The 57671-nt window shown below is 40.8% G+C and carries 51 protein-coding genes (1 of these 51 running past the window's edge); 7 read left to right on the top strand and 44 right to left on the bottom strand.

Annotated elements, in window-relative coordinates:
- Window positions 1-170: 170 nt before the first annotated feature.
- Complete coding sequence (locus ACIQXN_RS18345) at window positions 171-1787, bottom strand: thiamine pyrophosphate-binding protein (protein ID WP_402969877.1); 1617 nt, start codon at window positions 1785-1787, stop codon at window positions 171-173.
- 953 nt (window positions 1788-2740) lie between these two features.
- Here ACIQXN_RS18345 and ACIQXN_RS18350 point away from each other — a divergent pair.
- On the top strand, window positions 2741-3184 hold the full coding sequence (locus ACIQXN_RS18350) for a DUF1641 domain-containing protein (protein ID WP_402969882.1): 444 nt from the start codon (window positions 2741-2743) through the stop codon (window positions 3182-3184).
- Between the two features lie 42 nt (window positions 3185-3226).
- Window positions 3227-4408 carry an NAD(P)/FAD-dependent oxidoreductase gene (locus ACIQXN_RS18355; protein WP_402969885.1) on the top strand — a complete coding sequence of 394 codons (1182 nt, stop codon included), beginning with the start codon at window positions 3227-3229 and terminating at the stop codon, window positions 4406-4408.
- A gap of 220 nt (window positions 4409-4628) precedes the next feature.
- Here the strand turns inward: ACIQXN_RS18355 and ACIQXN_RS18360 are convergent, their stop codons facing one another.
- The 4 genes from ACIQXN_RS18360 to ACIQXN_RS18375 all read right to left on the bottom strand — a co-directional run bounded on the left by ACIQXN_RS18360 (window position 4629) and on the right by ACIQXN_RS18375 (window position 7783).
- On the bottom strand, window positions 4629-5237 hold the full coding sequence (locus ACIQXN_RS18360; RefSeq protein WP_402969888.1) for a methyltransferase: 609 nt from the start codon (window positions 5235-5237) through the stop codon (window positions 4629-4631).
- Window positions 5238-5321: 84 nt separating this feature from the next.
- A complete protein-coding gene (locus tag ACIQXN_RS18365) occupies window positions 5322-5552 on the bottom strand; it encodes a hypothetical protein (RefSeq protein ID WP_402970050.1) in 231 nt (76 codons plus the stop codon).
- Window positions 5542-5901 (bottom strand): PqqD family protein, encoded by a 360-nt coding sequence (locus tag ACIQXN_RS18370; RefSeq protein WP_402969891.1) that lies wholly within the window; start codon window positions 5899-5901, stop codon window positions 5542-5544. The genes ACIQXN_RS18365 and ACIQXN_RS18370 overlap by 11 nt, the downstream gene beginning before the upstream one ends.
- Window positions 5891-7783 carry an OPT family oligopeptide transporter gene (locus ACIQXN_RS18375; protein ID WP_402969894.1) on the bottom strand — a complete coding sequence of 631 codons (1893 nt, stop codon included), beginning with the start codon at window positions 7781-7783 and terminating at the stop codon, window positions 5891-5893. Before ACIQXN_RS18375 ends, ACIQXN_RS18370 begins: the two co-directional genes overlap by 11 nt.
- Before the next feature lie 260 nt (window positions 7784-8043).
- On the opposite strand from ACIQXN_RS18375, the gene ACIQXN_RS18380 reads away from it, so the two are divergent.
- The 3 genes from ACIQXN_RS18380 to ACIQXN_RS18390 all read left to right on the top strand — a co-directional run bounded on the left by ACIQXN_RS18380 (window position 8044) and on the right by ACIQXN_RS18390 (window position 10039).
- Entirely contained in the window at window positions 8044-8679 is a 636-nt protein-coding gene (locus tag ACIQXN_RS18380; RefSeq protein WP_402969897.1) for a cupin domain-containing protein, read from the top strand.
- Window positions 8680-8981: 302 nt separating this feature from the next.
- Window positions 8982-9821, top strand: coding sequence for a ComEC/Rec2 family competence protein (locus ACIQXN_RS18385; protein ID WP_402969900.1), 840 nt, complete (start codon window positions 8982-8984; stop codon window positions 9819-9821).
- Entirely contained in the window at window positions 9821-10039 is a 219-nt protein-coding gene (locus ACIQXN_RS18390; RefSeq protein ID WP_402969903.1) for a DUF3006 domain-containing protein, read from the top strand. The genes ACIQXN_RS18385 and ACIQXN_RS18390 overlap by 1 nt, the downstream gene beginning before the upstream one ends.
- 123 nt (window positions 10040-10162) lie before the next feature.
- Here ACIQXN_RS18390 and mutL read toward each other — a convergent pair whose 3' ends face one another.
- The 5 genes from mutL to miaB all read right to left on the bottom strand — a co-directional run bounded on the left by mutL (window position 10163) and on the right by miaB (window position 17773).
- Complete coding sequence (gene mutL / locus ACIQXN_RS18395; RefSeq protein ID WP_402969906.1) at window positions 10163-12109, bottom strand: DNA mismatch repair endonuclease MutL; 1947 nt, start codon at window positions 12107-12109, stop codon at window positions 10163-10165.
- 23 nt (window positions 12110-12132) lie between these two features.
- Window positions 12133-14772, bottom strand: a complete 2640-nt coding sequence (gene mutS / locus ACIQXN_RS18400; protein ID WP_402969909.1) for a DNA mismatch repair protein MutS — start codon at window positions 14770-14772, stop codon at window positions 12133-12135.
- Between the two features lie 277 nt (window positions 14773-15049).
- On the bottom strand, window positions 15050-15589 hold the full coding sequence (locus ACIQXN_RS18405) for an outer spore coat protein CotE (protein WP_402969911.1): 540 nt from the start codon (window positions 15587-15589) through the stop codon (window positions 15050-15052).
- Between the two features lie 210 nt (window positions 15590-15799).
- Window positions 15800-16228 (bottom strand): YlbF/YmcA family competence regulator, encoded by a 429-nt coding sequence (locus ACIQXN_RS18410; protein ID WP_402969914.1) that lies wholly within the window; start codon window positions 16226-16228, stop codon window positions 15800-15802.
- Window positions 16229-17773 carry a tRNA (N6-isopentenyl adenosine(37)-C2)-methylthiotransferase MiaB gene (gene miaB / locus ACIQXN_RS18415; RefSeq protein ID WP_402969919.1) on the bottom strand — a complete coding sequence of 515 codons (1545 nt, stop codon included), beginning with the start codon at window positions 17771-17773 and terminating at the stop codon, window positions 16229-16231.
- A 480-nt stretch (window positions 17774-18253) separates the two neighbouring features.
- Here miaB and ACIQXN_RS18420 point away from each other — a divergent pair, with 480 nt between their 5' ends.
- Window positions 18254-18466, top strand: a complete 213-nt coding sequence (locus ACIQXN_RS18420) for a hypothetical protein (RefSeq protein WP_402969924.1) — start codon at window positions 18254-18256, stop codon at window positions 18464-18466.
- Window positions 18467-18546: 80 nt separating this feature from the next.
- Here the strand turns inward: ACIQXN_RS18420 and ACIQXN_RS18425 are convergent, their stop codons facing one another.
- The 20 genes from ACIQXN_RS18425 to ACIQXN_RS18520 form a co-directional block, all read right to left on the bottom strand.
- A complete protein-coding gene (locus ACIQXN_RS18425) occupies window positions 18547-19413 on the bottom strand; it encodes a 2-oxoacid:ferredoxin oxidoreductase subunit beta (RefSeq protein WP_402969926.1) in 867 nt (288 codons plus the stop codon).
- Complete coding sequence (locus tag ACIQXN_RS18430; RefSeq protein ID WP_402969929.1) at window positions 19400-21157, bottom strand: 2-oxoacid:acceptor oxidoreductase subunit alpha; 1758 nt, start codon at window positions 21155-21157, stop codon at window positions 19400-19402. The genes ACIQXN_RS18425 and ACIQXN_RS18430 overlap by 14 nt, the downstream gene beginning before the upstream one ends.
- A 236-nt stretch (window positions 21158-21393) precedes the next feature.
- Window positions 21394-22311: a dipeptidase gene (locus ACIQXN_RS18435; protein ID WP_402969932.1), complete on the bottom strand. Its 918-nt coding sequence runs from the start codon at window positions 22309-22311 to the stop codon at window positions 21394-21396.
- Between the two features lie 90 nt (window positions 22312-22401).
- On the bottom strand, window positions 22402-22662 hold the full coding sequence (spoVS, locus tag ACIQXN_RS18440) for a stage V sporulation protein SpoVS (RefSeq protein WP_191095538.1): 261 nt from the start codon (window positions 22660-22662) through the stop codon (window positions 22402-22404).
- Window positions 22663-22995: 333 nt separating this feature from the next.
- Complete coding sequence (locus ACIQXN_RS18445; protein ID WP_402969935.1) at window positions 22996-23793, bottom strand: TIGR00282 family metallophosphoesterase; 798 nt, start codon at window positions 23791-23793, stop codon at window positions 22996-22998.
- Window positions 23794-23913: 120 nt separating this feature from the next.
- On the bottom strand, window positions 23914-25473 hold the full coding sequence (rny, locus tag ACIQXN_RS18450; protein ID WP_402969938.1) for a ribonuclease Y: 1560 nt from the start codon (window positions 25471-25473) through the stop codon (window positions 23914-23916).
- 342 nt (window positions 25474-25815) lie between these two features.
- Complete coding sequence (recA, locus tag ACIQXN_RS18455) at window positions 25816-26859, bottom strand: recombinase RecA (RefSeq protein WP_402969941.1); 1044 nt, start codon at window positions 26857-26859, stop codon at window positions 25816-25818.
- A 348-nt stretch (window positions 26860-27207) separates the two neighbouring features.
- Window positions 27208-28440, bottom strand: coding sequence for a competence/damage-inducible protein A (locus tag ACIQXN_RS18460; protein WP_402969944.1), 1233 nt, complete (start codon window positions 28438-28440; stop codon window positions 27208-27210).
- Window positions 28441-28456: 16 nt separating this feature from the next.
- On the bottom strand, window positions 28457-29041 hold the full coding sequence (pgsA, locus tag ACIQXN_RS18465; protein WP_402969947.1) for a CDP-diacylglycerol--glycerol-3-phosphate 3-phosphatidyltransferase: 585 nt from the start codon (window positions 29039-29041) through the stop codon (window positions 28457-28459).
- Window positions 29042-29221: 180 nt separating this feature from the next.
- Window positions 29222-30133, bottom strand: a complete 912-nt coding sequence (locus ACIQXN_RS18470) for a helix-turn-helix domain-containing protein (protein ID WP_402969950.1) — start codon at window positions 30131-30133, stop codon at window positions 29222-29224.
- A gap of 8 nt (window positions 30134-30141) precedes the next feature.
- The gene (locus ACIQXN_RS18475) at window positions 30142-30933 is read right to left on the bottom strand and encodes a DUF3388 domain-containing protein (RefSeq protein WP_402969953.1); all 792 of its coding nucleotides are present in this window, start codon (window positions 30931-30933) and stop codon (window positions 30142-30144) included.
- Between the two features lie 245 nt (window positions 30934-31178).
- Entirely contained in the window at window positions 31179-31436 is a 258-nt protein-coding gene (locus tag ACIQXN_RS18480) for a DUF3243 domain-containing protein (protein ID WP_402969956.1), read from the bottom strand.
- Window positions 31437-31521: 85 nt separating this feature from the next.
- A complete protein-coding gene (gene ymfI / locus ACIQXN_RS18485; protein WP_402969959.1) occupies window positions 31522-32247 on the bottom strand; it encodes an elongation factor P 5-aminopentanone reductase in 726 nt (241 codons plus the stop codon).
- Window positions 32248-32267: 20 nt separating this feature from the next.
- Window positions 32268-33554 carry an EF-P 5-aminopentanol modification-associated protein YfmH gene (gene yfmH, locus ACIQXN_RS18490; RefSeq protein ID WP_402969962.1) on the bottom strand — a complete coding sequence of 429 codons (1287 nt, stop codon included), beginning with the start codon at window positions 33552-33554 and terminating at the stop codon, window positions 32268-32270.
- Window positions 33554-34834 carry an EF-P 5-aminopentanol modification-associated protein YfmF gene (gene yfmF, locus ACIQXN_RS18495; protein ID WP_402969965.1) on the bottom strand — a complete coding sequence of 427 codons (1281 nt, stop codon included), beginning with the start codon at window positions 34832-34834 and terminating at the stop codon, window positions 33554-33556. The genes yfmH and yfmF overlap by 1 nt, the downstream gene beginning before the upstream one ends.
- A 188-nt stretch (window positions 34835-35022) precedes the next feature.
- Window positions 35023-35982 carry an ABC transporter permease gene (locus ACIQXN_RS18500; protein WP_402969968.1) on the bottom strand — a complete coding sequence of 320 codons (960 nt, stop codon included), beginning with the start codon at window positions 35980-35982 and terminating at the stop codon, window positions 35023-35025.
- On the bottom strand, window positions 35983-37053 hold the full coding sequence (locus ACIQXN_RS18505) for an ABC transporter permease (protein WP_402969971.1): 1071 nt from the start codon (window positions 37051-37053) through the stop codon (window positions 35983-35985).
- Window positions 37050-38582: an ABC transporter ATP-binding protein gene (locus tag ACIQXN_RS18510; RefSeq protein WP_402969973.1), complete on the bottom strand. Its 1533-nt coding sequence runs from the start codon at window positions 38580-38582 to the stop codon at window positions 37050-37052. Before ACIQXN_RS18510 ends, ACIQXN_RS18505 begins: the two co-directional genes overlap by 4 nt.
- Before the next feature lie 210 nt (window positions 38583-38792).
- Window positions 38793-39884: a BMP family lipoprotein gene (locus ACIQXN_RS18515; protein WP_402969976.1), complete on the bottom strand. Its 1092-nt coding sequence runs from the start codon at window positions 39882-39884 to the stop codon at window positions 38793-38795.
- A gap of 152 nt (window positions 39885-40036) precedes the next feature.
- The gene (locus tag ACIQXN_RS18520) at window positions 40037-40762 is read right to left on the bottom strand and encodes a GntR family transcriptional regulator (RefSeq protein ID WP_402969979.1); all 726 of its coding nucleotides are present in this window, start codon (window positions 40760-40762) and stop codon (window positions 40037-40039) included.
- Between the two features lie 313 nt (window positions 40763-41075).
- Here ACIQXN_RS18520 and ACIQXN_RS18525 point away from each other — a divergent pair, with 313 nt between their 5' ends.
- Entirely contained in the window at window positions 41076-41375 is a 300-nt protein-coding gene (locus ACIQXN_RS18525) for a DUF6509 family protein (RefSeq protein ID WP_402969982.1), read from the top strand.
- A 34-nt stretch (window positions 41376-41409) separates the two neighbouring features.
- Here ACIQXN_RS18525 and ACIQXN_RS18530 read toward each other — a convergent pair whose 3' ends face one another.
- The 14 genes from ACIQXN_RS18530 to rpsO all read right to left on the bottom strand — a co-directional run.
- On the bottom strand, window positions 41410-43743 hold the full coding sequence (locus tag ACIQXN_RS18530; RefSeq protein WP_402969986.1) for a DNA translocase FtsK: 2334 nt from the start codon (window positions 43741-43743) through the stop codon (window positions 41410-41412).
- A gap of 221 nt (window positions 43744-43964) precedes the next feature.
- Window positions 43965-44192 carry a YlzJ-like family protein gene (locus ACIQXN_RS18535; RefSeq protein ID WP_402969989.1) on the bottom strand — a complete coding sequence of 76 codons (228 nt, stop codon included), beginning with the start codon at window positions 44190-44192 and terminating at the stop codon, window positions 43965-43967.
- Window positions 44189-44926 (bottom strand): ClpP family protease, encoded by a 738-nt coding sequence (locus tag ACIQXN_RS18540; protein WP_402969992.1) that lies wholly within the window; start codon window positions 44924-44926, stop codon window positions 44189-44191. The genes ACIQXN_RS18535 and ACIQXN_RS18540 overlap by 4 nt, the downstream gene beginning before the upstream one ends.
- 195 nt (window positions 44927-45121) lie before the next feature.
- Window positions 45122-46792: a ribonuclease J gene (locus ACIQXN_RS18545; protein ID WP_402969995.1), complete on the bottom strand. Its 1671-nt coding sequence runs from the start codon at window positions 46790-46792 to the stop codon at window positions 45122-45124.
- A gap of 295 nt (window positions 46793-47087) precedes the next feature.
- Window positions 47088-47954, bottom strand: a complete 867-nt coding sequence (gene dapA / locus ACIQXN_RS18550; RefSeq protein WP_402969998.1) for a 4-hydroxy-tetrahydrodipicolinate synthase — start codon at window positions 47952-47954, stop codon at window positions 47088-47090.
- A 42-nt stretch (window positions 47955-47996) separates the two neighbouring features.
- Window positions 47997-49223 carry an aspartate kinase gene (gene dapG / locus ACIQXN_RS18555; protein WP_402970001.1) on the bottom strand — a complete coding sequence of 409 codons (1227 nt, stop codon included), beginning with the start codon at window positions 49221-49223 and terminating at the stop codon, window positions 47997-47999.
- A gap of 102 nt (window positions 49224-49325) precedes the next feature.
- The gene (gene asd / locus ACIQXN_RS18560) at window positions 49326-50381 is read right to left on the bottom strand and encodes an aspartate-semialdehyde dehydrogenase (protein ID WP_402970004.1); all 1056 of its coding nucleotides are present in this window, start codon (window positions 50379-50381) and stop codon (window positions 49326-49328) included.
- A gap of 216 nt (window positions 50382-50597) precedes the next feature.
- Window positions 50598-51197, bottom strand: coding sequence for a dipicolinate synthase subunit B (locus ACIQXN_RS18565; RefSeq protein WP_402970007.1), 600 nt, complete (start codon window positions 51195-51197; stop codon window positions 50598-50600).
- Window positions 51194-52096 (bottom strand): dipicolinic acid synthetase subunit A, encoded by a 903-nt coding sequence (gene dpaA, locus ACIQXN_RS18570; RefSeq protein WP_402970047.1) that lies wholly within the window; start codon window positions 52094-52096, stop codon window positions 51194-51196. Before dpaA ends, ACIQXN_RS18565 begins: the two co-directional genes overlap by 4 nt.
- 193 nt (window positions 52097-52289) lie before the next feature.
- Window positions 52290-52568, bottom strand: a complete 279-nt coding sequence (locus ACIQXN_RS18575; protein ID WP_402970010.1) for a YlmC/YmxH family sporulation protein — start codon at window positions 52566-52568, stop codon at window positions 52290-52292.
- Window positions 52569-52716: 148 nt separating this feature from the next.
- On the bottom strand, window positions 52717-53943 hold the full coding sequence (locus ACIQXN_RS18580) for a M16 family metallopeptidase (RefSeq protein WP_402970013.1): 1227 nt from the start codon (window positions 53941-53943) through the stop codon (window positions 52717-52719).
- Window positions 53944-53988: 45 nt separating this feature from the next.
- Entirely contained in the window at window positions 53989-54948 is a 960-nt protein-coding gene (locus ACIQXN_RS18585) for a polysaccharide deacetylase family protein (protein ID WP_402970016.1), read from the bottom strand.
- A 159-nt stretch (window positions 54949-55107) separates the two neighbouring features.
- Entirely contained in the window at window positions 55108-57225 is a 2118-nt protein-coding gene (gene pnp, locus ACIQXN_RS18590) for a polyribonucleotide nucleotidyltransferase (protein ID WP_402970019.1), read from the bottom strand.
- 323 nt (window positions 57226-57548) lie between these two features.
- On the bottom strand, window positions 57549-57671 hold the final stretch of the coding sequence (gene rpsO, locus ACIQXN_RS18595) for a 30S ribosomal protein S15 (RefSeq protein ID WP_402868411.1). The gene runs 147 nt beyond the window's last position; 123 of the gene's 270 nt are visible here — the last part of the coding sequence; its start codon lies beyond the right edge, outside the window — the gene reads right to left on this strand; the stop codon is at window positions 57549-57551.

Here is a 57671-nt window from a genome sequence, read left to right on the forward strand (position 1 = left end):
AACAAAAACTGGCTAGCATGAGTCCAGTAAACTACCGAACTCATGCCAGCCAAATAGCTGCATAAAGAAAACTCTAACTTTTAGGGGTCACTACCCCAATTACTGATTAAGTGCCTCTTTTACTTTTTTCATTTTCACCCTTACCTAAATCGCATACATTAATGGATTGTTTACTCTGTTTCCGGGAAAAAGATTTGCGCCGTACATATATCCACTAAAGCGGGTAACTCCGAGTGTAAAGCTTCCTCTATGGAAGCTTCCAGGGAGCTTTCCGATTCTACGTGTAATCCCTTCCAACCACAAGCTTCTGCTATTTTTACGAAGTTCGGATTTGTGAGACCGACGCCCACTTCATCCCCACCTTCTGCATTGATTTTATCCCGCTCCATTTGTAAAGATTCATTATTCAACACAATGACGGTAATCTTAATGCCATAACGTCGGGCTGTCAGTAAATCTGCAAGTGTCATCTGGAGGCCACCGTCCCCGACAACCGCCACTACCTGCAGGTTCGGTTCAATTAATTTCGCTGCCATTGCCGCTGGAAGACCAAATCCCATCGTTCTCCAATATCCTGAAAATAGTACCCTTTGTTTTTGTTGGCGCATGATTCTATTCATCCATACCGTTACATCCCCTGTATCGATTGCCAGAATCGCGTTTGGATCGATTGTTCGTTCAATCGCCCGAACGATCCTTGCAGGATGTACTGGTGAACCCGTACTATTGCCTTCCTCCTCCAATTGAGCAGACCATTTATCTTTCACTTCCTGGCAACTGTCCATCCACTCGGCATTTCTATCATAACTTTCTAACCCTTGCATCAACTTAGGTATAACTTCTTCCGTCTTACCTGTAATCCCGATTTCGACTGGTATGTTTTTTTCAATTTTATCGAAATTGCTATCAATCTGAATGATTCTAGCATCTTCTGGCACATATCCTTCAGGCCACCAAGTGACACCGGCAAGCAATACGACGTCCGCCTCCATGAAGACACTCTTAGCATATGGATTGCCTCCTTCACCAATTCCTTGTAATAGGTTCGGAGAGCTAGCCTCGAACGCACCCTTCCCCCCTAGACTGGTTAGAATGCCTGCTCCCCATGTATCTGCAAGCATTTCGATGGCTTCTGAAGCACCTCTAGCACCCGCTCCAGCGAGGATCATGGGTTTTCTTGCTGTTTTCATTACATCAAGAATACGATTTATACTTTCTTCTTTTATAAAGGAGGCACTTTTGACAAGAGTGGGTAAACGCCTTGGTCGTACTGTCGTTTTTTTATCGAAAAAATCCTTAGGTATGGAAAGGTGAGTAACAGCCCTCTGTCCAAGCGACTTTTGGGCCGCTTTTTGCATAACATCGATAATCGCATCAGGACTAGTTAAATTGGCACTGTAAGAAGCAAAAGGCTTCACTAGCTCCTGCTGATTGACATATTGCTGATAATCCGTACCGATTTTAACACTTGGAGCCTGTCCCGTGATGGCCAGCACTGGGGCTTTATCGGAATAGGCATCACCGAGTCCATTAAGTAAGTTTGTGACCCCAGGACCCATGGTCGCGGTACATACACCCAATTTCCCTGTTAACTTAGCCTCCGCCGAAGCCATTAAAGCAGCTACCGATTCATGCTTAACTGCAATAAATTGAATATCATCTTGATTCGCCAGTGCATCAATCAGTCCGATTATCGTATCTCCTACCACTCCATAAATTCTTTTCACGTCCATAAGATGTAGTTGTTCAATGATTACTTCTGCTACCTTATTCTTAGAATATTCCAAATTCCATCAACCCCTTTTCTCTCATATGAGTACATGGTAAACGTTATGATTGTTCAGTCTGGTATCTTCTTGTTATTTTTTACACTAATCCATCTACTTTTAAACAAAGATGGTGAATTTTTATATAAAAAAGCTACCTGATCTATTAAAATGTACCCTATCAGATAGCTTTTCTTCATATGGATTTTCGAGAATGAAAAGATTTATTATCGAGGGCAAGCCAAGGCACTCAACCTAGGTGATTGAGTGCCTTTACCACTTTATAAATCATGATCATATTGTTTATATAATCTTATAATCATCGTAAGTAATTAATAATCTGCTCATGGACACAGTTTCTGCACGTACTCTATTCTTATCTCGACAATATGCGATAAGAGAACTATTAGGAATTTTTGCCGTACTATTCCATTTGTCATATTTTTCAGAGTATCTGGAGGATATTTCGATAATCTCTCCATGAATTTTTAACAATCGACGTTTTACCAAAGGCATCATCTCCAATACAGGTAATTACTTATACCCTCATTTTGCAGTGTTTATTCTTAAAAATAAAAAGAATCTAAAAAAGTAAAAGGAATTTAACAAAAAAATTCCCGTTCCTTTTCTTTAAAAAAAGATTTTATTTTTGATAAAACATAAAATTTTCCGAAGACACCAAGAGAAATCTATATACCCTCATACCATCGTAAATAATCAACTTTAAAATTATATTTATATCGTAAAAATAAATTGAAATTACCAGTCGGTAGACGTATGATTAGGAGTGTTAGGATAAAGACACGTGAGTTCAGTAAGTAAAAAGGTTTTATCATAGGGTACAAATTCAGGATGGACCTCACGGAAGCGATAACTTTTAAGATAGTTTAAATGTTATAGTTTTTTGACCTCACAATTAATGTGACTTTGCATCCTAATTAGCAAATTAAGTTCAACGCAAAGGGGAAATAGATATGGCAGATGTAATCTCAAAATCAAAACCTGAAAATGAAACACTTAACATCTCTGCAAGCCAAGAACAAAGAGATATCCTAGATCAACTTTTAAACCCTGAAGTACAGCAATCATTGAATAATTTAGTAGAACAACTACCAAAATTAACTGAATTAGTTAATATTATGACGAAGTCATATGATTTTGCTCAATCTGTAGCTACTGATGAAGTATTGAAAAACGATACTGTCAGTGCTATTTCAGAAATGGCAACGCCTGTAGTTTCTTCTGTAAAGGGTCTTGCTGCCAATGCAATCGAAGCAAAAGATCGCGCTGAAGAAAGCACGGAAGTCATTGGTCTTTTCGGCTTATTACGTATGATGAAAGATCCACAAGCACAAAAGCTATTCCGTTTCGCAAGTGCTTTCCTTGAGATTTCTGCAGAACGTAAAAACCAAAAATAATTCTAATTTATCATTCAACCAGTTAGGACGGGGGATTAACAAATGTCAAAACAAATCGTCATCTTAGGTGCAGGATACGGCGGATTATTATCTGCATTGACTGTTCGAAAATATCTAAATAAAGATGAAGCACAAGTCACAGTGGTTAACCAATACCCAACACACCAAATCATCACGGAACTTCATCGTCTTGCAGGAGGATCCGCTTCTGAACAAGCTGTTTCTATTCCATTAGAAAAACTTTTCAAAGGAAAAGACATCGATCTTGTCATTTCAAAAGCTGAATCCTTCTCAGTAGATAAAAAACAAGTGAAACTTGCAAATGGCTCTACCCTTACTTATGATGCTTTAGTTGTTGCTTTAGGAAGCCAAACAGGATTCTTCGGCATTCCAGGACTTGAAGAAAACAGCATGGTATTAAAATCTGTAAACGATGCAAACAAAATATACAAACATATCGAAGATCGCATTCGCGAATATTCCGTTACTAAAAATGAAGCGGATGCTACAATCGTAATCGGCGGCGGTGGTTTAACTGGCGTTGAATTAATCGGAGAAATAGTAGACCACTTCCCTAAGATCGCTAAGCAATTTGGCGTGGATTATAAAGACTTGAAAATCAAGCTTATTGAAGCAGGTCCAAAAATCCTTCCAGTCTTACCTGATCACTTAATTGACCGTGCCATGACAAGCCTACAAGCGCGTGGTGTTGAATTCTTGACTAGCCTTCCTGTAACAGGTGTTAAAGGAAATGTCATTGAATTGAAAAATGGACAAACTATCACGGCTAATACACTTGTTTGGACAGGTGGCGTTGCTGCTCTTCCTATCGTTGGTGAATCAGGTCTTGAAGTAGATCGTGGTAAAGCAACAGTCAATGAATATCTTCAATCTAAGTCTCATAATGACGTATTCGTTGTCGGTGATAGTGCTGTCGCATTCCCTCCAGAAGGTGGCCGTCCATACGCACCAACTGCACAAAACGCTTGGCAAATGGGAGAACTAGTCGGTTACAACCTTTACGCAGCATTCGAAGGCAAAAAACTAGAAGAATTCTCACCTATCAACTCAGGAACACTTGCTAGCTTGGGTCGTAAAGATGGTGTAGCTACAGTTGGAGCTAACAACACTTCACTTAAAGGCTTACCAGCAACATTAATGAAAGAAGCAAGTAACATCCGTTATTTGACTCATATTAAAGCCCTTTACAACTTGGTTTATTAAGTTCACCACTGAACTTACTTTTGTACGAAATCTGTATATGCAGCAAAATATCCAGTTCCCCGCTTAAGAAGGGGGAACTGGATATTCTAGTTTACCTGTTTTATAGTAATAGTTCAGTCCTATGTACAACCTCACAATCCCATTTAAAATTCTCCCCATGTGCAAAGAATCACTTGAATTCACCCTTTCCCCTTTTAGTAAGTCGAGCACTAGTTTTGATTCAATATTTCAATTGATAGATTACAAACCTCTCATAGGAATCGCGATTAGATACATGAGGAAGCAGTATTTCTTCCTTCAGTTCGAACGCCGTTTGATCCTCCAGGAAAAAGATATAATCCTCTGAACCGTAAAAGAGTATCAACTCGATTTGCCGTGGATGTTTTTCGATGGAAAGCAAGATATGATTGATAATTTTCATGAAGATTTGTACCGAAAATGGATTAAAGAAATAAAAGCGATTGTCCCGGTAATCAATTTTATAATCTTCTGCCAGACAGCAATGAAATTCGATGCTGTTTTCACACGTTTTTACTTCCTTCATATAATTATTACGGTTTTCAATCGCCTCTAGATAGAAATCTTCATTCATCTCTACACCAACAACAGATGCATGAAACAAGTGGGAGATAAAGAAATTCAATCTCCCTTTTCCACAACCGAAGTCCACAATACGGTCACTGCTTTTCAATTCATAGGATTTGAATAGTTGTTCTAGTGCGCTATATGGAGTTGGTTCATAGCGGTGATAATGTAAAGTGTCATTGAACCCCATCTGATTTCCACTGGTCTTGATATTAAGTAATTCATCATAGTCATTCTCTTTCATTTTCATGCACCTGCTTACAAATATTTATTCAATTCCAACCGTTAAAAGGACATCTTGAATAAGGTTTGGCATACCCTTTTAAGCTTAGCATTTCTTAAATTCCAGCATCAAAGAATGTACTCTTCTTCCCCATCTTTCCTTATACCATAGAAAACAACCTTCTTTACTCTCTTCCATAATAAAGTAGGTTGTTTTTCTTTTCAAATCGCCTATACTTTTAACTCTTGATATAGCTGATATCATTGCAAAGAGAAAAAAGCAAAAAAACAAGCCGAAGCATTTAATATGTGCTTCAGCTTGTTTTTTATTTTCCATCTTCCCAGACGATCCATTCATGAACCTCAAGGATTTCCAAAAACTTCACAAGGCGGGGTAAGGCTGGTTCGGCTTCTTCCCCAAAATGCTCAATCATTGCTTCAGAAATCTCATGGACTGTCTTGTGATGGTCCATTTGTTCAACGGCAAATCGACCGAACTTGTCAAGTTTGATTTTACGGAATGCTCGTTGCTTCAAAAAACGAATCGTCAGTCTCTCGACAAAATTAGTTCTCTGGATTATTAAGAGACCGCTGTCCGATGAAGTATCATATTCAAGGGTGACACGACTTTCTAAGAGAGGAACCATAGTTAACAGGTTCCTCTTCATTTTTTGTTTACGAAACATCTTCTTTATTCCTTTTGCTAGAAACATACCAAAGCACGCCAGCTAAAGCAAGGAATAATAAGAATGGTATCAAATTACTAGCTATCACCGCTACTTCAGGAACATGAACGCCCACTGCGATCAAGATAGCAATCAGCACTCCTATCAATGATTCACCAGCGATTAAACCGGAAGCGAACAAGGTACCTCTATCCACCCTTGTTTTACGTGCTTCTTTAGATTTTGCAAAGCGTTCTACGAAGTAACGTACAAAACCACCGATCATGATTGGCGCACTCGTATGAACTGGCAGGTAGATACCCACGGCCACACTAAGTGAATTTAATCCAAAGAATTCTAACGTGATGGCAATGGCCGTTCCGATGAAGATAAGAGTCCAAGGTAAGTCTCCTCCAAGAACACCTTCAGCAAGTATTTTCATCAAGGCCGCTTTAGGTGCTGGAAGTTCTGCAGAACCCATAGTATAGGCATTATCCATTAAAATCAGGGTGAAACCGATGACAGCTGCAGAGGCAACCACACCAATCATCATCGCAACCTGCTGTTTCCATGGCGTACCACCGACAATGTAACCTGTCTTCAGATCCTGTGAAACGTCTCCTGACACCGCAAGTGCTGTACATACGATCGCGGCCACCGTCACTACAGCAATCATGCCATCCATGCCAGTGAAGCCTGTTGCCTTATAAATAAGAGCCACAATAAGTAAAGTGGCAATGGTCATGCCTGATGTTGGTGAGGAAGAACTTCCGACAATCCCAACAATTCTTGACGCAACCGTTACAAATAAGAAACCGAAAATGCCGATTGCAACAGCACCGATGATTCCTACTTCCGTTACTGGTGCAAAGGCAATAATCAACAGAACTACGATCATTCCCAACCAAACGAATTTAGCGGGGATATCTTTTTCAGTACGAATGGTACCTGCCTTAAGGTGACCTTTGTTCGCTTGTACGCCTTTAAGCGTTGCAAAAGCTGAACTGAATAGAGTCGGCAGTGTTTTAATCAATGTAATCAAACCACCAGTCGCAACTGCTCCCGCTCCAATATAACGGATATAGTTATCCCATATTCCCCAAGCATCCAATTCACTGATAGGTACTTCAGATGGGAATATAGGGGTAGTGCTACCGCTACCAAAGAAACTGATTGCTGGTATAAGGACGATCCAGGCTAATAAACCGCCCCCAATCATTTGTCCGGCAACACGGGGTCCGATGATATAACCGACACCCAATAGGGAAGGAAATGCATCAAGGCCCACCACTGCATTTTTGAAACCAGTTATGCCCGTTTCAACTTCCGTTTTGAATAGCTTAAATCCATCTCCAAGAGCCTTAACCGCACCACCGATCACTAAACCGACTCCGATTAATTTAGCACTTGATCCACCTTGTTCACCTGATTTCAGTACTTCAGCGCATGCCGTACCTTCAGGGTAAGGTAATGTTTCGTGCTCCTTTACAATTAAAAGCTGACGAAGGGGTACCATCATGAAGACCCCAAGGAATCCACCAGTTAAAACGATGAAAAGGATCAACGCTTGACTAACATCCATCCCCCACATAAATAATGCTGGAATAGTAAAAACAGCTCCGGCACCAATGGCCTCACCTGCTGTTGTCATCGTTTGCACAATATTGTTTTCTAAGATCGAATCTCGACGGAAAACCCCTCTCAAGATTGCCATAGAAATGACTGCTGCAGGTATTGAAGCGGAAACAGTCAATCCGATAAGGAGACCTAAATATGCATTAGCTGCTCCAAATACAATTGCAAGAATAATACCAAGAATAATTGCAGTTACAGTTAATTCGGGTAAAGATTTTGAAGCAGATACGTACGGGACGAATTTGCTCTCTTTTGAATTGTTAGACAATTTAGACACTTCCTATATCTATTTAACTTTAAAATCACAGGAATCATTATATCACTGTAATTTCCAATCATGCAATGGGAAAATTCTGCTTATTCTTAAATAAGATAATAGGGAAAATTCAGTTAAATTATATTTTACAAGAATACTGATTTAGGAGGACAGGAATGCTAGAAACACTCTTTACCCCAGGTAATGGAACATCTGATGAAAAACCACATATCCTGCACATACAAATAACATTATAAAGGAAGGAAGCACTTATGGATTATACATCACCTGCGACCCATTTTACCTTCGATATAAATAAAAGCACTCTCGTAAAAAAGGATAACCTGAATTATATAAATGTACTGGGCATTTCACAGTTGAATACACTCGATAACACTTCTTTACTCGACATTTTTTTAAGTGCCAATAATATTATCGAACCACATTACCACCAAAATGCCGCTGAGCTAGTGTATTGCATTTCAGGTGCAGCTACAGTCTCCCTACTGAATCCATTTACTAAGCTCATTCAAAATTACCCAATCACTCCAGGCCAAGTAGCGAATGTCCCTCAAGGGTGGTGGCATTATGAAGTAGCTACTGAGGACAATACACATTTACTTGCTATTTTCAATGCACCCACACCTGAAGTCATTCTGGGTTCAGATATCTTGAAATTAACGCCTGCCGACATTATGACACACACGTATGGTATGGATGAAGACCATTGGAAAAGTACCACTGCACCAGTTAAACCCTCAACATTCATTGGTCCGCCCTCCTCTTATGACAGATCCGTGGAAAACCGTGCCACTCACCAACAACATTATATAAATCAAGCATACGTAAACCCAAACCATCCATATTACTACCAAAGCCCAGTCAACATACCCTATTATTTTTATTAGTAGGACCATAATTGATATTTCAATAAAACATAAAAGAAGAACCACTAGCACAACAGGGTTCTTCTTTTATTATCCTTTCAGATACGATTACATTCTTTTTTATCTTAATCAGGAATGATTTTGACTCGATTTTACCCCTCACTTTATATATTTTTCTGTATAAATAGAAAATATCTTGGTCATCACGAATCCCTATTCACTTTTAATGATAAAATCCGCTAAAAACTATTATTATATTAAAATATTTTTTATCCCTCTTTTTTCTTCTGAACCATGTTAATATACATTAGGGTGATATAATAATGAAAAAAATTAAAATTTTCTTAGCAGTTGTTCTTTTCTTGACTTTATTTACAGGAATTCAATCAACGGAAGCAGCTTCCAACGTAAAAGTACACTTTATCAATGTAGGCCAAGGCGATTCCGTCCTGATTCAAACCGGAAATGAAAACATTTTAATCGATGGTGGCGGAAAAGGAAAAGGCGATGAGGTAGTTGCTTATTTAAAGAAACAACAAGTAAAAACCTTACACGCAGTAGTCTTAACACATCCGGATGCTGATCATGTAGGCGGGTTAGCGTATGTCATGACAAATCTAAAAGTAAATGCAGTGTATGCTCCAAAGATTTCTCACACCACTCAAGCTTACAAAAGCTTCTTGACAGCGGTTAAAAAGAAAAAACTCACCATAAAAAAAGCCCAGACTGGCGTAGAAATTGCAACGAAAGCCAAGAATACAACGTTAAAATTCATTGCCCCAGTCAAAACCTATTCGAAATCAGACTTAAACAACTGGAGTGCCGTCCTATTGCTTAAACACAATAAGAAATCATTCTTGTTCACTGGCGATGCCGAAGAGAAATCCGAAAAAGACATGCTTGCCAAAAAGCTGGTACCAAGTGTCGATGTCCTTAAAGTTGGGCACCACGGGGCAAAAACCTCCACTAGTTCAGCCTTTGTAAAGAAAACCAAACCAAAATACGCTATAATCAGTGTAGGGAAAAATGGATATGGGCATCCTACTTCTACCGTGATAAAACGTTTGAACTCCGTTAAAGCCAAGACCTATCGTACAGATAAATCTGGAAACATCATTTTTACTTCTACCGGTACGAAACTTACTGTAAAGACGGTGAAATAATGGTTCAAGGTATTATTGATCGCTTCGAAGGAAAAATCGCCGTCGTGGAAATCGATGGCGGGGATATGAAGGATTTCCCGAAAAGTTCCCTTCCTAAAGGGGCCAAAGTCGGGGATATGCTGATAATCGATGGTGATAAAATTACGGTTTCCAAAGAAGGCACGAAACAGTTAAAAAAAGAAATTGATGACTTGATGGATGAGTTGTTTGAAGATTAATAAGGACTACCCCCTTCTCAAATTGAGGAGGGGGTTTTCTTATGGGTTTGTTAATAAATATAGCCTATTAAGTTATCTGAAAAAAGAGAACCCCGATATAAAGGAGTTCTCCATTGTTTAAAATTACATCACCCGTTTGAACATCTTCTCCATTTCATAAATGGAATAGGAGATGATGATCGGTCTTCCGTGCGGGCATGTGAATGGATCGGTTGTGTGCCTTAGTTCATCTAGCAGAGCTTGTATCTCGTCATTGCGGAGATGACGGTTTGCTTTGATGGAGGCTTTGCAGCTCATCATGATGGCCGCCTCTTCACGCAGCTTTTTGATGTCGACCTTTTTCATCGATAGTAATTGCTCAATCATGTCTTCAAGGATTTCCTGTTCAATTCCTTTAGGGAACCATTGCGGATGGGAACGGACGATAAAGGCGTTATAGCCGAATTCCTCTAGAAAGACGCCTACTTTTTCCAGTTCATCCTTGTATTCAGTGATGCGGATGGATTGATCGGTCGAAAATTCCAGCGTAATCGGAACGAGCATATCCTGTAGCTCATTTTCGACGCGGCCGACCTTTTCTTTGAAGTATTCATATTTAATCCGTTCCTGTGCAGCATGCTGATCGATGATATATAAACCTTTTTCATTTTGAGCGAAAATATACGTCCCATGCATTTGCCCGATTGGATACATGGGAGGTATTCGGCTTGATGCTTCATCCGCCTCGACTTCTTCATCCTCCTCGACTGTATACGTTGTATACCCTTCAGCTGATTCGAAGTATGGTATTTTTTCCTCTGGAGGGAAGACAGGGATAGAAGCATCATCCATTTTCTCGCTTCCTTCACTGCTATAGATTATCTCTCGCATGGTATCGATAGTCCGATTATCCTCGACAGGTTCTATAGGATTTTCGTGCTGCTGTTTTTCTCGTATCAGGGTATTCTTTAGCAATGACGTTTCTTTTTTTGCTTCTTCGAGGACCCGTCTTCCTCTTTCCACGACATGGTCCAAACTGAGTTCTGTCTGCTCGCTTCTAGGCTCTTCCTGCTTTGGCGACGGTGTAAAGCCGCTTGGTATCAAGGAAAGTTTCTTGAAAGCTGATTTAATCGTTTCCGAAACTAAGCTGTATAATTCTTGTTCCTTACTAAGTCGGACCTCTAATTTGGATGGGTGTACATTGACATCGACCAATATTGGATCCATTTCAATATTCAACAAGGCAATCGGGAAACGACCAATCGGTAGCAGCGTGTGATATCCTTCCAAAATTGCCTTCACAAGGACATAGTTTTTTATGAATCTACCGTTAATCATCGTCGAAATATAATTTCGTGAAGCTCGCGTGACCTCAGGCATCACGATATATCCAGTAATAGTGAAGTCCAGTGATTTTGCCTCTATCGGAATCATCTTTTTGGCAATATTCATACCGTAAATGGCCGCCAATACTTGACGGACATCTCCATTGCCATTAGTATGCAAGATACGTTTCTCATTATGTGTTAGGCGTATCGAAATGTCCGGATGTGACAGTGCTAATCTATTGGTGACATCCGTAATGTTTCCAAGCTCGGTATGAATCGTTTTTAAATATTTTAACCGAGCCGGTGTATTGTAGAATAACTCGGAAACCGTGATGTCCGTTCCTTTACGGCTCGACGACGCCTCTAGTTCCCTGATGACTCCGCCTTCAAGCAGGATCCGGGTTCCCGGACCCTCGCCCGTACTGCTTTTCATCTCAAAATGGGATACTGATGCAATACTTGGCATCGCTTCACCACGGAACCCGAGTGTCCGAATCCGGAACAAGTCATTTTCATCTTTTATTTTACTTGTGGCATGACGTTTGAAGGCTGCTTCTACATCATCTGCCGTCATTCCATCTCCATTATCTATGATTCTTATCGAACCGAGACCAGCCTCCACCAATTCTATTTCTATGATGGTGCTGTTGGCATCTATAGCATTTTCTACAAGTTCTTTCACGACTGAGGCAGGACGTTCAACAACCTCGCCAGCTGCTATTTTATTCGATAAAGCCTCATCGAGCTGTTTGATTTTCCCCACGTTCATCGCCTCACTTCAGTTATTTATTTCAGTTTCTTTTGCAATTTATAGAGTATATTCATTGCTTCTAGAGGTGTCATTTCAAGGATATCAAGCGACTTGATGTCATCAAGCACCTTTTTTTCCTTGGGTGATGAATTTATTTTTTCTCTAGGAGCTTCTTCCCCGAAAAAGGAAAGCTGCGCCGCTTCATTGACAGCCATTTCGACCTTTTCCTTAGTTACAATAGGAACATCCACATCACGACCAACGGGTGGCCGCGAAGGTATTTCATTCATTTGTCCATTTTCATTTTCAAGTTGAGATAAAATGGCAGATGCCCTGTCAATTAACCGCTTAGGAAGATCGGCAAGCTTCGCTACATGAATACCATAACTTTTATCAGCTGGACCTTCTTTTATCTTGTGAAGAAAAACGACATTTCCATTCTGTTCGACCGCACTCACATGGATATTTTTCAGTTTAGCAAGTTCCTCTGAAAGTACCGTCAATTCATGATAGTGTGTCGAAAAGAGTGTCTTTGAGCCGATTTCTTCATGAATGTATTCAATGATGGCCTGCGCTAGTGCCATACCATCGTAAGTAGAAGTCCCACGTCCGATTTCATCGAATAGAATCAGGCTGTTCTCCGTTGCATTCATGATGGCATTCTTCGCTTCGAGCATTTCGACCATGAAGGTACTCTGTCCGGAAATGAGATCATCCGCTGCACCAATACGAGTGAACACTTTATCAAAAATCGGCAGTTCAGCAGTTGTAGCCGATACGAAACAACCGATTTGGGCCAAAATGGACGTCAACGCAATCTGGCGCATATATGTGCTTTTACCCGACATATTCGGTCCGGTGATCAAAAGCAGTTCCCGGTCGCTATCCATCAAGCAGTCATTAGGGACATACTCCTGAGAATCCAATACCTTTTCGACAACTGGATGACGCCCTTCTTTGAGAACAATTTTACGATTTTCTGAAAAGATCGGCTTCACATAATGACGTTCTTCACTGATGGTTGCAAAGCATTGCAGCACGTCAAGCTCACTGACACCTTTTGCCAGCTCTTGCAAACGTGGGATATAGCTTTTCACCTCTTCACGTAAACCGAGGAAAAGATCATATTCGAGACCGACGCTTTTCTCTTCGGCTTGTAAAATCAGGGCTTCCTTTTCTTTCAGTTCAGGTGTGATATACCGTTCAGCATTCGTCAAAGTTTGCTTCCGTTCATACCGTCCCTCTTCAAGTAAATGCAAGTTGGCACGTGTCACTTCTATATAGTAGCCAAACACTCGGTTATAGCCGATTTTCAGTGATCGAATCCCGGTGCGTTCCCGTTCTTCCCGTTCAAGCTGGGCAATCCACGTTTTCCCGTTTCGGCTGGCGTCTCGATATGTATCCAGTTCCGAGTGGAAACCATCTTGAATGATGTTCCCTTCCTTAACGGATAACGGCGGGTTCTCAACAAGAGCCGCTTCAAGCAAATCGGTCACTTCTTCGCAGGGATCCAGTTTTTCGGCAAGAGCTGCTATATCCAGGTTGGAGGCCATGGATTGTACGATTTCACGAATGATGGGCACCTGTTGAAGTGAACGTTTCAATTGGATTAAATCACGCGCATTGACGTTCCCAAAGGCGACACGGCCCGCAAGCCGCTCTAAGTCATATACCTCCTTCAAGCGCTCCCGCAGATCTTGACGTTCAAAGTATTGCTCCTTCAACGTTTCCACAAGATTTTGTCTTCGTTCGATTTGCACTCGATTGATGAGTGGGCGATCAATCCATTGCTTCAGCATCCGCCCCCCCATCGCTGTCTTCGTTTCATCCAAAAGCCATAATAACGAACCCTTTTTCCCTTTGGAACGAATGGTTTCCGTCAATTCCAGATTACGTTTGCTATAATAATCGATTTTCATATATTGGGACGTTTCATAGGCAAACACGGGTTGAAGATGATCAAGGCTTCTTTTTTGGGTGCGATATAAATAATTTAATAAACGGGCAGTCGTTTGAGCCTGCTTGTCCTCTTTTAACAACCGGAGCAAGGAAACGAACGACTCACTTTGTTCCGAGTTATCCTCAAGGGAAAGGGCTGCCGCACCGCGATCCTGCAGTTGCTTTTTCCATTCTTCGGCAAAATCCGTGGCAATGACGACTTCACTTGCACCAAGAATGGCAAACTCGTTCAATACTTCTTCAAAACTTTCAATCAAAGTGACCTTGCTTTCACCAGTCGATAAGTCGTTGTAGGCAAAACCGAATTGTCCATTTGTAAAAGAAGTGATTGTTGCAATGTAATTGTTTTCTTTTTCTCGTAGTCCTTTACTATCCATTTTGGTTCCCGGTGTAATCAGCTGTACAACTTCCCGGCGCACGACCCCTTTTGCTTGTTTAGGATCCTCCGTCTGCTCGCAAATGGCCACTTTAAAGCCTTTTTCTATCAAAATATCAATATAATTGGGGGCGGAGTGATAGGGTATGCCACACATGGGAATGCGGTTTTCAGTACCACCCTCCCGGCTAGTTAACGTAATCTCCAGTTCCTGCGACGCCTTCAAAGCATCCTCGAAGAACATTTCATAAAAATCTCCTAAACGAAAAAATAAAAAGGCATCTTGATACTCTGCCTTGATTTTTAAATATTGTTGAATCATTGGTGTATAACCAGCCATTCTTTCAAAACCTTTCCAAACTATTATCTGTTATTATTATATGTCATTTATTATACCATATGGGATGGCACCTTTCCTGTATTCGTTATAGTAAGAATACATCTAAAATTCACTTGTAACGCTTCTCATCAATGAGTGAAATTGGCTTAATTCAGAGGTTTAACGGTATAAACACTGCTAGGTTAACATTATTCGACTGAATACCCCTTTTTGACTTCAACCAAAATAAAACCGGATGAAGGGAATGTCATCCGGTATTGACTATATTTATGATATTTTATTCATCTTCGAATTCATCTAGGAAATCCGGATCTAAATCTTCGAACTCATCATCATCAAAATCTGAGCCCCATTCATCCTCACAGCGGCCATCTGGACTTACAGCGACACAGATTTTCGTCTCGCCAACGACCTCTACAAAGAATTCTCTTTCCACATGGACAATGATCTTTTGTCCACAAGGGGAGATTAAAGCTTCTAAACAATTCGGCTGTTGGACAGCTTGCGCTACGATTTCATGGTCATCTTGACAATCTGGATCACGGTATTTTAATGAAATCACGTCGGTATATTGTACTTTTTCTGTGACAACTTCCGTTTTGGAATTATGGTTATATGAATACCAAACGTTGATTTCGTAGCTGCCGTGAATTTCTACCTTTTTGCCGACTTTCTTGGCATCGTATTTATGGTTGATGATCCAACAACCTAGAATGCTAGAAGGATGATGAGCCGGGCCAATGGTGTGTGAGGACTTTGTGAATTTGCGTCCTTTGGCCACCACCGCTTTAGTGATTATCTCTCTATATTGTGACATGCTAGCGAACCCTCCTCATACAGTTTCCATTCATCCTATGCGTGGTAAAAGTCTAGTGTGCGTAGAATTTTTTATATCTGAAAACTGCTGTAATGTTTAAATCTAGGTTATTTTATGCGCCAGTTTTGGGATATGTGTCACGAATGGGCGCTGCATAAGGGTTTCAGGCATAAAAAACCCCTTCTGAAGTCAGAAGGGGTTTTAAGAGATTTATGAACAGCCTCCGCCGCCAGCCTGTACCTTTGATCCAGTCTCCCCGCGAAGGATATCACCTGCAGTTGATTCAATGATCAAATCCGTCACCTTATTGGATACTTGAGAAGAGACCATTTGCAATAGGTCATTGACATCTACTTGAGATTGCTTGAACTCTTGGACGATTGGCAATTCATCTAATTGCTTTTCAAGGGCATCGATTTTAGCCTGAACTTGTCCGTACGCCTTTTCCTTTCCATAATGTTGGAAATTCACGGCTTGTTTTTGCAAGCTTTTGATACTGGCAATCATTTCACGGATTTTTTGATTTTCATTAATATGAGCTTCTGCGCGTTTGAAGAAATCAACCTCTTCCGTGCTGGCAATCATTTGAGCTAACTCTGCCGCTTTTGTTAAGATATCGTCTTTCGTATACTTTGTCATTTAATCCACCTCAATCGCTGTCGCTTCTTCGACCATGTCTCCATTCAATGACCATGTTTTCGTATCGGTGATTTGCACCTTGACGATTTGGCCAATCGCGGATTTTGGGCCCTTGAAGTTCACAAGCTTATTTTTCGTAGTATAACCTGCTAATATATCTGGTTTCTTCTTGCTTTCACCTTCTACAAGGACTTCAACAATCTGACCATTGTACTCTTTCATTTTCAAAGCGCATGTTTCATTAACAAGTGCATTCAGGCGTTGCAGACGTTCTTTTTTAATTTCCATCGGGACGTTATCCTGCATTTTTGCCGCAGGCGTTCCTTCCCGCGGAGAATAAATATACGTATAAGCCGCATCAAATCCAACTTCTCGGTATAGAGACATCGTTTCCTCAAAATGTTCTTCCGTTTCATTTGGATAACCGACAATGATATCCGTAGTTAAGGACGCGTTCGGAATCGCTTCCCTGATTTTTCTAACAAGTTCTAAATATTGTTCGCGTGTATATTTACGAGCCATGATCTTAAGCGTTTCCGAACTTCCGGATTGAACAGGAAGATGGATATGATCCACTAGGTTACCGCCTTTAGCAAGCACTTCAATCAAATGATCATCAAAGTCACGCGGGTGGCTCGTAGTGAAACGGATTCGTGGGATATCGATCTTACGGATTTCTTCCATCAAATCCCCGAGACGGTACTCCATGTCCGTGAAGTCTTTTCCATATGCATTCACATTTTGACCGAGGAGGGTGACTTCCTTATAGCCCTGGGCTGCCAAATGACGCACCTCCTGAATGATGTCTTCCGGGCGGCGGCTTCTTTCTTTACCACGCGTGAAAGGCACGATGCAGTATGTACAGAATTTATCACACCCATACATAATATTGACCCAGGCTTTCGTTTTCCCTTTACGTACTTTAGGAAGGTTCTCGATTACGTCTCCTTCCTTGGACCAAACTTCAATCACCATCTCTTTTGAAAGATAGGCTTCATTAAGGATTTGCGGTAGACGGTGAATGTTGTGCGTGCCAAAGATCATATCGACAAAATGATGTTTCTCAAGAATACGTGTAACGACGGACTCTTCTTGGGACATACAGCCGCAAACGCCCAGCAACAAATCCGGTTTTTCCAATTTAAGTGATTTTAAATGTCCCAATTCCCCGAACACCTTGTTCTCCGCATTTTCCCGTATTGCACAAGTGTTCAGTAAAATCACATTCGCTTCTTCAACCATATTGGTCGGTTGATAGCCGAGTGCCGTAAAGATACCAGCCATGACTTCTGTATCGTGTTCATTCATTTGACAACCATATGTACGAATAAGAAATTTCTTACCCTCACCCATTCCGCGGAATTGTACAGGAATAGCAAAGTCATCATGATATTCAACATCTTCTTTTCCACGTTTTTTAGCATCTTTCAAGGAAGGGGGGATATAAACTGCTTGAAAGTACTTACTGTAATCCTTTTCGGATTTTTTGTCCATTGGATTTTCAGACTGTACTTGTTGTGATTCTAATCGCTGTTTCTCGTTCATGTCAATCTCCTTTCAAAATAGTTAGTTTATTTGACATGCTAACTATTTCAGCACAGTTTACCTTATAAAATCACGATTCAATATTTACCTTTTATTGTGAAATATCCACATTACCATAGTATAAAGCTTTTATCTGGAAGAAACAATCATTCTGTCGCTCCTTGAGCATTTGTTAGAAAAATTTCACAAAATAGTAATAACATATGAAAATGCATACCGCGTATTTCAAGAAATTATCGATCTACTTTTATAAGTCTAGGTCTATCGTACATTTTTACTAAATGGGACATGGTCCTATAACATCCTGTCCGCTCTTGAATAAGATATCTCGTACAACAAAAATAATTTAAGGAGTGACTTATATGTCATGTTCTGGAAATAACAAAAATTGTAACAACGGTCATCATGATGATAACAACAATAATAACAATATCGAAAGAGATTTCTGTCGTGCGGTGAGGGGTTGTCAAAGACGCGACAATGACCGCGACGACCGCCACAAAGACAACAACAATCACCATCACCATCACCACCATCATCATAACAACAATAATAACAACAATAATAACAACTGTTGTTGTAGAAGAAATCGTTGTAATTTCTTCTCTTTCGGGTGCTGTAACCGAGGAAACCGCTGCGGATGCAATAACGGTTTCTTCTAAGCCCTACTATTTAGATAGCACCATCTTCTAGCGTGCTGTCTCCTCATTAGAACGCTTGGTTATTAACCACAAAAAAGGTTCATCCCAAATTTGGGGTGAACCTTTTCATCCTTACATAAATTCTTCAACAAGTTTATCGAAATGAGCTTGATCTAGAGTTAAATCCGACTTATTCAACGATTCCTCTGCATAACCAGGTATTAACTCCTGGTAAGACGGACGTGAAGAATCTTGATAAATGATTCCTGTCACAAGACTGTCATGCTTCATCAACGTTTGCATGGCCTGTTCTTTATTTGTGGAATCATATCCTTCAATCGTATTTAACTTTGTTAGGTTCTGTTTGAACCAATCATACGTATTAATCTTGTTATATGTTACGCATGGAGAGAAAACATTGATAAAGGAGAACCCTTTATGATTGATTCCTGCTTCAATGATTGCAGTTAAGTCTTTTAAATCCGTTGAAAAGCTTTGAGCCACGAATGTAGCACCTGCCGATAAAGCTAATTCCATAGGAGAGACCGCCCTCTCGATTGATCCTTCAGGGGTGGATTTTGTTTTAAACCCAGCAGCTGAACGAGGGGAAGTTTGACCTTTTGTAAGACCATAAATTTGGTTATCCATGACAATATACGTAATATCGATATTACGACGAATCGCGTGTATGGTATGTCCCATTCCGATTGCAAAACCATCACCGTCACCACCGGAAGCTATAACGGTCAATTCGCGGTTGGCCATTTTCAAACCTTGGGCAATTGGTAACGAACGACCATGTATGCCATGGAAGCCATATGATTTGATGTAGCCGGAAATACGGCCTGAACAGCCGATTCCAGAAACTACAGCCAAGTTTTCTGGCTCCAATCCTACGTTGGCTGCAGCACGCTGCATGGCAGCCTGGACGGAGAAATCTCCGCAACCGGGACACCAATTAGGTTTTACATCATTTCGAAATTCTTTAAACGTTGCCATATTCGAACATCTCCTTGCATTGTGTGTGAATTTCATGCGGGAGGAATGGGTTGCCATCATATTTTAGGATGCTTTTAATTTTGTTTACATGTCCGACATTCATCTTGATAATATTAGCCAATTGTCCAGTCGCATTATTTTCAATTACTACTACTTTCTTAGCTGATTCCACTAAAGAAAGAACTTCATCGGCAGGGAATGGATGAATCAAACGAACTTGCGCATGATTCACTTTTATTCCATCTATTTCCAAACGGCCGATTGCTTCATCTATTGTACCACGGGTAGAGTTGAATCCTAGAATCAATAAATCTGCCTCTTCGTGAGGTGCATTCTTGTATACAGGTGTATTGAACGTGTGAGTCAAATTGCCAAGCTTACGCATACGTTTGTCCATCTGCGCTACACGGTTGGCAGCGGATTCAGAAGGCTTACCTGTCTCATCATGCTCTACACCGGTAACATGATGAATACCGTTCTTCATCCCTGGAACGACACGCGGAGAGACTCCATCTTCCGTTACTTCATAACGTTTGAAGTATGTTTTTTCTTGAGACCCTTCAATTTCATGATCCAAAAGTTTACCACGTCTGATTTCCACTTTACTGTAATCTAGCGGTTGCACAGTCTGTTTACCGAGTGAAAGTTGTAAATCGGATAAAATGATAACCGGACACTGATATTCTTCTGCAAGATTGAAAGCTTCAGCCGTATCATAAAATGCTTCCTCAACTGTACTTGGGGCCATGACGATTTTCGGAATTTCCCCATGAGTACCATAAATCATTGCCATTAAATCCGATTGCTCTTGTTTCGTTGGAAGTCCCGTAGAAGGACCACCACGTTGTGTATCTACAATAACAATCGGAGTTTCCGTGATACCAGCTAACCCGATTGCTTCCATTTTCAAGGAAAGTCCTGGGCCTGCTGAAGCTGTGATAGCACGAACACCACCGTAATTTGCACCTATCGCCATTGTAGCTGCAGCGATTTCATCCTCGGTCTGGATAACGGTACCACCTACTTTTGGCAGTTTCTTGATTAAATACTCCATGATCTCGGAAGCAGGCGTTATTGGGTAAGCTGCCATAAAGCGGCAACCACCGGCAACTGCACCTAGTGCGATTGCGTCATTACCAATCATGAACAAACGTTTTTGGCCATCCGCTTTTTCAAGTTCCATGGCTCCCACTTTTTCACCGAGCAATGTTTCCATGGATTTATAACCTGCAGTAATCGCATCCATGTTCTTTTTAACGATTTCTTCCCCTTTACGGCCGAAGATTTCATCAACTACATCGTTGAACACGGAAATCTCCATACCTAAGACGGCACAGGTAGCTCCGATTGCAACCATGTTCTTCATTAAAGAAGTACCCAACTCAGAAGCGATTTCTGTGAATGGGACTATATATAACTCTGCCTTTGTGTCATCAGGGCAGACAGGTTTGAATTTTGCATCAGCGATAATGATGCCACCAGCATGTAGTTCTTTATAATTGACGTCTATTGTTTCTTGATCGAAAGCGACTAAAATGTCTAAATCATCTGAGATAGCACGAGTCTCGGTAGTACTTACACGAATTTTATTATTCGTGTGTCCACCTTTAATTCGAGATGAGAAATGACGGTAGCCATACAAGTAATAACCTAAGCGATTGAGGGCAATACAGAAAATTTCTCCTGTACTTTCAATACCTTCACCTTGTTGTCCGCCAACTTTCCATGAAAGTTGATTGATCATGTATTACACTCCTTTAGAACGTTCGTCTATAACTGCATTTAACTGTACCTCTCTCCAGAACGTTCAATATGTATATAATCGTTCTATTATTGCTTGAAAGGTGTACTAATCCTTATCAATTCTATCGATAATATACATAAAATGCAACCTTTTTGCTTTTGTTTTTTATATTTTCAGAATATTCATTCAAATAAACAAAGTCAGAATTACAAATCATTCACAGGACAATTACATTATCATCGAGGATAATTGCGGATGAAATTTTCATAAAGAATGCCATTTACAAATTCAGTGGAATAAAGTCTACCAAGTTCATTAATTAAATTTTGGTAATTCCTATAAGAAGTCAAGTTATCAACCATCTCTTCTATTCCATCGAAATCCGATCCGAAGCCAATTTGCTTATCGCCACCTAAACTGCAAATATGGTCAATGTGGTTAATGATGTCTTTTATCGTAGCGGATGCACCTTTGGATAAAAATTGCGGAACAAAAGTCACCCCAATAGTCCCGTTATTTTGTAGGATAGCTTTTATTTGGCTGTCTTTCAGATTCCGAGGGTGTGGGCATAGATGATAGGCGTTTGAATGGGAAGCAATCGGAAATTTTGCGATTTCCATCGTATCCCAAAAACCGGATTCCGATAAATGGGATAGATCGCACCAAACCGATTGTTCGTTCAACAATGCCACAACACCTTTTCCAAATCGGGTCAATCCCCCTCCCCTTTTTTCTAAAGCACCGTCAGCCACCAGATTGGCATAATTCCATGTTAATCCTACCGATGTAACCCCCAGTTGAAGAAGGGTTTTCATCTTTAATAAATCATCTCCAATGCAATCACAGCCTTCTAATGTCAGCAAGGCTCCAATTTCTTTTTCCTTAAGGGTATCGATATCCTTACTAGACCGTATAAATTTCATTTCCGGTTCGCTCAAGATTTTCTTGTGGAATATATCTATCATCGCTAAAGCAGCCTGAAACCTCATATCTGTGTGGACTTGTTCAGGAATGTAAATTGCAAAGCACTGAACCTTTCCACCTGTATCGATGAGCTCACGTTTCGTTATATGTAACTTATCGCTATCCACAAAAGAAATCTCCGGTTCCATAAACAATTTCATTAAAACATCACAATGTGCATCGAATATCATCCATTCATCCCCCTTTCTACTCTTTATATTTCGTCATGGACAAAAAATAACCTGCTTGTCATCCGACAAACAGGGCATCTACTTATCAAATTATCTTGGTTCTACGATTAGCTTGATAGCCGTCCGCTCTTCGCCATCAATAAGAATATCCGTAAAGGCAGGAATACAAATCAAGTCGACTCCACTAGGTGCGACAAATCCTCTGGCGATTGCTACTGCCTTAACGGCTTGATTTAACGCACCTGCACCGATTGCTTGAATTTCCGCGGTTCCTCTTTCTCTGAGAACTCCCGCCAGTGCGCCTGCTACAGAATTAGGATTAGATTTTGCTGAAACCTTTAATATTTCCATTCCTAGTCCTCCTTGTTTTCCCTGCCGATTATAACTTGGCTCAATAGTTATAACACTTTCCACTGCTACTATATTCAGCTAGGAAAACTTGTATGACAAAGAAAACCAGGATTGTCCAACAACCATTTACGAAAAAGGATTCATTATTGGTAAATCTCATATCCCCAATTCCCTTAACAGGTCAGGGACGCAACTCATGTACTATAAAACGCCATAATTCCTTTTTTTAAGAAGCAATACAGATTGAAATCATGGATTGAATCCATGTTAACTGATGCTTTCAACTGGAAAAATTAAAAATGGACAATCAGCCTTGACTGTTGTCCATTCATATCAGTTATAAAATGGGTTATCTTCGTTAATCAAAATCCGCTCAATTTTTAAAGCTTTACCGGACTTAATATCAATATCTATCAATACAGCACTTAATAAGGTACGGCCAGTTTTTGGCACTTCAAATCGAACTGGCAGGCCGGTCAAGAACTTATGGATGACATTCTCTCTTCCCATACCTAGAATGCCGTCATATGGGCCTGTCATCCCTACGTCTGATACGTATGCTGTTCCTTGTGGTAAAACCCGGTTATCGGCTGTTTGGACGTGTGTATGAGTTCCCACTACAGCTGTCACTTTTCCATCGAGATACCAGCCCATTGCCTGTTTTTCACTTGTCGCTTCACCATGAAAGTCAACAAAAATGATTGGTGTCCTTTTTTGTGCTTCCTTGACGAGCTCTTCTGCTTTTTGAAACGGACAATCCAATGCCGGCATGAATGTACGGGCCTGCAGATTGATGATGGCGACCTCCTGCTGATTTACCCTTATATATTTCAGACCCATGCCTGGTGAACCCTTGGGGAAATTGGCCGGACGGACGAGATACTTCGCTTCATCTATAAAAGAAAAAATATCTCGATTATCCCACGTATGATTTCCCAATGTAACGGCTTGAGCTCCCCACTCTAGAAAACTGCGATAAATCTTTTCCGTAATTCCCCGGCCTCCTGCTGCATTTTCCCCATTAATCACTGTAATATGAGGCTGATGTTTTTCTTTAAGTTTCGGGAGATATTCTTTGACCGTATCACGGCCGAGTGATCCCACTACATCTCCTATAAATAACAATTTCATACTAAAACCCTTTCCTATATACATTTCACGTGATCAGTTTAACCGAGGTATCCACTGAAGCGCTTCATACAAAAAAATGAAAACGAAGTGGTTTTCACCACTTCGTTCTCCAAAGCCAAATCATTTGGCATATTCTACCGCTCTAGTTTCACGGATAACCGTTACTTTTATATGACCTGGGTAATCAAGTTCTTCTTCAATCCGTTTCCGGATATCACGAGCGAGTTTATGTGCCGAAAGATCATCTATTTGTTCTGGTTTCACTAGAATCCGTACTTCACGTCCGGCTTGAATCGCGAAGGATTTTTCCACTCCATCATAGGATTCGGATATCTCTTCAAGTTTTTCAAGTCTTCTAATATAATTTTCCAGCGTTTCACTTCTTGCACCTGGTCTTGCAGCTGATAAAGCATCAGCAGCCGCTACAAGTACTGAAATTATAGACGTTGGTTCAGTGTCGCCATGATGTGAAGCGATGCTATTGATGACAGTTGGATGCTCTTTATACTTAGTTGCTAACTCAACGCCGATTTCAACGTGACTGCCTTCCACTTCATGATCGATTGCTTTCCCAATATCATGTAATAAACCTGCACGACGGGCAAGTACTTCATCCTCGCCAAGCTCTGCAGCCAGTAATCCCGAAAGTTGGGCCACCTCAATAGAATGTTTTAGTACGTTTTGACCATAGCTTGTACGGAATTTCAAACGACCAAGGATTTTGATAAGGTCTGGGTGAAGCCCGTGTACACCAACTTCGAATGTTGTCTGTTCACCGATTTCACGAATATGTTCATCTACCTCACGTCTTGCCTTATCAACCATTTCTTCAATACGAGCCGGATGAATCCGTCCGTCCTGAACTAGTTTTTCAAGTGCCAAACGTGCCGTTTCACGTCTAATTGGATCAAATCCAGATAAGATGACTGCTTCAGGAGTATCATCAATGATAAGGTCAATACCTGTCAGCGTTTCAAGCGTTCGGATATTTCGTCCTTCACGTCCGATTATTCGTCCCTTCATTTCATCATTTGGAAGATTCACTACAGAAACGGTGGTTTCTGCAACGTGATCAGCCGCACAACGCTGAATGGCTAGAGATAGAACTTCTTTCGCCTTTTTATCAGCTTCTTCTTTGGCGCGGGTATCACTTTCTTTAATCATAAGTGCTACATCATGAGCAAGCTCATTTTCTGTCCGATCTATTATGATCGATTTAGCTTCTTCACGAGTCAAACCAGAGACACGTTCAAGCTCCGTTTGTTGCTTACGTACCGTCTCGTCCACTTTGCTTTCCATCTCTTCAATATGCTGTTGTCTTTGGTTAAGAGACTCCTCTTTTTTCTCTAAAAGGCTTTCACGTTTATCCAACGTTTCATCCTTCCGATCAAGATTCTCTTCTCTTTGCAATAATCGATTTTCTTGTTTTTGTAATTCGTTCCTTCTTTCACGGGATTCCCGATCTGATTCAGAACGAACCTTATGAATTTCATCTTTTGCTTCCAACAAGGCTTCTTTTTTAAGCGCTTCCGCTTCACGTTTTGCATCCTCAAGGATATGTTCAGCAGAGCCTTTTGCCCCTGCTATTTTACTCTCAAATTTTGATTTGTGAATAAAATAACCAACAACTGCACCGACGATTAGGCCAAGCAAAGTGAAGATGATTGTCATGGGTTCCATCGTTTCACCTCCCCTTGCTATGAACTTTTACATAAAATGTTGAACTGTCGGCAAGTACATTGCACATAAATTCAATATACAGCTCTTAATTTTCAAAATTTTAGTTTGAAAAATTGTAAAATATACATATTAATTGTATAGTTGAGAATTTTTATTGTCAAGCCTTTGTCCCTTGTGTATCAAGGTTTATTCAAGTTTTATTACTATGCACAGCCATTATGTATCAGTTTAACATACTAGAGGACTATAAAACCGCTTAATTTTTTGCAATTTTTCCACTTTACCAATCTTAAGGAATATAGAAAAGGCCTAAGCATAAAAAGCTTAGGTCCTTTCATACCATCAATCAAGCAGTTCAAGATGTTCCTCTTTATCATCTTCTGGAAGTTCAAACTCTCCATCTAGATTATAATGGTCTCTGATTTTCTGTGAAATCTCCTGAGCGATTTCCTTATTTTCTTTCAGGAACAATTTCGCATTTTCCCGACCTTGTCCAACGCGTTCATCATTGTATGAGTACCACGAACCACTTTTTAGGACGATATCCAGGTCTGCGCCCATATCTATGATTTCGCCTTCCTGGGAAATTCCTTGCCCATACATAATATCGACTTCAGCTTGACGGAAAGGTGGGGCAACTTTATTTTTAACGACTTTAATTTTTGTTTTGTTCCCTACGACTTCATTGCCTTGTTTTAATTGTTCTGCACGACGCACTTCAAGACGAACAGTTGAATAGAATTTCAGTGCACGACCTCCTGGAGTCGTCTCTGGATTCCCAAACATAACCCCAATTTTTTCACGAATCTGGTTAATGAAGATTGCGATAGTATTGGATTTATTAATTGCACCAGAGAGTTTTCTGAGGGCCTGTGACATCATACGGGCTTGAAGACCCATATGGGAATCTCCCATTTCTCCTTCGATTTCCGCTTTAGGAACAAGTGCGGCTACGGAGTCGATAACGATAATATCAACAGCGCCACTTCGCACTAATGCTTCCGCGATTTCAAGGGCTTGCTCACCCGTATCAGGCTGTGAAAGCAACAATTCATCAATATTCACGCCAAGTTTTTCTGAGTAAGCTGGATCTAAGGCATGCTCTGCATCAATAAACGCAGCCGTTCCGCCAGTCTTTTGTACTTCTGCTATTGCATGCAATGCAACAGTTGTTTTACCAGAACTTTCCGGTCCATATATCTCAATGACCCGGCCTCTTGGAAAGCCACCTACTCCTAATGCAACATCCAATGCTAAAGAACCGCTCGAGATCGTTGAGATTCTTCGATCAGACTGTTCTCCAAGTTTCATAACAGAACCTTTACCAAATTGTTTCTCAATTTGTTTTAACGCCATATCTAAAGCCGCTTGACGATCACTACTCACTTAAGTTCCTCCTCTATATTCAAATAATCGGAAGTCCGATTACAGATGTTCTTACGTTAGCCTATGTTTGAGGACAAGATCAATATCTTGTCTCAAAACCTATCTTAACTATATACTCTTTTTACTATTTTGCCAAGCACAAAATCGAACATTCATTCGTTTATTTCTTTTGGTTAAATCTCCATGAAAAAGCATTTCGTCTACATGAATTTTACCTTTTCTTCTTAAGTTCTCCTAATAAAATGCCTTTTTATCAAATAAACTGTTTTCTTCTTTTCCCGTAAATCTTAGAACAAAAACTCTTAACACATAAAAAAACAGAGCCTTTTAAGGAGCTCTGTTTTTACGTTATAATTCCCGCAATAAATAATGACAGCCATATTTCACACTTCGAACACGGTTTTGTGCCCTGCTTCCAGATAAATTCAACTCTTTGAAGCGGGTGTCCCCATCTCTAAAGGAAATGCCTATGAATACTGTACCGACAGGCTTACCCTCTTGTTCATCCGGCCCTGCAACGCCAGTAAAACTAATGCCTACATCCGCATCAAGCTTTTTCCGGACGTTAGAGGCCATTTCCATAGCACACTCTCCACTGACGACGCCATGATTTGAAATAGTCTCTTCACTTACGCCCAAGACATTCGCCTTTGCATCGTTCGTATAACTGACTATACCGCCTTTAAACGCTTTTCCTGCCCCTGGTATCGTCGTCAACTGCTCTTGAAACATACCGCCGGTTAAGCTTTCCGCCACCGCTATCGAAAGCTTTCTTACCGTTAACTCTTTAACCAGTTCTTTTATGAGCGAAGTATTATCACTTCCATAATAATACTGGCCGACCCGGTTAAGGATTTCCTTCTCCGCTGCTGAAATAAGCTCTTCACATTTTTCTTTTGACGTTTCTTTAGCTGTAATCCTTAGCGTCACTTCCCCTTCCGCTGCAAGGGGGGCAATTGTTGGATTCGTTTGGTTTACGAGAAGATCTTCAATCACCGTTTCTAGCTCCGCTTCTCCTATTCCATAAAAACGAAGCACCTTGGAATCAATTCGTTCATGCTTTTCAAGTCTTTTCATGATTGCTTCATATCCGTGGTTTACGAACATTGGCTCCATTTCGCTTGGAGGACCAGGAAGCAACATATATGTAATTCCAGATTTAGACAATACCATTCCCGGAGCCATGCCATGATTGTTCACCAACACCTCGCAGCCCTCCAAGACAAGGGCCTGCTTTTTATTATTTTCAGTCATTGGACGGCCACGTTTTTGAAAGTACGCTTCTATGGACTGTAGTGCATCCTCATCAAAGACGAGTTTTTTGCCAATATGGCGAGAAATCGTCTCCTTCGTTAGATCATCCTTAGTTGGACCAAGGCCACCAGTAAAGACAATTAAGTTAGCCCGTGATTCGGCAATCTCTATGGCTTGTTGTAGACGACGATCATTATCGCCAACAACTGTATGATAAAAGACATTGATACCCATTTCGGCAAACTGTTGCGATAGAAACTTTCCGTTTGTATTGTTAATTTGCCCCAAAAGAAGTTCAGAGCCTACTGCAATGATTTCTGCATCCATATCAACGACCCCTTCATTACTTAGAATTGATAAAAGCTTGCTTGTTTTTGACAAAATAATCGACACCGGACCATATTGTAAAGATAAGTGCTATCCATAGAGTAATATTCGCAAATGGAATCGAAATGAACGCAAAGGGCAGGTTATGAAGCAATAAGGCTGATATCGATACTATTTGTGCCCACGTTTTAATTTTACCTAGCTGGTTGGCCGCGACCACTTCACCAGTACCGGCTAAAACCAGGCGTAAACCAGTAACGGCAAATTCCCGACTGATAATGACGATGGCAATCCAAGACTGGCCATACATCAAATTCAAATCAACCAAAACAATCAACGCGGCCGAAACGAGTAGCTTATCGGCCAATGGATCTAAAAACTTCCCTAAATCGGTAACCAAATTATATTTTCTTGCAAAGTGACCATCGATCCAATCCGTTGTAGAAGCTATGATGAAAAGTATAGCCCCCGCTAAATGTGATACCGGCAATGTGTACTCTCCCCAAGTAAGCGTTCCCCATGAAAAAGGTACGAGCATGATGATTAAAAAAACTGGAATTAGACAGATTCTTGCTACTGTAATCTTATTAGGCAGATTCAAACTTTTAACCTCCAAAATGTACGCCTGCTTATCGGCAATGCGCTTCCATCATTGTTAAGTGGCCTATGGCCAAGTTATCCCTATGTATAATTTTACCTCAAAATCAATTGATGTATGCCGGGTTTCCTTTTCCATTTCTAAATGAAAAATAAAAGAGAAAAATAGTCATCTAAGAGATGACTATTCCGCTTTCGTAAATTGTATCGTAACCAATTGCGTAGTCATATCATTTGGTGAAATAGTATACTTAAGCTTTTCGTCATTCACAAATATTTCCGTTTCATTTGCTCTACCAACATTGATGACAGCTTCTTTTTCGTCTGTAAAATCTATTTCTTGACTATCCTTGTCCTTGATCGTTCCTTGGAAAAGTAATTTACCTTCACCATTCGTAATACCAACCCATGGTGAACCTTTAGAAGTAACTTTCAATTTGAAGGTATCTGAACCTTTCAACTCATACGTGCTATTTTTACCGCTAGAGCTGACAACGGATAATTCCTGCTCAGAATCTTCTTCTTTTTCTGCAGCTTTATCTTCGTCATCTTTTTTGTCAGCCGTATCTGTTTTTTCTTCTTCCTGCTTCTTATCTGCTTTTTCTTCTTTTTCGTTAAACTCATTGCTTTCATTGTATCCAACGGCTTCACTCGGTTTATCGCTCTTTTTATCGTTGCTATCGGAATTGCTCATACTGTTGGAAACCAGTATCCAAATCAATATAGCGACACCAATTACTACAATGACCCCTAATATCTTAGGCAACATCTCTACGAATTTTGAGTCTTTGGCCGGAATCGTCTTACGGGTCTGTACCCTTGAAAGCTGCTCAGGTAGTTCCTCGCTATAAACAGAAGGCACGTCACTCTTGAATTCTTCGAAAATGTCTTCAGGCTCTAGACCTACCGCTTCACAATACTGCTTAATGAATGCCCGTACATAAAATTTCCCGGGCATCATACTATAATTTCCCTCTTCAATCCCTACAAGATACCTTTTTTGTATCTTCGTCAGTTCTTGTAAATCATCTAAGGTAAACCCTTTGGCTTCCCTAGCTTCCTTTAATCGATTACCTAACTCAGTCAAATAAAACACCTACCATTTTAAAAGTCAAAGGATCCAAATTCCGACCCTGAAAAATGATCTTTTTGGTCCACAACTTCATATGTAATTTCTTCTTCCGGATTGTTTCTTAATTCAATAATATAATCAAAGTCTTCGAGAGTATACTCGGTATTTTGAACAAACACATCTGGATGTTCAATTACTTTGACAGCATCCAGCCTCATTATTTCACGGATAAGCTGCCAATGTTTCTCATTGGCACGACGGGTCGAGACAATACCGTCTAAAATAAACAAATTATCATTGTTGTACTCGTCCTCGATAAGTTGACTGCGAATCGTCTGCTTTAAAAGGGTAGAAGACACAAACAGCCATCTCTTATTCGCACAGACACTTGACGCAACGATCGATTCAGTCTTTCCGACTCGAGGCATTCCTCGAATACCGATTAACTTATGACCTTCTTGTTTAAATAGTTCGGCCATGAAGTCCACGAGCAATCCTAGTTCATCACGTACAAATCTGAATGTGTTTTTTTCATCAGCATCACGTTGTATATAACGGCCGTGCCTAACAGCAAGCCGATCGCGTAATTTAGGCTCTCTAAGTTTAATGACCTTTATCGTATCCATCGTATGGAGAATTGACTCGAATCTCTCTATATTTCGGCTGTCATTTGTCCTTAAAAGCAAACCTCGCCTGCCTTGGTCGACACCGTTAATAGTGATGATATTAATGGATAGCATACCGAGCAAGGATGATATGTCCCCTAATAAACCTGGACGGTTAACTTGAATTTCATATTCAAAATACCATTCTTTTTTCTCCACGATAACACTCCTTAAGCCTAGAAGCTTTTATCAAACAATCGAGTATTACTTATCCGTCATACTATTTCATCTTTTTTACTTTTTAAATGATTATTGTCTAGCTTCTATAATATAGTATTTCTTGATAAGTTAAAAGGAAAAACCCCATAAAATTCTGCAATTTTCTATAAGGAGAGCGGAAAATTTTATATAACAAATGCAAAGGGCCCTGTTACCTAGGTAACAGGGCCCTTTGCATTTAGATATTACTCCGTTCCATTGTTCTCGACTAACTTGACCATTACACTTGCCATAGCCTGTTTTTCCTGATCGCTCGCAACGGACCAAAGATCTGCAAGCACTTTCTCTTGGTCGTTTTGGGGCTCAACTTGCTTAGCAAGATAATCTCCGATTTCGAAAGCCAAGCTATTGACAGTCTCATCGTTTAAGCCTTGTTTTTCACCCTCGTTTAGTCGATCTCCCAAGAAATTTTTCCATTGATCCCAATTGTCTAATACTGACATGAGTGGTCACCCTTTCCTTCAAAATCGTACACGTCTATTTTGTGAAGGAAACGAAAAAAATATACAACTTAAAAAAATTTAATCATCAGGTGTACCATCCGCCATTTACACCCAGAATCTGCCCAGTTATATATGATGCTTTATCAGAAAGTAAATAGGAAACGGCTTCCGCCACTTCCTTGGCACTCCCCATCCTGCCCATTGGGATGTCCCCTTTAATGATTTCCAAATCCTCAGCATTAAAAGATTCCAGCATGGAAGTTGAAATCGCGCCAGGGGCGACGGCGTTTACACGAAGTCCATTTAATGATACTTCTTTGCTTAATGCCTTGATAAAGGCATTTTGCCCTCCCTTGACCATCGAATAAAGCACTTCACATGAAGCACCCGTCTGACCCCAGATGGATGTAACTGCGACGATAGCCGCCTTTTCTTGATACATTAATTTAGGCAACAATTCCTTGGTTAATTGAAAAGGGGTGGTCACATGTAGCTGAACCATTTCATTGACGATTTGCTCATTCATGTCGGATATGAGTCCATAATAACTATTTCCGCTATTAAGGACGATGGCATGAAGAGCAAATATATTTCCTACCAATTTTTTGTATCCGTCCCCGGTAGACAAATCTGCCTGAATCGGGATGAGTTCGACCTGAAATGGACGAAGTTGTTCAATTAGATCATGAATGGCTTCCTCATTGCTATTGTAATGTAAATAAAGTGAATAATTTTCTTCTGCAAGTTTTAAAGCAATTTCCCGGCCGATTCCTCCGCTAGCTCCCGTTATAAGGGCAAAACGCTTTTCCACTTTCATGCCCCCTCTATATGTTATTTAGGAAGTACCTCGCAGACAGTCGTCCTCTCCTCCGAGATGAGATCATTGGCGATTCGTGCGATATCTTCCATTGTAAGTTTCTCTAATACTGGTACCACATCAAATAAATTCATCTCATTGAAAGCATAGCGCGTAAATTGATTCGCGATATATTCGGGTGAATTCAGAGAGCGTAGGAAAGAACCAATTTTTTTCTTGATCGTCCTTTGCAGACTTTCTTCACTTAAACCGGTACCTTTTTTAGACAGTTCAAGGATGTCGAGCAAAGACTTCGTTAATTTTTCGGGGTTTGCCGTGTCTCCGCCAATTAAAGCGAAGCCAAATCCTTGTTCCTGGGTATAATCATACGAAAAGGTTTGATCGATCAAGCCCTCCTCGTACAAGCGTTCATGAATGGATGAACTTTTACCGAACAGCATTTCTAGATAGATGTTCGTTGCCAACTCGCGTTTCAAAAGTTGTTCGCCAGTTTGATGAACATCGGTAGCCTTTATGCCAATCATCACTTTCGGTGTTTGAACATTCATTTTTAAAATGTCCTTATCCTTAGCAACTGTATCTGGCTCCTTATCGAATTTCCGTTCGACTTCCGGCTGTTGCTGATAGTCTTTACTAGCTTGGTTTTCCCGGATCAAGTTCATCGTATTCTCTACATCAACCGGACCCACAACGAATAACAACATATTACTTGGATGATAAAACGTATTGTAACAATCATAAAGCATGTCTTTCGTAATATCCGCGATAGATTCAACTGTGCCCGCGATGTCGATTTTCACCGGATGTTGATGGTACATGTTTGCGATCGCACCGAAATATAAGCGCCAATCAGGATTATCATCATACATATTAATTTCTTGTCCTATAATGCCTTTTTCCTTCTCCACGGTCTTCTCAGAGAAATAAGGCTCCTGGACAAAATCTATTAAGGTCGTTAAATTCCTCTCGAACTCTGATGTACTAGAAAACAGGTAAGCGGTCCTTGTAAACGAAGTGAAGGCATTTGCTGAAGCGCCTTGCTTAGAGAATTGTTGAAACACGTCTCCATCTTCCTTTTCAAATAACTTATGCTCTAAGAAATGGGCAATTCCATCTGGTACTTTTGTAAATCCTTCTTGGTTCAATGGTTTGAAATGGCTGTCAACTGAACCGTACTTTGTCGTAAACGTGGCGAATGATTTGTTAAACTCTTTTTTCGGAAGAATATATACCTCCAATCCATTCTCCATTTTTTCATGATAAAGCTCTTCTTTTAGTTGAGAGAATTCAATTTTCTCCATTATTCCTGCACCTCCGTTCCAGATAGGAAGTAAATTGTATCAAGCTGGATCTTTTGACCGACTTTGATGATTTCTTCCTTTGTTGTCTGTTCCGTTTTTGCAAACCATTCATCGAGGGAGATATCTTGCCCCGAGAGGACATTATGATATAGAATTTCGACTAATCCCCTTGATACATCAATGGTTTCAAGAAGCTGGTTTTTAATGACCGCTTTCGTTTGTTCCAATTCCTCTTCCGAAAAATTCCCTTGTTTCATTTCGTTCATTTGTTCATGAATGATATCTATCGCCTGTTTATAGTTTTCATTTTCGATGCCAGCCATCACCATTAGAAGGCCTTTATGGCTTTCAAGTCTTGAAGCAGCGTAATAAGCCAGGCTTGCTTTCTCCCTGACATTGATGAAAAGTTTCGAGTGTGAAAAGCCACCAAAAATTCCATTAAACAGCTGGAGGGCATAGTAGTCGGGATCGCCATACGAAATATGCGTTCGATACCCCATATTTAACTTCCCTTGTTTCACATCGGCATTCTCAATGATTTCCTGTTCCTTCGCAACTTCTTTTCCTACAGTTCTTTGCAGTTGGCCCGGTACACGCTCGGGTAGAGAAATATAACGGTCAGCCAATTCTTCGACTTCTGATTCGTCGATATCTCCAATGACATACAGATCAATTTCATCCTCAGCCAGCACTTTTTCATAATAAGTAAAAAGTGATTTCGGAGTGATCGTCTCCAAGTCTTGTAAATTGCCACTCGCGTCCATTGCATATGGCTCGTCTTTGCACATTTCCTCGACAAGTCGAGTAGCGGAGTACCTCATCTTATCATCATAAATTGACTGGATGCGCTGCCTTAACGACCTGATTTCATTAGTAACCGTCTTGGCATCGAACTCCTCTCCGTTTGTTTTAGGATGAAAGATCACTTCAGATAACAAAGCGAAAGCCTTTTCTAGAAGGGGGGTCGAATCACTCAGGAACTTTTCATTGACGATATCAATCGTAAAGCTCACGACTTGATATTCCCCTTTTTTAGCTACATCGACGTAAAATCCAGCTCCATATAAATCATCTAAATAAGACCTGAGTTCGGGCGTAGTCGGATATTTACTTGTATTGCTTTGCAGCACATATGGCAATAAAGCACGGTATGTAACGGAATCCTTTTTCAAGGGTGCCTTCATTTTCAACACGAGAGTGTTTGTTTTATATTTATCCGTCCGGACAATGTGCAGCTTATATCCGCTTTTTTCTGTAACTGTATCGGATGCAATAGACATGGATTAATCCTCCTCAATATGAAATTCAATCTTATTAAGTTATTGTTTGTAGATACGTTACCTTTTAAACATCTCCTTAAAATATACATGCGAAAGGAAAATTCATGCAAGTTGCAACTACTTTTTTTCCAAAACATTCACTAACATAAAAAAAGGTCAGCAATGAAAGCCGCTGACCGGTCAAACTATTATCTATTTCCCTTGATGTACGGCTGACCCGATGCTTTAGGTGCATCTGCCCGACCAATAAATCCGGTTAATGCAATGATTGTAAGCACATAAGGTGCGATTAACAAATAAACGGATGGAATATCTTTAAAGAATGGCAGGCTTGATCCTACAATACTCAAGCTTTGAGCCAGTCCGAAAAATAGCGCCGCTCCCATTGCCCCGATTGGATGCCATTTACCAAAAATCATTGCTGCAATAGCCATGAACCCTTGACCATTAATGGTTGCATGGTTGAATTCATTAGAAAAGATGGTAGCATATATGGCTCCTCCAATTCCCCCAAAAGCACCTGAGAGAAGAACGCCTGCATAGCGAATTTTTGTAACATTGACACCCATCGTATCAGCGGCCATAGGATGCTCCCCTACAGCACGGATGCGTAAACCAAATGGTGTTTTATAAAGGATATACCATACGACAAATGCGATTAAAATGGCTATATAGACGATATAATATCCATTTGAGAAAAAGATTGGGCCGATAAATGGAATATCGCTTAATAGCGGGACATCAACCCTCGGAAAAGTCTCTTTAATACGGTCTGTTTGTCCTTTATCATAAATCAACTTGACTAGAAACATTGTGAGCCCGACCGCTAATAAGTTAATGGCGACCCCGCTTACAGTTTGGTCAGCCCTGAAGGTAATCGATGCAACCGCATGGAGTACCGAGAATAACAAACCTGTAACCATAGCCGCTAAAACCGCTAGCCAAGGGGTCCAACCGCCAAACACATCGGCAAAAGTTAAGTTAAATACAATCGCGGTAAAAGCACCGATGACCATAAGACCTTCCAATCCAATATTTATGACGCCAGCCCGTTCAGAAAATACTCCACCAAGTGCCGTGAATATAAGCGGAGCAGCTAAAGCAATCATAGATGGTACAATAATTTGTAATACTTGATAAAAGTCCACTTATTTCACCCCTTTCTTAAACCGATTGGCAATCCAACGAATAAAATAACTGGATGCTACGAAGAAGATGATCAATGCAATGACAATATCTACAATTTCACTAGGTATGCCTGTTTCAAGAGGCATGTTCAATGCCCCGGCCTTTAGCCCCCCAAATAATAAGGCTGCAAGGACAACACCAATGGCCGTATTTGCCCCGAGTAACGCGACTGCGATACCGTCAAAGCCCATGCCCGTGAACCCACCCTTGACGGCGGCATAGCCGAACGTTCCCAAACCTTCCATAGAACCAGCAAGACCAGCAAACGCACCTGAAATGACCATGGATAGGATAATGTTCTTATTAACACTCATCCCTGCATACTCGGATGCGTGCTGATTAAATCCAACCGCTTTCAGCTCAAAACCCGTTTTGGTTTTCTCTAGGATGAACCACATGATGATCACACATATAATGGCTATGACAATTCCCCAATGCATCCGGGAATAATCGGTAATGCTTTCAAAGAATGGTGAACGAAGAGATGCAGAGTCAGCAATTCTCTCAGTCTTATCCAGCTTGTCCGTCAATACGTTCCGGATTAAATAGTTCGTTACATATAAGGCCGTATAATTTAGCATGATAGAAACGATTACTTCATGTACCCGAAACTTCGCTTTTAAATAACCTGGGATGAATGCCCATAGAGCTCCTGCAGCGGCCCCTGCTAAAATCGCTAAAGGTAAATGAATGATTCCAGGAAGTTCAAAAGCAATTCCTACCCACACTGCAGCCAGCCAGCCTACGATTAATTGTCCTTCAACACCGATATTGAATAGACCGGTACGAAAAGCAAAAGCGACTGCCAAACCGGTAAGAATATAAGGAATGATCGTCCTGACTGATTCTCCCACATAATAAGAATCCCCGACAATGCCACCGATCATGGACCCATAACCGGCAACAGGATCGTATCCACTGGCAAGCATGATGATAGCCCCGACAATTAAACCGAGGATGACCGCTATCACCGGATTGAGTAATGTAGATAAGTATTTAGATAAATATTTCTTGATTTTGTCCTTCGTCATGTTGTTTTTACACCTGCTTCCGTCCGTTTACTGCCTGCCATAAGTAGACCAAGCTCTTGTTCTGTCGTTTCTTTAGGATTGACAAGGGCAACGATTTCTCCCTCGTATATAACGGCAATTTTATCACTAACATTCATGATTTCATCCAATTCGAATGATATGAGAAGGATCGCCTTGCCCGCATCACGTTGTTCAATCAGTCGTTTATGAATAAATTCAATCGCTCCAACATCGAGTCCCCGAGTTGGCTGCGCGGCAATCAATAAATCTGGATTTCTATCAACTTCCCTGCCGATAATGGCCTTTTGCTGGTTCCCTCCGGATAATGCCCTTGCAGGTGTATATTCACTTGGAGTACGAACATCATATGACTTAATCAAAGAACGCGCTTTTTCGAATATTTTTTTTGAATTCAAGATTCCACCTTTGGAAAAAGGGCGTTGATAATACGTTTGCAAGACCATGTTTTCTCCAATGCTATAATCGAGGACCAGACCATGCTTATGCCGGTCTTCCGGAATATGCCCAACTCCTGATTCCGTAATTTTGCGAGGCTTAAGGTTCCGAATTTCCTTGCCGTTCAATTGAATGCTACCAGCTGTCGTTTTCCTCAAACCGGCCAAAGCCTCAATGAGTTCGGATTGTCCATTTCCATCCACACCAGCGATGCCGACAATCTCTCCCGCACGCACTGTTAAATTCAGGTTGCTGACGGCTGAAACTCCCCTGGCATCCTTCACTTCAAGTCCTTTTACATCTAAAACGACATCTGTTGGGGTGCCCTCAATTTTCTCCGTTTTAAAAAGGACTTCCCGACCAACCATTAAACTAGCCAGTTCATTTGGGTTTGTTTCACTGACGGTAACAGTTCCAATTCCCTGGCCTTTCCGGATGACTGTCACTCGATCACAAACCTCCATGATTTCTTTAAGTTTGTGCGTGATTAATATGATTGACTTTCCTTCTTTAACAAGGGCCTTCATAATGGTTATCAACTCTTTTATCTCTTGAGGTGTCAACACGGCAGTAGGTTCATCGAATATTAGAATCTCTGCTCCACGGTATAGTGTCTTTAATATTTCGACACGTTGTTGCATGCCTATCGAAATATCAGCAATTTTCGCATTAGGGTCAACCCGAAGCTGGTATTGTTCTGATAGTTTCCTAACTTCCTTACTCGCTTCTTTTAAATCGATTTTCCCGGCCTTTGAAGGCTCTTTACCCAAAATGATATTTTCAGTGACAGTAAAAGGATCAACAAGCATAAAATGCTGATGGACCATCCCAATCCCTAAGTCATTTGCAATATTCGGACTAGTGATTTTGTGAGGTTTTCCATCCACCCGAATTTCACCCTGTTCTGGCTGGTAAAGACCAAACAAAACATTCATCAATGTCGATTTTCCCGCACCATTTTCACCTAATAATGCGTGTATCTCCCCTTTTTTTACTTGAAGGGTCACATTATCATTAGCGACAATTCCAGGAAATTCCTTTCGGATATTTAACATCTCAATTACATATTTCACGTATAATCAACCCCTAAAATGAGTGTATATAATACTTAACTAGAAGATTGGTTCATCCCGCTTGATTTGACCTTATTAGAAAAAACCAAATGATAAACTATGATTCTTTCATAGTCTTTCATTCAATTTTTTAAACCGTCAGACGTTTTCGGGGAAAAGAAGGAATAGGAAAAAATGTTTCCTACTCCCTCTCAATCTTATTGACTATAATTATTTTTGAAATTTTTTGAATTCATCTTCAGTACCTGGAACAACCAATTCACCCGATTTGATTTTTGCTGTCCACTCTTCAACTGCTTTTAAAGCTTCTTCAGATACGTTTTCTTTCGAATCTGAAATGCCTACACCATTCTCTTCAATACCGTACTCAATTTTTTCTCCGCCAGGGAATTTTCCATCCTTAGCTTTTGTAGCAAGGTCTTTAACGGCAATATCAACACGTTTGATCATGGATGTTAATGTAATGTTTTCATCTGTTCCTGGAACATCGCCCAGCTTAACTTGGTCACTATCTACACCGATAACGTAAATTTCTCTCTTAGGATCTTTTTGTTTTTGTTCCACAGCTTCTGTAAATACACCTTTACCTGTACCGCCAGCAGCATGATAAATAATATCAGCTCCTGCATTATACATAGTTGCAGCATAAGTTTTACCAAGATCAGCCTTATTGAAATCCCCGGCATACTTGGCTTCTACTTTTGCTTTCGGATTAACAGCCAATACACCAGCTTTGAATCCGATTTCGAATTTTTTGATTAATTCGGATTCAACTCCGCCGATAAAACCGACTTTGTTAGTTTTCGTTTGAAGTCCAGCAATTACCCCAACCAAGAATGAACCTTGCTGTTCTTTGAAATTAATACTCGCAACATTTGGTTTCTTAACTTCAGTATCAACGATAGCAAAATGTGAATCAGGACGTTGGTCAGCTACCTCTTCAACTGACTCAGCTAGTAGAAAACCAATTGCATAGATAAGGCTGTAATCTTCACGGACAAGTGTGTTCAAGTTCTTTGCATAATCAGCATCGGATTTAGATTGAAGATAATTGTATCCGTCCTTGCCTTTTTCCAAATTATTTTCTTTTCCGAAATCCTGAATTCCTACCCAAGCGGATTGGTTGAATGATTCATCATCCACTCCACCAGTATCAGTAACCATTGCTACTGTAAAATTATCTTTCTTTTCTTTTCCCGAAGAAGTGTCTTTATCATCATCCTCTGAATTACCACAAGCCCCCAATATTGTACCAGCAGCAAGAACAAGCGAAAGAGCTAGACCAAATTTACGCTTTTTCATTTTTTTTCCTCCTAAGAATCATGGTTTCAGTAGAAATGTTCTGAAAAGTCATTCATGTTTGCGGTTCCAATACTCGGTAAAAAATTTACGGTTTAACGATTCCTCTAGAAAAGAACAATCGCTTGCATTCATCCGTATGTAAGGGACAAGGCCTAAACTCGTTTCCGAAGTACATGAAAACTAAACATATTGGCTTTAAAGTAGTTAACAGAATACAAGATAGGCTGGTCCCAGTCATCGAGATGCATCTGCTTTAGAACGAGTAGTGCAGCCTCAGGCGAACATTTAAGGATAGGAGAAACCTTATCATGGTATCCGATAGGCTCTATTTCAGCCACGGCATGTGTGATATTCCTGTCGGCATCCCTTTCCAATATATCAAAAAGGGACTCATCTTTACGGTCGAAATTCGCCGAGAGAATCGATTCGGGAATTTTATCGACACAGTAGATGACAGGTTCGCCATTCGCTGTCCTTACGCGTTCAATGACCACGATGCGTTCATCTGATGTACATGAAAACCTGCGGATATCCTCTTCTGTTGGTTCTTGTGTCGTCGAACTTAAGAAAAACGTCCCCGGCTTCATCCCTGCCTCCTCAATCATGTTCGTGACACTTTTTAGTTGCTCGATACCTGAAGTGAACCGTGGCTTAGGATTAACAAAGGTTCCAACTCCATGCCGGCGAATAATGATGTTCTCTTCTTCTAAAATTCGCAGTGCTTCACGGAGCGTCGCTCTACTCACTCCTAGCTTTTTTGCAAGGTCGAATTCAGATGGGAATTTTTCGTTTTCCTTATACACTCCAGCTTCGATATCTTGCTTCAGGTAATCAATAACCTGCAAATATAAATGTCGACTATCTGATTTAATAGACATACGGTCTCCCCCAGCTTGTTTCTTAAGACATCAGACCTCTGATGTTGAATCATTCCTACTAATCGAAAATAATATAACATTTTTTTAATTATAAATATATAGTGTTTTTCTAATTAACTGAAAATATTTTAGGAAAATATACCCCCGATATTAATTCCACATAGTAAAAACGTTGCAAATCTTATGATTATTCGCCTTACTCAAATAAATTTTCATCAGCAAAATTCTTATCGGGAAAATGATCTAGCTTTCTTTCCAAGAATCTGTTTTCATGTATAATAGAAATTATCTTCTTTGAAGGGATGATTGAATTATGTTAAACATTACAGAATATACAGTTGAAAAATTGACCGACCCATTCGGGATCTTATCCGGAGACCGTTTTGAATACTTCTTAGATATTGAAGTACCGGAAGAGGACGAACTCTTTACAGAGAACGGTTTATATATCCGTGTTTTATTTGTATCTGAAGAACAAAATGGCAGACTCGTTAAATATGATATTTTAGAAAAAGGCAGTGACCAACTGTTGGATTTTGAGTTAGAGGATGAGGAAGTAGCCATGATTACAGCCTTCTGTCTAGAACATTTAGACGAAGCGACAGTCAATTAAAAAATACCGGGCAGCTGCCCGGTATTTTTTAATTCTATGATAAATGTGCTTCATCGTGATCATCTTTTGAAACCAGCACATTACGTGGCTTGCTTCCTTCGTAGGGACCGACGATTCCCCTTGCTTCCATTTCATCGATTAACCTCGCGGCACGGGTATAGCCAATCCTGAAACGGCGCTGCAGCATCGAAACTGAAGCGGTCTGCATTTCGGTAATTAAGGATACGGCTTCCCCATATAAACTATCCTCGACTTCACCACTTGAAGTCTCTGGTATTTCGTCCGGTATCATTTCTTCGTTATACTGAGCCTTCTGTTGTGAAATGACGTAGGTAACTACTTCCTCAACTTCTTGATCTGATAAGAACGCTCCTTGGACACGAATCGGTTTGGAAGCCCCAACAGGTAAAAACAGCATGTCTCCACGACCTAGCAGTTTTTCTGCACCTCCCATATCCAATATCGTCCTCGAGTCAGTCGATGACGAGACACTAAAAGCAATTCTGGATGGGATATTTGCCTTGATGACACCCGTAATTACATCCACAGACGGTCGCTGAGTGGCAATGATTAAGTGAATGCCCGCTGCCCTTGCCATCTGCGCAAGACGTGTGATGGCATCCTCCACATCATTTGAAGCAACCATCATCAAATCGGCAAGCTCATCGACAATGACTACAATATAGGGCAACAGAGGCTGTTTGGAGTCTTCCTCACTATTAAAACGGTTAACGTAATCATTGTAGCCTTCGATATTACGCGTACCTGTGTGTGAAAAGAGCTCGTAGCGCCGTTCCATTTCACTCACCACTTTTTGAAGGGCTTGGGCCGCTTTTTTTGGATTAGTCACGACAGGCGCAAGTAAATGAGGAATTCCATTATAAACATTGAGTTCCACCATTTTTGGGTCAATCATCATCATCTTCACTTCATGTGGTTTTGCCCGCATGAGGATACTCGTGATAATACCGTTGATACAGACCGATTTACCACTGCCTGTTGCCCCCGCTACAAGTAAATGCGGCATTTTATTGAGTTCAGCTTTAACCGCTTCACCCGAAATGTTCCGCCCAAGCCCAATTTGCAATTTTGCATCAGGTTTGTCAACTTCTTTAGCATCCAATACTTCCCTAAGAGAAACCATGGCCACCTCAGAATTCGGAACTTCAATTCCTATTGCCGATTTACCTGGAATGGGTGCTTCCATCCGGATGTCCTTGGCTGCAAGTGCCAATGCAAGATCATCAGAAAGACTCACTATTTTACTGACCTTTACCCCTACATCTGGGTGCACTTCATATTTGGTCACAGCAGGTCCCAAATAAACCTGTGTGACTCTCGCTTTAACGCCAAAGCTCTGAAACGTGCGTTCAAGCTTTGCCGCATTTTCATGGATTAACTGATACTCTCCACTTTGATCCGTTTTTTGGGGCTGCAATAACAAAGATAGGGGAGGTAAGGTATATTCCTTATTTTCCACTTCAGTAAAATTGATGGGCGGGACCACTTCGTCATGTTCTTCTTCTCCTTCAACTGAAGGTATCGTCTCAGTAGTAGCAGGCTGTTCTTCCTTTTCATCACCGTATGCTTTATCAGCAAAGCTTGATATGATTCGCTCCGTAACCATCTGCTGTGTCTCTTCTTCCTGCTGTACGGCATGAACTTCTTCCACAGGTTCGTTTTCACGTTTTTTCTTCTTAGCAGGATTCTTTTTCTTTTGTTTCTTATCATCATTCCATGTTTTCATATCATCGGTAAAGGCTGTCCACTGCTTTTTAATAAAGCTACCAAGGGTAACGATAAATTTGCCAAGCGTCTCGCCTAATGTCTTTCCTGTCATTAACACGATCCCGATGATGATAAACACGAAGGATACTATTTTTGAGCCGGCTTCGTCAAACAAGAAATAAGAGGCTGCAAATAACACAGCGCCTATCATCCCTCCGCCAAGATCCTTCGTACTGGTTTTACCGGTCACTTCCATCCAGAATAGTTCCCACGTGTTCGATATTACACTGGGCTTCGTAAACGGACCACCTTCTGCCAATAAATTAAACAGGGTTACATGACTAAGCAACAACATACTCGCTACAATAAAATACAAGCCGATTAATTGCCGTTTAAGCAAATATGGGACCTCTCTTTTAATCATCAAATAAAAGCCAGTCGCGATGGCCCCTAACAGAAAGAGGATGTACCATTCTCCCATAAAGAAACGAACTAACAGGACTGTACCGCTCCCCACTGCACCTAATTTAGCAATGGCGATGACTGCCAGACTTATGATAGTCAGACCAATCAATTCATATTTAAGCGATAACTTTAGTTTTTCATTACTTTTCTTCTTCCTTTTTTTCTTTTTCACCATAAAATCACCTGATTCTTCTTGAAACTTAATTGTCACTCCTAAAATTACACACAAAACAAAACAAATGTTCGCTTAGCAATTATACCAAAAAAATAGGATGATGTCTTTTGATCATGTCACAACTATTCGTGGTCAAAATCAAACCAATGAATAAAGCAGCCAAAAGGGGCTGCTGATTTTTTCATTAGTATATCATAATTTATCTCTGTTGGTCCTTTTTTCTAGTTTCTCAACGGTTCGAATACATTGACAACTTCACCGGGCTGTACATTGATTTTCATGTAATCTTCTGGGTTCGTACTTACAATCCGGTCAATACGAAACGAACTTCCGCCTTCATGTTCTACCATGACGTGGACGCCATTCACTTTCATTTCAATCATATGTGCGATCTTATCATGGTGGTGCGGGAAGATGATCTCATCAGGGACAATGGTATAAAGTGTCATTGCAGTAACCCCTCTTCGCCTTTATTAGAACTTCTTTCTTCCATGAATTCATTCAATTTCCTCATCGCATGTCCCACTCCTCCAACACCATCAATCATGCCGACATCGACCGCTTCCACCCCGATTACATTCGTTCCGATGTCCCGTGTTAGATTTCCTTTAGCGAACATTAGATCTTTAAAACTATCTTCGGTAACATTGGAATGCCTTGTGACAAATTTAATTACCCGCTCCTGCATTTTATCTAAGTATTCAAAGGTTTGCGGTACCCCGATGACCATTCCGGTTAACCTGATCGGATGTATCGTCATGGTTGCTGTCTCGGCTATAAACGAATAATCGCAAGAAACGGCAATTGGCACCCCAATGGAATGCCCTCCTCCCAATACAATGGAGACGGACGGTTTAGAAAGGGACGCTAACATCTCGGCAATGGCAAGGCCCGCTTCAACGTCTCCCCCCACAGTATTTAGAATGACAAGCAACCCCTCAATATTGGGATTTTGTTCAATCGCTACTATTTGAGGAATCACATGTTCATACTTGGTCGTTTTATTTTGGGGAGGAAGTTGCATATGTCCTTCAATTTGACCGATAATCGTCAAACAATGGATTTTTGAGTCTTTTGAAAGTTGTGGGACATTTGTAGTTCCCAACTGCTGGATTTTCTCGATTAACGTTGAATTCTTACCTTCCTGGCGGCCTTCATTTTCATTTGGCAATGGTGTATCCACTTATGGCAACCCCTTTCTCTAAAGCCTATGCCCTTATTATGTCTCGAGTCTTAAACTTCATTCTTCAAGACGGGCAGCACTCGTAAGAAAAGTATTGGGTCCATAAAAGGTGTTTAGTCGAACTATGATAAATGGCAAAAAGGCAGATACGTTGATTCAACAACATTTCTGCCTTTTTGATGGAAGCCCCTTTGATTAATATTCCATGATGATAGGTAAGATCATCGGGCGACGCTTTGTTTTTTCATAGAAGAATTGGTTTAGAGCATCACGCATTTCCTGTTTCAGCGTAGACCAATCGAAAGGCTGACGCGATCCGTTTTTCTTCACGATTTCACTTACAATGCCTGTTGCTTCCGCCATCATTTTTTCTGATTCACGCACATATACGAATCCACGAGAGATGATTTCCGGACCTGCGGCAATGCTCTTATCTTGTCGATTCAATGTGACGACGACGATCAATATACCATCTTGTGATAATAAACGGCGATCACGGAGAACGATATTCCCCACATCTCCTACACCACTGCCATCAATTAAAATATTACCTGCAGTTACTTTTCCGGAAAGGCCAATCTTATCGCCATTCATTTCAATGACATCACCTTTTTCAGCAATTACAATGTTTTCAGGTTTGATTCCTGCAGAGATGCCCACTTTTTGGTGAGAATACAGATGACGGTATTCCCCGTGTACCGGGATGAAGTATTTAGGGTTCATCAGGTTGATCATCATCTTCAATTCTTCCTGGCTCCCATGACCCGTTACATGAACTTTATATTTATTTGAAGAAACGACCTCAGCACCCACTCGGTAAAGTAAGTCGATGGTTTTTGATAGAATAAGCTCTCCACCCTGTAGAGGGGATGCACTGATTAAGACCGTGTCACCTTTTTTAATCGTAACTTGTTTATGGGTCTGCTTCGCCATTTTTTGAAGGGCCGCTATCGGTTCTCCTTGGTGGCCGGTTGATAACACCACAATTTCACGATCTTCGTATTGATTGATTTCACTAACTGGAATAATCAAATCATCCTCGACTTTTAAGTAGCCTAGATTTAAAGCAGTTTCGTATACCCGCTTCAAACTTTTCCCAACAACGGCCACTTTCCTTTTATTTGCTGCAGCCGCATTGAAGACATGCTGAATCCGATTTACATTCGAAGCAAAGCAGGCAACAATAATTCTACCGGATGTGGAACGGAAGGCTTCCGTAATGTCTTTGGCAACAACTGCTTCTGATGGAGTATAACCTGGTCTCTCAGCCCCCGTACTATCAGAAAGCAGACACAGGACCCCCTCTTCCCCGATACTTGCCATTTTACCTATTTCAGGTTTATAAAGGTCCGTTGCCGCTTGGTCAAACTTGAAATCTCCGGTATATACGATAGCGCCTTCACGCGTATGTATGACCACTCCCACAGAATCAGGAATACTATGGTTCGTACGGAAAAAGGAAACAGCAGCCTCTGGAAAACTCAAAAGAGAATCTGAATCAATCTCTGTAAAAATCGCCCTGCCATTAAAGCCATCTTCCTTTAGTTTTGTCTTAATTAACGCAAGTGTAAGCTTTGTCCCATATACGGGAACAGGTAAATATTTCAATACGTAAGCAAGGGCACCCATATGATCTTCATGACCATGCGTAATAAAAATCCCCTGAATTCGTTCTTTATTGTCCATCAAGTAAGAAATATCCGGTATAACAGCATCGATGCCAAGCATTTCTTCTTCTGGCAACATCAAACCTGCATCTAAAAGATAGAGGTCATCATTCACCTCAACCACATACATATTTTTACCAAGTTCCCCTTGTCCCCCAAGAGAAATCACTTTAATTCCATTATTTTTATCTTTACCCAATCGAATATCCTCCTTAAGAAATAGCCGTTCATAATTTCCATTGATTTCATTATAACCCATGTTTAAAAAACATGACAACACATACCATTTCTAGAAGATTTCTCCCTTGCCTGGCAATGCGTTTATGTATAGGAGCTTAACTCCTCATTGTATCCCTTTTTAAAAAGAAAAGACTATTAGAAGTATAAGCCCTTAACCTATAACTGGAAAGAAAATAATACTTTATTCATTAAACCAAAGAATCTTTATGTGAAAACAAGCCAATCATTAAACGATCAGCTTGTCTGGTGAAGATTTATTTTTTTAATACTGATATCAACACTGAGCGCTCTTGCTCAGTCAGTGGTACGATAGGCAACCTGACTGAACCTACATCAATGCCTTGTAACTGAAGGGCAGTCTTGACAGGGGCAGGACTTGGGGCTGCAAATAAACCTTTTATAAGGGGTAACAATTCCTGATGAAGTCTCGCAGCTTCTGCTAAGTTCCCGCTGATGAATGCTTCTATGATTTGCTGCATTTCATTGCCGGCCACATGGGAGGCAACCGAAACGACGCCTACACCGCCAATAGCCAATACAGGAAGGGTTAAAGCATCGTCCCCGCTATATAAGGCGAAATCCTCATCGGTCTCAGCAATGATTTGCGTCATGGCATTTAAATCGCCGCTCGCTTCTTTCACGGCTACGATGTTAGGTATCTCCGAAAGGCGGATAATGGTCTCCGGGTCAATATTGACAGCAGCACGCCCAGGGATGTTGTAAACCATCACCGGCAATGTTGTACTCTCGGCAATCGCTTTAAAATGTTGGAAAAGTCCTTCTTGATTCGTTTTACTATAATAGGGTGCCACAATCATGATTGCATCTGCACCGTTCTTTTCCGCTTTTTTAGTCAACTCGATGGAAGCATATGTGTTATTGCTTCCTGTTCCCATGATGATGGGCACTCGTTTGTCTACGATCTTTGTAACATGACGAAGAAGGGCAATCTTCTCTTCCGAAGACAATGTAGGTGATTCCCCTGTTGTACCTGCAAGTACAAGTGAATCCGTTCCGTTAGATAATAAGTAATTGACCAATTTAGTCGTTTTTTGAAAGTCAACATTCCCCTTACTATCGAAAGGAGTGACCATTGCGGTTGATACTCTACCAAATATCATGTTTTAACACCTCTTTAATTTATAAAACTTCAATATATACGGTTATTCCGTTTCCATTTCATGTAAATGGAATGCATCATGAAGCGAATTAACCGCATTGATTAAATCATCTTCCTTCACCAATACCCAAATTGTCGTATGACTATCCGCCGATTGAAGAATCGATATTTCTTTTTCCGAAAGTGCTGTGACAATCTTCGAAGCCACACCAGGTACACCATTGATGCCCGCTCCAACGACGGATACTTTGGCACAATTCCGTTCAATGAGAGGATCATGCCCCATTTCAGCCAGAATGGAAAGGGCTAGTTCCGTCATCTCTTCCGTGACCGTATAGACCACTCCATTCGGCGAAATATTAATAAAGTCGACGGAAATAGACGCATTGGCCATCGCTTTAAACACTTCTGCCTGTAAATTATATTGTTCTTTTTTTGCATTCACCTTAATTTGGGTTATTTTTGAAACATGAGCAATTCCTGTAACGAGTCTTTCCCTGATATCACTGCCTTGGCTTCCCTTATTTACGCTTGTAACTAGGGTCCCCAATCCTTCACTGTATGTGGAACGGATCCGGATTGGCACTTTAGCCTGCATCGCAATTTCGACCGCCCGGGGATGGATGACTTTAGCTCCTTGATATGCCATATTGCATACTTCGGTATAAGAGACGATGGATAATGGGCGGGCATGCTCGGCAATCCGTGGATCAGCAGTCATGATTCCTTCCACATCCGTGAAAATATCGACACGGTCAGCCTGTAAAGCAGCTCCTAATGCTGCAGCCGAAGTGTCACTCCCACCTCGTCCAATTGTTGTGATGTCCCCATTTTTGGCGGCTCCTTGGAAGCCTGCAACAACAACGACATCTTTCATTTCAAGTTCCTTCAGGAGACGGTCACACTTCATTTCAACGATTCTTGCACTGGAAAAATCGTAATTCGTCTGGAATCCTGCTTGGGCCCCTGTGTAAGCGGTAGCTTCTATCCCATGTTCCAACAACATATTCGTAAATACCACAGAAGATATTGTTTCACCTACTGACATAAGTAGGTCCTGTTCCCGTTTAGAAAGAAGGGCGCTTGATCCATTTACCAATGAAAGTAATGTATCTGTCGCATATGGATCACCTTTTCTTCCCATGGCAGAAACAACGACCACCACTTTATACCCTTCCTTAAGAGCCCTCTCAATATGGCCCTTGGCATGGGCCCGGCTATCTTCGTCCCGGACTGATGTCCCACCGAATTTCTGGACGATTATTTTCAATATTCTCACCCCAAATATAAGCCAGCCTCCCAATAAGGAAGCTGACATAAACTCTTTATCATGTTGAAATGTTCTTAGCTGCCCGAGTTTTATTATCTTTTCTTACTTAACACTCACTAAGTCTAATTTTAAAAGGCTTTCAGCAATTTGAACAGAATTCCATGCTGCCCCTTTTAATAGATTATCGGAAACGATCCATAAATGGAAGCCTTTATCTTCATCTAAATCTTTACGGATCCGGCCTACGAAAACATCATTCTTGCCGACAGAAGATGCAGGGGTTGGATAGACCTGTTGTTCTGGCTCATCTTCCAAAACGACTCCTGCTGCCGTTTTCATCAAGTTCTTGATTTCAGCCGCGGAAACACCGTCTTTTTCAACTTCAATGTAAACTGATTCCGAATGACCTGTTACAACTGGAAGCCTAACACAAGTTGCAGCTACAGGCAGCTTTTCCATATGCATGATTTTCTTTGTCTCATTGATCATTTTCATTTCTTCAAACGTGAATCCATTATCTTGGAACTTATCGATTTGGGGAATGACATTGAAAGCAATTTGATAATGCTTGGCATCCCCTTTTACCGGTAATATTTTTGGTTCGATTTCTTTTTCATCCAGAAGATCACGAGCCTGTTCCTTTAGTTCGTTTATCGCTGCAACCCCGGCTCCAGATACGGCCTGGTATGTGGAAACGACCACTTTCGATAAACCATACTCTTGGCGGATCGGTTCTAACGCTACAACCATCTGAATCGTTGAACAATTTGGATTGGCAATGATTCCATTATGCTTTTTCAAATCCTCTTCATTTACTTCCGGTACGACAAGCGGAACATTTTCATCCATGCGGAATGCGCTTGTATTATCTACTACTATCGCTCCTCTTTTTACTGCTTCTGGAGCCAATTCCTTAGACACACTTCCACCCGCACTGAATAGAGCGATATCTATGCCTTCAAAGCTTTCAGGTTTCGCTTCCTGAACTTCGATTTCTTCACCTTTAAATAGCAACTTAGTCCCTGCGGAACGAGCTGATGATAAAAAGATGATTTTCGTGATCGGAAAATCCCGTTCTTCGAGTGTTGAAATCATTTGTTGTCCTACCGCTCCAGTCGCTCCTACTACAGCAATATGCAATCCCTGTGTCCCGGTCATTTGTACATGCTCCTTTTCTATCTCTAAAGTTAGTTAATATTTGTCTGGTTTACTCTACTTGCTCAGAATATCATATATTTTATCACATTAACATTCGAAAGAACGCACTTTAACAAAATATTCTGGTAGTATAGATTGATTTTAACGAATGACTAAGTTTTACCTGGTTAACAAATTACCCGGGAGCGCACGGCTTACTATGGGACAAGCAAGTGGTTATATATCATCTTTGAACCGTTCAATAATGACGGGCTGGATCTGTTCTCCATCTATGGCTGCCAAAATGGTATCCCGGATCATACTCATTCTGGCCACCATTGAACTCGGTTTGCCTTCAGGATTATCTTGACCATATGGAACGAAATAGATATCCTTTGCGGCCATCAGCCTCATTAAATTGACGCCATTCAAACCAAGGGCATCGTTTGTTGAAATCGCAACCACTACCGGACGGTGATTTCTCATCGTCGCTTTTGCAGCCATAAGTACAGGCGAATCTGTAAGGGCATTAGCCATCTTACTCATCGAATTACCGGTCATCGGAGCGATAACCATGCAGTCAAGCGGCAATTTAGGTCCTAGTGGTTCTGCTTTGACGATCGTATCTACGGCATCATGTCCCGTCAATTTTTCGATTCGTGCAACCCAGTCTTCCCCATTTCCAAAGCGTGTTTCCGTATTTTGAACAGTAGATGTCACAACCGGAATCACATCTGCTCCTTCATTTATAAGCTTCTCTATTTCTGGGAACACACTATCATATGTGCAATGCGACCCTGTCAATCCAAATCCAATCCGTTTACCTTGCAGACTCATATCTTATTCCCCTTTCTTTTCATGAACTCGCCTTGAATCAATATTTCTAGCGCATTCGCTAATATTTGACCGGCAGTTTTTGGGGCTACAATCCCCGGCAAGCTCGGCGCCAACAATGCCTTTATGCCCCTTTTTTCTGCATAACGAAAATCCGTCCCCCCAGGCTTTGAAGCAAGGTCAATAATCAATGTATGAACGGGCATGTTGGCCAGGACGTCTGCTGTAATGATTGGAAAAGGAATGGTATTAACGCAAATATCAACGGTTTTCATTTCGGATGCAAGATCATTCAAATGGAAAGGAGTGATTGCCATTTCAGTAATTCTGGCAATATCCTCGCTTTTTCTCGCCCCTACCTTCACCTTGGCACCAAGCGCTTGGAATGATCTAGCTACACTCATCCCAACCCTCCCAAGGCCAAGAACGGCAACATTCGAACCATGGATGGTGAAATCCGTATGCTGTATAGCCATCATGATTGCGCCCTCAACGGTGGGGATTGAATTGTATATCGCTACATCATCTCGTTCAAATAAAAGAACGAGTTTGCGATCCGCTTCTTTAAATAGACGATCTAGATAATCATTACTGATTCCTGAATAGAATACACAATCTGCTGGAGTGTCTTTTATCATGGCCTCGGTCAAGAAGACATCTTCACTGGAAAAGATGGTTTCCACTTTTCCCGTTGAATCAGTCCCTCTGACTGGCAATATAACTGAATCTAGTTCCGTAAAATTTATATCTTCTAATTTTTCCTTAACCGCACCTGTAAACGCATGGTCAAGCTGTTCAAACCCTACTAAAAACAGCTTCGCATCCAGCTCAGTCAGTTTACGAACAACTTCCAGCTGACGTGCATCCCCACCAATTACAGCGATTTGCATGTCTGTGAGCATTAAATCGTCACCTTCTTTATAAGAATCCAAACCACGCCTCGCCCATGATTCTCTTGAAGGCGATTTGTTATCCGATATTCATTCAGCTCAATCCATCTTATGTGTTGAAATTGAGAACGGTGATTAGAAAAGCAAAAACGCCTAGAGCTTTCCCTGCTCAGGCGTTCATTAGGGTTATTACTTCAACCTCCCATTATCCGTCCAACTGTTCTCCTTCTTTAACCGTTTCAACTTCAAGCCCTTCCCTAAAATCGATGATGAGCATATCCGTTCCCACTTTTTTAATATGATTCCACGGGACCCTGACTTCACTCCCATTTCTGAAGAGTCCAAACCATTTCACTGAGGGGATGATCAAAGTGGTAATTTGTCCAGTTTCGTCAAATTCCAAATCCGTCTGTCCGAGAATCCCTAATCGTTCTGCCCTGTTCACGTCGACAATCTCTTTTCCACTTAATTCACTCAGTCTCAATTCCTACTCCCCCTTTTTTTCTTCTTAATCCCATCTATATCCGAAATTTGAGGAACTTAGAAGGCATTCTTGAAAATAGTCGTCCCTCCCCTTTCCATAAAAAAACCTGCTCTCCCATTGGTAAACAGAAGAACAGGTCAGTAAATATTTATTTATCCCAATTTTCCAAAGGGCTTACTAACGATAAAGAGTGTTCGGTGAAGATTTGGTTTGCTAAATCATTAACACTATCTTCCGTCACTTCATCAATTTTAACGATGATATCATCAAGTGAACGATGTTCTCCTAACATTAACTCGTTCTTGCCATTACGGCTCATGCGGCTGTTAGTGCTTTCAAGGCTCAACATCAAGCTACCTTTCAGTTGTTCCTTACTATTCCGCAATTCTTTTTCTGTGATACCGTCTCTTTTCAGCGTATCCAGTGTCTCCTGAATCGTTTCATATAAACTGTCTAGCTGGCTTGTACCCGTACCACCATAAACGGTCACTAAACCTGTGTCCTGGTAGCTTGAATGATAGGAATACACCGAGTATGCCAAGCCACGTTGTTCCCGGACCTCCTGGAATAGACGGCTGCTCATGCTGCCTCCAAGGATATTATTCAATGTGACTAAACTGTAGGTTTTATCATTTCCGATTTCCAATCCTTTGAAGCCAAGGCATAGATGTGCTTGTTCAGTCTCTTTTTTACGTGTGATTCTATTTTCATGGAATGCTGGCTTCACCAATTCCAAACGGTCTTCCCCACCTTGATATGAACCAAAGTAACTTTCCACTTCCTGAATCAACTTCTCGTCCACATTTCCGGCAATGGAGATGACAACTTTATCAGGCGTGTACATATCATGAACATATTTCTTTAGTGTCTCACTATTGAAGGTTTCCAACGTACTTTCCGTACCAAGGATCGGATAGCCAAGAGGATGATTTTCATATACTGCCTTGCTTAAAAGGTCATGTACGATATCATCCGGTGTATCGTCATACATTTTGATTTCTTCATAGACGACATTCTTCTCTTTTTTCAATTCTTCCTCATCAAACGTGGAGTTGAAGAACATATCAGCAAGAATTTCAAGTGCATAGCTCGCATGGTTATCCATGACTTTTGCATAGTAACATGTATATTCTTTTGAAGTGAATGCATTTACTTGCCCGCCAATGCTATCGAAAGACTCCGCGATTTCACGTGCGTTCCTCGTAGTCGTTCCTTTGAAAAACATGTGTTCAAGAAAATGGGATACACCATTCAGTTCCGGTGTTTCATTCCGAGAACCCGTCTTAATCCAAACCCCAATCGCTGCTGAACGTACTGTTGGAATATTCTCCAATACTATTCTTACTCCATTTTGACACGTATATTTCTTAATCAACTAACATTCCTCCCAATCATCTATGCTGCTATCGTAACCAAAGCGTTACGGATTCAAACGTTCTTCACTAACTGCTTCTGAAACTTTAACAACTTCTAAGTCTTTCTTCTCTATGTTAATAATTAACGTCTCCAAAGATTTAGCTGTAGACTCTGTCGGATGCATTAAAATGAAAGCTCCTGGGTGTACTTTGGAAAGCACCCTTTGTTGAAGGACCTCGGGACTTGGCTTTTGCCAGTCTATCGTATCTACGCTCCACATCACGGTACCCATGCCTAAAGAATTCGCTATGGTGACAGTCTCACTTCGGTAGCTTCCGCTTGGCGGGGCGAACCAGTTCATTTTCACACCCGTCACGGCCTCCACGACTTCATTCGTCTTATTTATTTCCTCACGTGTAGCCTGTGCCGAAATGTTTTGCATATTAGGGTGTGAGTAGGAATGATTTCCGATTTCATGACCGCCATCCACGATCATTTTTGCAAATTCAGGATTGTTTTTAGTCCATCTGCCTTCAAGAAAAAATGTTGCTTTGACGTTATGTTTTTTTAATACAGCCAACATATCTTGTAAGTATTCATTCCCCCAAGCTACATTGATTAAAAATGACACAACCTGCTTCTCGGGATGGGCCCGGTAAATGGGCGCTGGCTCAAGATCCTTTAAGTGGACCTTTGGGGGAACTTGATCAAATACAAGCTTATCCTTATCGAATTGGTCCTCCTTCTTCATCGCTTTATACGAATCCTGGATATTTACCTTCAGGCCATTGTAACCTGGAACGGTCTTCCAAACCGAATCTATTCGGGCATTTTGTGGTGCAATCTCATATTTTTTAGATGATTCTTTTATTTGAATAAGAAGTTCATCTTCCTGCTTCATGGTAGCCACTGAACGATCTGTTAAATGGGTCAAATAAATTTGTGTATATGGATTTTGCACTAATAACCATGATATACCTGCTATGGCACTTATCGCAACTATCTGCTTCCATTTATTATTCATTTTTTACGCCCCCTTCATACAGAAATGTATGAAGAAAAAGGACAAGGTAGAACATGACACCTTTTAATTGCTAAAATCCTTATATATAGGGCGAAAACTTTTGAAACAAAAAAAGCATGCAGGTCCATGAAGGAACCGCATGCCGATTATTCTTTTTTCTTATGATTGAGAAGGATTAGCTGCCTCTTTTTGTTCTTTAAGAACAGCTTTACGAGAAAGGTTAACCCTACCTTGTTTGTCAATCTCAGTAACCTTTACTAATAATTCATCGCCAAGCGAAACGACATCTTCCACTTTGCCGACTCTTTCTTCAGCCAATTCAGAAATATGGACTAAACCATCTTTACCATTGAATATTTCCACGAAGCAACCGAATTTTTCGATACGTTTAACTTTACCTAGGTAAAGTTCACCCACCACGACTTCACGTACGATATCTTCAATGATTTTTTTAGCTTTTTCGATCATAGGCTCATCCGTAGAAGAAATGAATACCGTACCATCTTGTTCGATATCGATCTTCACGCCGGTCTCTTCAATGATTTTATTGATATGTTTACCGCTCGGTCCAATAACATCACGGATTTTGTCCGGATTGATAGTCATCGTAACGATTTTCGGAGCATATTTAGACAACTTCTCACGCGGTTGATTGATTGTAGCAATCATCGAGTCCAGGATATGCATCCGGCCTTTTTTAGCTTGAAGCAATGCTTCCTCTAGGATTTCTCTTGAAAGACCATCGATTTTGATATCCATTTGAAGGGCAGTAACACCTTTAGACGTTCCAGCCACTTTAAAGTCCATATCGCCTAGGTGATCTTCCATGCCTTGAATATCCGTTAAGATTGTATAATGCTCTCCTGTTTTTACAAGACCCATTGCGATACCTGCAACCGGTGCTTTCAATGGAACACCCGCATCCATCATAGCAAGCGTACTAGCACAGATACTTGCTTGTGATGTTGATCCATTAGATTCAAGGACTTCAGATACAAGTCTGATTGTATAAGGGAAGTCTTTATCGCTTGGAATGACTGGTTCCAATGCTCTTTCACCAAGTGCACCGTGACCGATTTCACGACGGCCTGCTCCGCGGATCGGACCTGTTTCCCCAACACTGAAATGTGGGAAATTATAATGGTGCATAAAGCGTTTAGACTCTTCGGTTCCTAGCCCGTCCAAAATCTGTACATCTCCTAGTGCACCCAATGTACAAATGGATAATGCTTGTGTTTGTCCACGTGTGAACAATCCAGAACCATGAGTACGTGGCAAGATCGTAACTTCAGAAGATAATGGTCTGATCTCATCTGGATTACGGCCATCCGGACGAACTTTTTCTTCCGTGATCAAACGGCGGACTTCGGATTTAACCAATTTATTTAAAATTTCTTTAATTTGTTTAAGTTTTTCTTCATCAGTTTCTTCTTCATACTTAGCTAACACACCGTCTTTAACCTCTTTGATGGCGGCTTCACGTGCATGTTTTTCCTGAACTTGTACAGCTTTGTTAAGGTCTGCTTCACATAGGCCCTTCACTTCTGCTTCAAGTTCTGCATCGACTTTATACAAAGTGATTTGTAGTTTTTCCTTACCGATTTCAGCAACGATTTTTTCTTGGAATGCAATAACCTTCTTGATTTCGTCATGACCAAACATGATTGCTTCAAGCATTGTTTCTTCAGGTACTTCATTCGCTCCAGCTTCAACCATATTGATTGCATCTTTCGTTCCAGCAACCGTTAAGTTGATGTCACTTTTCGCAAGTTGGTCAACAGTGGGATTAATGATGAATTCATTATTGATTCTTCCCACTACTACACCCGCGATTGGTCCTTCAAATGGAATGTCGGAAACGGAAAGTGCAAGGGATGAACCTAGCATAGCAGCCATTTCTGTAGAACAATCTTGATCAACACTCATAACCATGCTGATGATTTGGACGTCGTTCCTGAAACCATCCGCAAATAGTGGGCGGATTGGGCGGTCAATTAGACGGCTTGCCAAAATTGCACGTTCACTAGGTCTGCCTTCACGTTTAATGAAGCCTCCTGGAATTTTACCGACTGCATACAGTCTTTCTTCGTAATTGACTGTCAACGGGAAAAAGTCGACATTTCTAGGTTCTTTAGAAGCAGTTGCTGTACTTAAGACAGCTGTTTCGCCATAACGGACTAAAACGGCTCCGTTCGCTTGTTTGGCCAACTGACCGATTTCTACCGTTACATTACGGCCGGCCCAGTCAAATGAATACGTATGTTTTTCCTGTCCCATTTATTAAACCCCTCTCTGAATCTTCGCTTTTAGAGGCTTAGTTTACCTAAACCCGTATTAATTTAAATCATTATATGTGAAAGTAATTGAACTCAAGTTAAAACCAAACTATCACTATTATGCACGAAAAAAACATGTGTTAACAGTAATATGAATAAAAATTTATTCATTCAATTATGTATATATCTTAATCATTTATGAGTAGAAAAAAACCCGGCGGTTGCCGAGTCCAAAGGACGATGGCTTAGCCTAAAACAGAAAGCGTCCAAATCATTTGAATAACATTAAAAAAGCGGGAAATTTCCCGCTTTTTTTTGAAAAAATTATCTACGTAGACCTAATGTGTTGATAAGTGTACGGTAACGCGTAACGTCTTTATTACGTAGGTAAGTTAAAAGATTACGACGTTTACCTACCATTTTAAGAAGACCGCGACGTGAATGGTG

Source organism: Peribacillus sp. NPDC097295 (assembly GCF_044761665.1).
Lineage (GTDB): Bacteria > Bacillota > Bacilli > Bacillales > DSM-1321 > Peribacillus.

Bases quoted from the DNA above. Each gene is read 5' to 3' on its own strand.
- ACIQXN_RS18350 (WP_402969882.1), top strand. From the start codon at position 2,741: ATGGCAGATGTAATCTCAAAATCAAAACCTGAAAATGAAACACTTAAC.
- ACIQXN_RS18355 (WP_402969885.1), top strand. From the start codon at position 3,227: ATGTCAAAACAAATCGTCATCTTAGGTGCAGGATACGGCGGATTATTA.
- ACIQXN_RS18360 (WP_402969888.1), bottom strand. From the start codon at position 5,237: ATGAAAGAGAATGACTATGATGAATTACTTAATATCAAGACCAGTGGA.
- ACIQXN_RS18365 (WP_402970050.1), bottom strand. From the start codon at position 5,552: ATGGAAAATAAAAAACAAGCTGAAGCACATATTAAATGCTTCGGCTTG.
- ACIQXN_RS18370 (WP_402969891.1), bottom strand. From the start codon at position 5,901: ATGTTTCGTAAACAAAAAATGAAGAGGAACCTGTTAACTATGGTTCCT.
- ACIQXN_RS18380 (WP_402969897.1), top strand. From the start codon at position 8,044: ATGGATTATACATCACCTGCGACCCATTTTACCTTCGATATAAATAAA.
- ACIQXN_RS18385 (WP_402969900.1), top strand. From the start codon at position 8,982: ATGAAAAAAATTAAAATTTTCTTAGCAGTTGTTCTTTTCTTGACTTTA.
- ACIQXN_RS18390 (WP_402969903.1), top strand. From the start codon at position 9,821: ATGGTTCAAGGTATTATTGATCGCTTCGAAGGAAAAATCGCCGTCGTG.
- mutS (WP_402969909.1), bottom strand. From the start codon at position 14,772: ATGGCTGGTTATACACCAATGATTCAACAATATTTAAAAATCAAGGCA.
- ACIQXN_RS18405 (WP_402969911.1), bottom strand. From the start codon at position 15,589: ATGTCACAATATAGAGAGATAATCACTAAAGCGGTGGTGGCCAAAGGA.
- ACIQXN_RS18410 (WP_402969914.1), bottom strand. From the start codon at position 16,228: ATGACAAAGTATACGAAAGACGATATCTTAACAAAAGCGGCAGAGTTA.
- miaB (WP_402969919.1), bottom strand. From the start codon at position 17,773: ATGAACGAGAAACAGCGATTAGAATCACAACAAGTACAGTCTGAAAAT.
- ACIQXN_RS18420 (WP_402969924.1), top strand. From the start codon at position 18,254: ATGACCGCGACGACCGCCACAAAGACAACAACAATCACCATCACCATC.
- ACIQXN_RS18425 (WP_402969926.1), bottom strand. From the start codon at position 19,413: ATGGCAACGTTTAAAGAATTTCGAAATGATGTAAAACCTAATTGGTGT.
- ACIQXN_RS18430 (WP_402969929.1), bottom strand. From the start codon at position 21,157: ATGATCAATCAACTTTCATGGAAAGTTGGCGGACAACAAGGTGAAGGT.
- ACIQXN_RS18435 (WP_402969932.1), bottom strand. From the start codon at position 22,311: ATGATATTCGATGCACATTGTGATGTTTTAATGAAATTGTTTATGGAA.
- spoVS (WP_191095538.1), bottom strand. From the start codon at position 22,662: ATGGAAATATTAAAGGTTTCAGCAAAATCTAATCCTAATTCTGTAGCA.
- ACIQXN_RS18445 (WP_402969935.1), bottom strand. From the start codon at position 23,793: ATGAAATTGTTATTTATAGGAGATGTAGTGGGATCACTCGGCCGTGAT.
- rny (WP_402969938.1), bottom strand. From the start codon at position 25,473: ATGGAACCCATGACAATCATCTTCACTTTGCTTGGCCTAATCGTCGGT.
- ACIQXN_RS18460 (WP_402969944.1), bottom strand. From the start codon at position 28,440: ATGGATGCAGAAATCATTGCAGTAGGCTCTGAACTTCTTTTGGGGCAA.
- ACIQXN_RS18480 (WP_402969956.1), bottom strand. From the start codon at position 31,436: ATGTCAGTATTAGACAATTGGGATCAATGGAAAAATTTCTTGGGAGAT.
- yfmH (WP_402969962.1), bottom strand. From the start codon at position 33,554: ATGGAGAAAATTGAATTCTCTCAACTAAAAGAAGAGCTTTATCATGAA.
- yfmF (WP_402969965.1), bottom strand. From the start codon at position 34,834: ATGTCTATTGCATCCGATACAGTTACAGAAAAAAGCGGATATAAGCTG.
- ACIQXN_RS18505 (WP_402969971.1), bottom strand. From the start codon at position 37,053: ATGACGAAGGACAAAATCAAGAAATATTTATCTAAATACTTATCTACA.
- ACIQXN_RS18515 (WP_402969976.1), bottom strand. From the start codon at position 39,884: ATGAAAAAGCGTAAATTTGGTCTAGCTCTTTCGCTTGTTCTTGCTGCT.
- ACIQXN_RS18520 (WP_402969979.1), bottom strand. From the start codon at position 40,762: ATGTCTATTAAATCAGATAGTCGACATTTATATTTGCAGGTTATTGAT.
- ACIQXN_RS18525 (WP_402969982.1), top strand. From the start codon at position 41,076: ATGTTAAACATTACAGAATATACAGTTGAAAAATTGACCGACCCATTC.
- ACIQXN_RS18530 (WP_402969986.1), bottom strand. From the start codon at position 43,743: ATGGTGAAAAAGAAAAAAAGGAAGAAGAAAAGTAATGAAAAACTAAAG.
- ACIQXN_RS18535 (WP_402969989.1), bottom strand. From the start codon at position 44,192: ATGACACTTTATACCATTGTCCCTGATGAGATCATCTTCCCGCACCAC.
- dapA (WP_402969998.1), bottom strand. From the start codon at position 47,954: ATGATATTTGGTAGAGTATCAACCGCAATGGTCACTCCTTTCGATAGT.
- asd (WP_402970004.1), bottom strand. From the start codon at position 50,381: ATGACCGGGACACAGGGATTGCATATTGCTGTAGTAGGAGCGACTGGA.
- ACIQXN_RS18565 (WP_402970007.1), bottom strand. From the start codon at position 51,197: ATGAGTCTGCAAGGTAAACGGATTGGATTTGGATTGACAGGGTCGCAT.
- dpaA (WP_402970047.1), bottom strand. From the start codon at position 52,096: ATGCTCACAGACATGCAAATCGCTGTAATTGGTGGGGATGCACGTCAG.
- ACIQXN_RS18585 (WP_402970016.1), bottom strand. From the start codon at position 54,948: ATGAATAATAAATGGAAGCAGATAGTTGCGATAAGTGCCATAGCAGGT.
- pnp (WP_402970019.1), bottom strand. From the start codon at position 57,225: ATGGGACAGGAAAAACATACGTATTCATTTGACTGGGCCGGCCGTAAT.